Here is a 44,751-nt window from a genome sequence, read left to right on the forward strand (position 1 = left end):
CGCGCAGGAGGACGCGGTCTTCGCCGCCGCCGAGCGCGACGGCTTCACCTGGAGCGTGCACCGGCCGCACACGGTGATCGGGCTCGCGGTCGGCAACGCCATGAACATGGGCACGACGCTCGCCTGCTACGCCACCCTGTGCCGGGAGACCGGCCGGCCGTTCGTGTTCCCGGGCTCGGCGGCGCAGTGGGCCGGTCTCACCGACATGACCGACGCCCGGCTGCTCGCCCGGCAGATCCTGTGGGCGGCGACCGAGCCGAAGGCGGCCAACCGCGCCTTCAACGTCGTGAACGGCGACGTCTTCCGCTGGAGCTGGATGTGGGGGCGGATCGCCGACTGGTTCGGGATCGAGCCCGTCCCGTTCGACGGCACCCACCGGCCGCTGGAGCCGCGCATGGCCGGGGACGGGCCGGCCTGGGCCGAAATCGCCGCCCGGTACGGGCTCGCCGAGCCGGACCTCGCAAAGCTCGCCTCCGCGTGGCACACCGACGCCGATCTCGGCCGGCCGATCGAGGTGGTGACCGACATGAGCCGCAGCCGGCGCCTCGGCTTCACCGCCTACCAGCCCACCGACGACGCCTTCTTCGACCTGTTCGCGCGGCTGCGGGCGGACCGGCTGATCCCCTGAACCCTCAGGCGCCGGCCTTCTCCAGCCCGCACCATTCGGCCACGAACAGCGCCATCGCGGCCGTGCAGCGTTGCACCGAGGCGAGGCTGACGCGCTCGTCGAAGCCGTGGATGTTCTCGGCGCGGGGGCCGTAGCAGAGCGCCGGCACCCCCTCGTAGAGGGCGTGGACCCGGGTATCGAGGTAGCTCGGCGACATGAAGCTCTGCAGGGGCGCCCCGAACACCCGCGCGTGGGCGCGGCCCAGCACGGCCTCCGCCTCCGAGCCCTCGGCGAGGACGTAGCCCTCCGCCCAGAACCCGTCGAAGGTCACGCGCGGCGGGCTGTCGGCCAGGAACGGGTCGCCCCGCGCGAACGCGGCCACCGCCGCCGCGATCTCGGCGGCCGCGTCGGCCGCCCGGACCCCGGGATAGAGGGCGATGCGGCAGCCGACCCGGCACCACGCCGGCACCGAGGAGTTCCAGTCGCCCCCCGCGATCCGGCCGATGTTGAGGTTGATCGGGTGGTCCTCCGCCGCGAAGTGGCGGTGGCGGCTCCGCTCGGCGTTCCAGCGCGCCTCGACCTCCCGCAGGGCGCCGACCACCCGCCACGTGGCGTCGATGGCGTTGGCGCCCGCGCCCATCTCGCGCACGTGCACCGGCCGGCCGCGCACCTCCAGGGTGAACCACAGCACGCCGGTATTGGCGCGCACCAGCTTCTCGTCCTCCGGCTCGGGGATCAGCACCGCGTCGGCCCGGTATCCGCGCAGGTGGGCGGCGAGCGCGCCGTTGCCGGTCGATTCCTCCTCGACCACCGAGAGCAGCGTCACCGACGCCGCCGGCTGGAGGCCGAGCCGCCGCAGGGCGTCGAGGGCGAACAGGTTGGCGGCGTGGCCGGCCTTCATGTCGCCGGCGCCGCGCCCGTACAGCCAGTCGCCGTCCACCGTCGGCGCGAAGGGCGGGCGGGTCCAGAGGTCGAGGGGGCCCGTCGGCACCACGTCGACATGGGCCTGGAGGATCAGCGAGCGCCCGGTCTCGGTCCGCGGCCGGTGGTGGGCGGCGACGACCGGCGCCTCCGAATGGGCCGCCGCGTGGTCGGAACTCCGCCACGCCTCGGCGCGCGCGCCGCCGGGATGGGCTTCGAGCGCCGCCCGGTCCATGGCGAACCGCTCGGTCGCGTAGCCGCGGGCGCGGAAGGCGCCGAACACGTGGTCCTGGCAGGCGTGCTCGGCGCCGCGGGTCGAGGCGAAGCGCACGAGGTCCTCCGTATGCGCGACCTGCCCCGGAAACCCCGCCGCGACGGCGGCCTCGATCTCGGCGGCGAGGGCGGGGTCGAGGGGCATGCGGGCTCCTGTCTGCCGCGATCCGGGCCCGGATCGCCGGCCGCGCATCGGAGGCCGCACCGGGCGGCCTGTCAACGCGGGGGGCCGCATGGCCAGGGCTCCGACCTCGGGTTAACGCAGGCATGGCATCGGTGTTTGCGAGAGGCCCCGTCATTCCGGGACTGCGCAGCAGGGCCCGGAATCCAGAACCGCCCCGGCGTGCCGGGCATGGCGCAAGACGCGGCGCGCAAGACCCGGCACTGTCGGCGGTTCTGGATTCCGGGCTCGCCTGCGGCGCCCCGGAATGACGGACTGCGTGTGAGAGAGGGGATTGCATCTCCCACAGGTTGCGGTTCGTTAACCCGAGTTCCGAACCCTGGCCGTACGGCGCGCCGCCGGATCCCCCTCCCACCAGCTTCCTCCCACCAACCCCCCTCATCCTGAGGTGCCCGCGCAGCGGGCCTCGAAGGAGCCCTCCAGAGATCGCGCGGCCGGCTGGAGCCCTCCTTCGAGGGCCGCTGGCGCGGCCACCTCAGGATGAGGTCGTTTTTGGGATGGGCCGGGGCGATGCCGCAGCGCGCGGCCTCCGGACATGGCGGATCGCCCCCACCCGCTTCCGCGCCGGGGACATGGCCCAAGAAGAACAGGGGACGCGGGACGCCGCGGGGACCCTGGTCGTGTGACACACGCGGAAGCCGGCCCCCGCGGCGCCCCGTGGCCATCAGCCCCCGTCACCGGGGCCGCCGGCCATCTTGTCGTCGCGGTGTCTTCCAGCCCGCCCGGTCTACGCCCGCACGTGAGCGGTCTCTGACGGGGCGCCCGGCCCAGGAAGCATCGCTGCTCCCCCGGCTCGCGCCCCCGGAACCCGCATCGTCGCTGGGGCTTTGCAGCCCGGCCCGTGCCCGTAGTGGCATGCGGGCCCGCAGTCTTACCTCAGGATCGGCCCAGGATGGGGTCCGGGCGCGGCTCATTTGGTGCCGCGCCGGGCGCGTACGCCCCTGCCTCCATGCCCGCACCCGAGCCGTCCCGCACCGGACGCGCCGCCCGGGGCGGCGACGACCGAAGTCGCCGACGCGGGCACCGCCCCGCCGCCCGAACCGCCCCGGTCGGTCACCGGGGGGCTCCCTGGGCGGGGCGAAGTCCGAAAAGACCCCGCCCCGCCGGGCAGCGGATGGCCCATCAGAACCACGCATCAGGACAAAAGTCAATGTTTTTGTTTTTTTTCTTTGATCCGCCCGCAACTCTACCGGCCGTCGGGGTTTTAGTTCGCTCCAGAGTTGCATCGCGTGCAGATCGGTGGGGAACAAGCTGATCGCGCGCGCTTCCCGCCCTATCTCTCCGGTCCATGCCCCGTCGCGTCTTCTACAGGATCGCGGACAGGCCGGACGGCCTGTTCGACGCCGTCGTCAGGATCGAGCCCGACCGGGTGATCCGCCGGGACGGCTTCGCCTCCCTCGCCGAGGCGGAGACCTGGGCCGACGGCCTGCGCGCGCTGATGGCGGCGCTGGGCGCCCCGCTGCTGCACGAGGCCGTGCCGGACACGCGGGCGGAGGCCGGACCGGCGCGCGGCCCGGAAGCCGCGCCGATCCTCGACGGCGACGGCACGGAGCCCTGACGCCCGGGTCGCGTCCGGCGCCGGCCATTGTCATCCTCGGCCCCGGGCCTAGCTGCCCTCACGCCCCGGCGGCGCCGGCTCGGTTCCCCCGGGTGCGCGATCCACAAGAACGAACCAACGGACGGAGACCCCCACATGCGGCGCACGATCTGCCGGACCCTCGCCCCGGCCGCCCTGGTCCTTCTCGCCGGCACGGCGCCGGGCCTCGCCCTGGAGGTGACGAGCGCGGTCGACATCGCCGCCCCGCCGGCCAAGGTCTGGCAGACGATCGGCGATTTCTGCGGCATCGGCACGTGGCACCCGGCGGTCGAGAAGTGCACCCCCTCCGAGCAGGACGGCAAGAAGATCCGGACCCTCAGCCTCAAGGGCGGCGGCACCCTCAAGGAGGAGCAGCTCTCCCGCGACGACAAGGTGATGAGCTACACCTACACCATCCTGGAGGGCCCGCTGCCGGTCTCCGACTACAAGTCGACGCTCGCGGTGGCGCCGGAGGGCTCGGGCTCGAAGGTGACGTGGAGCGGGACCTTCGCCGCCAAGGGCGCGCCGGACACGGTGGCCAAGGACGCGATCCAGGGCATCTACGATTCCGGCCTCAAGGCGATCGCCGAGAAGGCCAAGTAGACCCGCCAAGTGGACCGGCGACGGAGGCCGGCGCCCGGGGCGATTGACCCACGGCCAAGCTCGGCCCAGAACCTTCGGCGTGGCCCCCGCGCCGAAGGGAATTTCCGCGTGACCCCGTCCCGTCTCTGCCTCGCCCTCCTCGCCGCCGCCGCGCTGGGCGCCTGCCAGCCGAAGGCCGCCGCGCCGACGGTGGCCGCGCCCCCCGCGCTGCCCCCCGCCCTGCCGACCGGGAGCGGCTGCGGGCCGGAGATCGCCCGCACCCAGGCGATCGTCGACAGCGACGTGGCGACCGGCAACCTCAACAAGCCGGTGGGCGACCGCTTCGGCGCCGACCTCGCCCGCGCCGCATCCGCCTGCGCCGCCGGCCGCAGTGCCGAGGCCCAGGCCGAACTCGCCGCCGCCAAGGTCCGCTACGGCTATCGCTGAGCGATCGGGGCTCCGCCCCGAACCCCGCCGAAGGGACTCGTCCCTTCGGGATCCCCGGTGTCAGACCACGAACAGCAGGTTCAGGCCGGCGCGCTTGAACCCTTCCTCGGCGATCTTCAGGTCGAGGCCGTAGGAGGCGATGTCGTCGGCCACGGGGTCGAGATCCACGGCGCGGTGCTGGTGCAGGTGCTTGATGGAGCTGTGGCAGGCGGTGCAGGTCTCGACCTGCACGTCCTTCGAGATCTCGTCGAGACCGTAATAGCTGATGCCCTCGCCCGAGCCGCAGGCGGTGCAGCGGATGCGGACGTGGTTCCACAGGGTGCCGCACAGCGAGCAGCTCAGGTAGCGCGCCTTGTCGGCCGGGGTCCAGCCGACGATCAGGCTGGCGGTCGGGGCGCCGCCGCAGGCCGGGCAGACGCCGTCGGCCACCGGCTTGAGCGCCCTGGGGTCGAGCCGCGCCGCGCGCCGGGCGAGGCAGACCTGGAGGGCGGCGGAGACGTACAGGCACTCGGCCACCCGCTCCAGCGGGATCGCCCCCTCGAACACCTGCACCGCGAGGTCGAGCCGGTCCTCCGGCGCGGCGGCCTCCAGGGCGGCCCGGGCGGCCCGGGCCTCCTCCGGCGCCTCGGCGAGGTCGAGGGCGGCAAGCAGCGCGGTCAGCGCGTCCTGGAAGGTCGGGTCGGTCTCGATCACGTGGCGCGACAGCGGCGGCATGCCGTGCTCGATCCGCACCGCTTGGTCGGCCGGCGCCTCGCCGCCGAGGTCCCAGCCGGCCGCGCCGCGCGCCGCCTCGACCGCGGCCTGGGCCTCGGCGACCCGGGCCACGAGCCGCAGGTAGGCCTCCAGCGGGTGGCCCGGGGCGAGGGCGTTCAGCCGCGCGGCCCGGGCGCGGAACAGGGCGCCGGGATCCGGCAGGCGCACGAACGGGACGGAGCCCGAGATGCCGATCTTGTCGGGATCGGGCTTGATCGCGTCGAAGGCTGCCTTGCGCGGGCTCTGCGTGGACGAGTCGGACGTGGGCGTCACCTTGGAGGACGCCTTGGCGGCCGCACCCGCGGGCGCGGCCGAACGCTTGAAGAACTGTGCCACGCGATCAGGACCCGCGCTTGTCGACCGAGCCGCGCCGCATCTTCGTGCCGGCGAGCTGCCGGAACCACTTGCGGTGGTGGCGGTAGGCCCAGCCGCCGGTCACCGTGCCGCGCACCATCGCCCGGCCGGTGCCGCGCACCCAGATGCCCGCGTAGATGTGCACCACGATGATCGCGATGGCGATCACCGCCGCCAGCGAGTGGCCGAGCAGCGCCCAGCGCTGCGTCTCGATCGAGGTGTAGCCGCCGAAATAGGTGTTCCAGATCACGATGCCGGTGACGAACATCACCGCGATCAGCACGGTCTGGCCCCAGAACACCATCTTCTGACCGGCGTTGTACTTGCCGAGTTCGGGCAGCCGGTCCTCGCGGTTGGTGACCACGTCGCCGATCTTCATCGACCACTCGACGTCGTCCTTGTTGGGGATGTTCAGGCGCCAGAAGCGCACGAACAGCAGCGCGAAGCTGACCACCAGGGCGACGCCGAACCAGGGATGGATCGCCCGCGCCGCCTGCCCGCCGCCGAACAGGCCGGTGAGCGAGAACAGGTAGGGCGAGAACATCGCCAGCCCCGACAGCGTCAGCAGCGTGAACAGGATCGCGGTAATCCAGTGGTTCACCCGCTGGAGGCCGGTGTAGCGCGGGACGTAGAGGATCTCGGGCACCTCGTGCCGCGCCTGATGGAGCGGGCGGGTCTCTCCGTCGCGGATATCGGTGTGGATCGTCATCGGCGTTCACTCGACGGACGGGTTCGGGGTGCGGCGGGGCGGGCTTGGGCCCCGCCGCCCGGGATGCGCGTCCCCCGCCAGGGCGGGGGACGGGGTCGTCACAGGGTCGTCAGTGCGGCCGCGCCTCGGTGCCGCCGGCCTCGTGGCCGGTCTCCCGGCCGCCCTCACGACGCTTGGCCTGGTCGAGCTCGACCGCCTCTTCCTCCTCCTCCGGCACGACCTCGTTCGGGCCGGCGGTGACGTAGTGGAAGAAGCCGGCGACCGCCGCGAAGCCCATCGCCGCGAGCCCGAACACCTTGGCGCCGCCCTTCCAGAAGGCCACCAGCGGCGAGATCTTCGGGTCGTTCGGCAGGCCGGAGTAGAGGCTCGGCTGGTCGTTGTGGTGCAGCACGTACATCACGTGCGTGCCGCCGACGCCGGCCGGGTCGTAGAGCCCCGCATGCGCGAAGCCGCGCGACTTCAGGTCGTCCACGCGCTCGTGGGCCTGCTCGATCATCGCCTGCTTGGTGCCGAACATGATCGAGCCGGTCGGGCACGCCTTGGCGCAGGCCGGGGCCTGCCCCACCGCCACCCGGTCCGAGCACAGGGTGCACTTGTACGCCTTGTGGTCGGTCTGGCTGATGCGCGGGATGTTGAACGGGCAGCCCTTCACGCAGTAGCCGCAGCCGATGCAGTTCTCCTCGATGAAGTCGACGATGCCGTTGGAGTACTGCACGATGGCGCCGGGGGCCGGGCACGCCTTGAGGCAGCCCGGCTCGGTGCAGTGCATGCAGCCGTCCTTGCGGATCAGCCATTCGAGGTTGTTCGTCTGCGGGTTGTCGTATTCCGTGAACCGCATCAGGGTCCACGTCTTCGGCGTCAGGTCGTGCGGGTTCTGGTAGGTGCCCGTGTTGACGCCGACGTCGTCGCGCAGGTCGTTCCACTCCTCGCACGCCGACTGGCAGGCCTTGCAGCCGATGCACTTCGACACGTCGATGAGCTTGGCGACCTCCACCTGGCGGCGGATCTCCGGCGGCGTCTCCGTGGAGGCGGAGCGCTGCCGGATGTCGAGGGAGCTGTAGTCGGCCATGGTCTACCCCTCCCTCAAGCGACCGCGTCGGACGGCGGCGTGGTCGGCTCGATGTTCACGAGCCAGGCCTTGAACTCCGGCGTCTCGGTGTTGGCGTCGCCGACCACGGGCGTGAGCGAGTTCGGGTGCCATCCCTTCTTGGTGTGCCCGATGAAGCCCCAGTGCTGCGGGATGCCGACCACGTGGACGGTCTTGCCCCCGCAGTTGAGCGGCTTGATCCGCTTGGTCACCACGGCCTTGGCCTTGAGCGAGCCGCGCTTCGACCAGACGCGGACCCAGGAACCGCCCGCGATGCCCTTCTCCTTGGCGAGCTGCTCGGAGATCTCGACGAACGCCTCCGGCTGGAGGATCGCGTTGATCCGGGCGTGCTTGGTCCAGCCGTGGAAGTGCTCGGTGAGCCGGTAGCTCGTGGCCGCGTAGGGGAACTCCTCCGAGGTGCCGAGGTCGGCCAGGTCGTCCTTGAAGATGCGGGCGGCGGGCGCCCCCTTGATCTTCGGGAAGGCGACGTTGGCCACCGGCGACTCGAACGGCTCGTAGTGCGCCGGGAACGGCCCGTCGCGCATCAGCCCGCGCGTCCACAGGCGGGCGACGCCCTCCTGGTTCAGGATGAACGGGCCCACGCCCTTGTCGGGCGCCACGGTCACGCCGTAGTCCGGCACGTCGAAGCCGACCCACTGCTTGCCGTTCCACTCGATGAGCTTCTTCTTCTCCGACCACGGCTTGCCGTCGGGGTCGCACGAGGCGCGGTTGTAGAGCACGCGCCGGTTGGCCGGCCACGCGAACGCCCAGTTCGGGGCGATGCCGCGGTCGCCGGGATCGGTGTTGTCCCGGCGGGCCATGGTGTTGCCCTTCTCGGTGTAGCAGCCCGAGTAGATCCAGCACGCGCAGGCGGTGGTGCCGTCGTCCTTGAGTTGGGCGAACCCGTCCACCTGCCGCCCGGCCGGCATCGTCTGGCCGTTGAGATCGGCCGTCGGCGCCACCGTGTAGCCGTTGAGCTCGCGGGCGAGCTCGACCGCCGTCGGCGCGTGCTCGATCGCGTAGTCCCACTTCAGGTTGACGATCGGGTCGGGGAACGCCCCGCCCTCGTGCTGGTACATCTCCTTCATGCGCAGGTGCAGCGCCGCCATGATCTCGATGTCGGAGCGGCACTCGCCCGGCGGCTCGGAGGCCTGCCAGTGCCATTGCAGCCAGCGCGAGGAGTTGGAGAGCGAGCCCTCCTCCTCCACGAACAGGGTGGTCGGCAGCTCGAACACCTCGGTCTGGATCTTGGCCGAGTCCACGGGATTGTACTCCCCGTGGTTCTCCCAGAATCGGGCGGTCTCGGTCTTGAGCGGATCCATCACCACGATGAACTTCATCTTGGAGAAGGCTTCCGTCATCTTGGCGCGGTTCGGGAACGACAGCAGGGGGTTGAAGCCCTGGATGACGTACCCGGTCATCTTGCCCTGCTTGGCGAGCTCGAAGCCGCGCATCACGTCGTAGGTCGGCACGTCGAGCTTGGGCAGGTAGTCGTAGGCCCAGTCGTTCTCCTTCTGGGCCTTGTCGCCCCACATCGCCTTCTGGAACGAGACGAAGAACTTGTTGTAGTTCTGCCAGTAGCTGGTCTGTCCCGGGCGCAGCGGCTTGAACTGCCGCTTGGCGATGTAGCTGCCGTAGTCGGGCTCCTTCTCCACGGGGATGTTGAGATAGCCGGGGATGAGGTTGCTCATCAGCCCGATATCGGTCAGCCCCTGGATGTTGGAGTGGCCACGCAGGGCCTGCATGCCGCCGCCGAGCATGCCGATGTTGCCGAGCAGCGTCTGCACGATGCACATCGCGCGGATGTTCTGCGAGCCCTTGGAGTGGTGCGTCCAGCCGAGCGCGTAGAGCGACGCCATGGTGCGCTCAGGCGACGACGTGGTCGCGATCAGCTCGCAGACCTTCAGGAACGTCTCCTTGGGCGAGCCGCAGATCGTCTCCACCATCTCGGGGGTGTAGATCGCGATGTGCTGCTTCAGGAGGTTCATGACGCAGCGCGGGTGCTGCAGCGTCTCGTCGACCACGGCGTAGCCGTCGGGGCCGATCTCGTAGTCCCAGGTGGTCTTGTCGTAGTCGCGCTTGTCCGCGTCGTAGCCCGCGAACAGCCCGTCCTGGAAGTCGTAGCCCTCGCGCACGACGTAGCCCGCGTTGGTGTACGCGTTCACGTAGCGCTTCTGGATCTTGTCGTTGTCGAGCAGGTACTTGGCCACGCCCGACAGGAACGCGATGTCCGAGCCCGGGCGGATCGGGCAGTACAGGTCGGCCACCGACGCCGTGCGGGTGAAGCGCGGGTCGACGACGATGAGCTTGGCGTTGTTGTGCGCCTTCGCCTCAACGACCCACTTGAAGCCGCAGGGGTGGGCCTCGGCGGCGTTGCCGCCCATCACGGTAATCACGTCCGCGTGCTTGATGTCCATCCAGAGGTTGGTCATCGCACCGCGTCCGAAGGAGGGCGCCAGACTGGCGACCGACGGACCGTGTCAAACCCTGGCCTGATTGTCGAAGACCAGGGCTCCGGTGCTTCGCACCACCTTGTAGGTGAGCCACGCCGTCTCGTTGGTCGTGGCCGACGCGCCGAGGAAGCCGGTGGTGACCCAGCGGTTGACGGTCAGGTCGCCGTTCTTGGCGACGAAGTTCCTGTCGCGGTCCTCCTTGAGGAGCCGCGCGATCCGGTCGAGGGCGAAGTCCCAGGACACGCGCTTGAACTCGCTCGCCCCCGGCGCCCGGTGCAGCGGGTACTTGGTCCGCGTGTCGGCGTGGATGAAGTCGAGCAGCGCCGCGCCCTTGGGGCAGAGCGTACCGCGGTTGATCGGGTGATCGGGATCGCCCTCGACGTGCATCACCGACGAGCGGGCGTTCTTCGACCGGTCGCCGAGGCTGTAGAGGATGACGCCGCAGGCCACCGAGCAGTAGGGGCAGGTGTTGCGGGTCTCGCGCATCTGCGCGAGCTTGAACGGCCGCACCGCGGCCGCCATGGCGGGTTCGAGCCCGCCGAAACCGAGCGCGCCGAGCGACCCGCCGGCGAGGCCGGCGCCGACCCCCCGCAGCAGACCGCGCCTCGAGACCTGGACCGTCATCTCCGCTTCCCTCACAAGCGATCTGGTATAATTCCAGTGTGTCCCAGGAATGCACGCACGAGGCAAGTGCGCCCGCGTGACACATCCGGAGGGGCTGTCGCGCCGGGCCCGGCGCGGTCTTCCGAATGTTTTAATCCGCCGCCCCGAAACATTTCGGGATTGCGGGCTTACTTGCTGGGCGCGGCCGGATTGCTGCCGGACGGCGACGCCGTGCGGTGATCCAGCGGCGCCTGGGGCTCGGTGGCGCTCGACCCGGTCGGGTTCGCCCCCGGGACCGGGCGGTCGCGGTTCTCCTGGATCGAGTTGCCGCCGGGGTTCGGCGCGTCCTTGGCCGCGGATTCCTCGCGCGGCACCGGCGCCTGGCTCCACCCGTCCTGGGCGCTGCGCGCCTTGTCGCCCATCGCGTCCATGCCCTTGATCTCGCCGGGCTTCGTCTGCGCGCCGCACGGCGTGGCGGCGAGGACCAGGGCGAGGGCCGCGGGGACGGCAAAGGGCGCGGCCAGCAGGGCGGTCAGAGAGTCGGCGAGGCGTGGGGACGGGCGCGGCAAGGTGCACTCCGGGAGGACGGGGAAGGAGCGGGGAGGGGGCGGCGTATCCTGCGGTTGCAACGTGATCCCGCGCGCGGCAGTTCCGGGGGGCGCCCCCGGATCGCCCCGCAGATCGGCCCCTCGGCCGGTGACAGCTCCTTAACCACGTCCTGGCATCGTCGAGACCTCACCCGGGAGGGACAGGTCGCATGCCGAAGCCGCTGCCGGAGCGCCTGTCCGCGCCGCCATCCGCCGCGCCGCCCGCCGCCGCGCCGGGCCTGAGCCCCACCGTGCGGCGCCACCTCGGCCAGAACCTGCGCAGCCTCTACGCGGAGACCCTGGCCGCGCCGGTGAGCCAGCGCCTGGAGGCGCTGATCGCGCAGCTCGACCGGCCGAAGCGGTAGGACCGCCCCCCCGGGGTGCCGGCCGGCGCCGCTCCCCCGTGCCCGCGGGCGCTCCACCGCGGATCATTCCCCCGCGGTCCCTTCACCCCTGGTCCATTCACCGTCCCGATGCCGTGTCGCGCGCGCTCCGCGCCGTCATTCCGGGGCGCCGCAGGGCGAGCCCGGAATCCAGAACCGCCGTCGGGGCAGGATTGTCGCGCGCCGGCGGCTCTGGATCCCGGGCTCCGCTGCGCGGCCCCGGGATGACGGGGTGAAGCGGCGTTGATGATCTGCGTCGATGGTCTGCAAGGGAAAGGGGACAGGGCGCTCGATCCGCCCCCCGGGACGGCCCCGTCCATCGACAGGCCGATGTGCGGCAGCGCACATCAGATCGTTCTTTCTTCGAAACCCGCCGCGGCGACGGTTTTCTTCCCGGCCCGCGACGCTCCGGAGAAGATCGCCACCCTTCCGCTCCGCCCGCACCGCACCGCCCTTGCCCACCGGGCGCGCCGACCGATATCGCCCGGGCCGGACCGCCGCGACCGCGCTTGACTTCGTTCGTTAAAAAGAACGATTTCGACCCGGTCGCAGGCTGGGCAAGGGCTCGCTGCCGGTGCGGCAGGAGGACGGACGGATGCGGAAGACGACGGCGCGGATCCCGAGCCCGCGCAGGCGCGACCTGCCCGGGCTGGCGCTGGCCGCCGCCCTCGCGGCCGGCCTCGCCTCCGTGGTCGCCGGCCCCGTGCCGGCGACGGCGCAGACCGCGCTCCTCAACGTCTCCTACGACCCGACCCGCGAGCTCTACCGCGAGATCAACGCCGCCTTCATCGAGGACTGGAAGGCCAGGACCGGCGAGACCCTGACGGTGCGCGCCTCGCACGGCGGCTCGGGCGCCCAGGCCCGCACGGTGATCGACGGGGTCGACGCCGACGTGGTGACGCTCGGCATCCCCTCCGACATCGACGCCATCGCCAAGCTCACGAAGAAGATCCCGGCCGACTGGCGCGGCAAGCTGCCGAACGAGTCCCTGCCCTACACCTCGACGGTGGTGTTCCTCGTCCGCAAGGGCAACCCGAAGGGCGTCAAGGACTGGGCCGACCTCGCCAAGCCCGACGTGAAGGTGATCACCCCGAACCCGAAGACCTCGGCGGGCGGGCGCTGGAACTTCCTCGCCGCCTGGGGCACCGCCTACGGCCAGGACAAGGACGCGGCCAAGGCCGACGCGTTCGTCGGCCAGATCTACAAGAACGTGCCGGTGCTCGACACGGGCGCGCGCGGCTCCACCGTCACCTTCGCGCAGCGGGGCTTAGGCGACGTGCTGCCGACCTGGGAGAACGAGGCCTACCTCGTGCTCCAGGAGTTCGGCGCGGACAAGTTCGACATCGTGGTGCCGCCGACCTCGATCTACGCCGAGCCGCCGGTGGCGCTCGTTTCCGGCAACACCGAGCGCAAGGGCACCACCAAGGCGGCGCAAGGCTATCTCGACTTCCTCTACACGGACAAGGCGCAGGCGATCTTCGCCAAGCACCACTACCGCCCGTTCAAGAAGGACGCCGCAGCCGGCGCCGGCCTGCCGGACGTCAAGCTGTTCAGAATCGAGGATTACCAGGGCTCCTGGGACGACATCCAGGCCAAGAACTTCGACGCGGGCGGCCTGTTCGACCGGCTGAGCCGCGCCGGCCGCTGAGGGTCCCCCCGCCATGGCCGCAACCTCCAGCCCCGCCGCGGGCCCGCTCGCGCCGCCGCGCCCCCCCTGGCGGTTCCGCCGCCCGAGCGTCATCCCGGGCTTCGGCCTGAGCTTCGGCTACGCGATGACCTGCCTCGCGCTGGTGGTGCTGCTGCCGCTGGCCGGCCTCGTCGCCAAGGCGTCGGGGCTCGGGCTCTCGGGCATCTGGCACGTGGCCACCGACCCGCGGGTGGCGAGCGCCCTGCGGATCAGCTTCGGCATCTCGCTGCTCGCCGCGCTCGCGGCCTCCGTGTTCGGCTTCGTCGTCGCCTGGGTGCTGACCCGCTACCGCTTCCCCGGCCGCAAGATCGTCGACGCCGCCGTCGACCTGCCCTTCGCGCTGCCCACCGCGGTGGCCGGCATCGCGCTCGCCTCCCTCTACGCCCCGGACGGGCTCGTGGGCGCGCAGCTCGCCAAGCTCGGGATCCAGGCGGCCTACACGCCGCTCGGCATCTTCATCGCCATGGTGTTCATCGGCCTGCCCTTCGCGGTGCGCACCGTGCAGCCGCTGATCGCCGAGATCGACCGGGAGGTGGAGGAGGCCTCCGCCACCCTGGGCGCGTCGCGCGCCGCGACCCTGACCCGGGTGGTGCTGCCGCCGCTGATCCCGGCGGTGCTGACCGGCTTCGCCCTCGCCTTCGCCCGCGGGGTCGGCGAGTACGGCTCGATCATCTTCATCGCCGGCAACCTGCCCTACGTCTCCGAGATCGCGCCGCTGCTCATCGTCATCAAGCTGTCGGAGTTCGACTACGGCGGCGCGGCGGCCATCGCGACGATCATGCTCGGGATCTCGTTCCTGACCCTGCTCGCCATCAACCTGATCCAGGCCTGGAGCCGGCGGAGGTTCGGCTATGTCTGAGATCTTCTCCCCCGTCTCCGTCCCCGCCGCGGCGGCGCCCGCCACGGGGGAGGGGCCGGGCGTGCGCGCCCTCCTGATCGGGATCGCGGTGGTCTTCCTCGGCCTGTTCCTGGTGCTGCCGCTGTTCGCGGTGTTCGCCCAGGCCTTCTCCCGCGGGATCGACGCCTATCTCGACGCCTTCCGCGAGCCCGACGCCTGGAGCGCGATCCGCCTGACGCTCACGGTCGCGGCCATCGCCGTGCCGTTCAACCTCGTGTTCGGGATCGCGGCCTCGTGGTCGATCGCCAAGTTCGAGTTCCCCGGCAAGTCGCTGCTCATCACCCTGATCGACCTGCCGTTCTCGGTCTCGCCGGTGGTCTCGGGGCTGATCTACGTGCTGCTGTTCGGCAGCCAGGGCCTGTTCGGCGGCTGGCTCCAGGCCCACGGGATCCAGATCCTGTTCGCCCTGCCCGGCATCGTGCTGGCGACGATCTTCGTCACCTTCCCGTTCGTCGCCCGCGAGCTGATCCCGCTGATGCAGGAGCAGGGCTCGTCGGAGGAGGAGGCGGCGCTGACGCTGGGCGCGTCGGGCCTGCACGCCTTCTGGACGGTGACGCTGCCCAACATCCGCTGGGGCCTGCTCTACAGCGTGCTGCTCTGCAACGCCCGGGCGATGGGCGAGTTCGGCGCGGTGTCCGTGGTGTCGGGGCACATCCGCGGCCTGACCAACACGATCCCGCTCCACGTGGAGATCCTCTACAATGAGTACAATTTCGTCGCCGCCTTCGCCGTCGCTTCGCTCCTGGCCGCCCTTGCCCTCGTCACCCTCGTCCTCAAATCCGTCCTCGAATGGCGCTACGCGGGCGACCTCGCGGGCGGGCGGGCGCACTGACGGGCGCAGCGACCGGCCGTCCACCGCGATCCGGGTCGAGGGGGTCTCGAAGACCTTCGACACGGCCGCCGTGCTGCACGACCTGTCGCTCGACGTGCGGGCGGGCGAGCTGCTCGGGCTGCTCGGCCCCTCGGGCTCGGGCAAGACGACGCTGCTGCGGGTGATCGCCGGCCTCGACGCGCCCGATCGCGGCCGCATCCTGTTCGGCGGCGACGACGCCACCGGCCTGCCGGTGCAGGAGCGGGCGGTGGGCTTCGTGTTCCAGCACTACGCCCTGTTCAAGCACATGAGCGTGGCCGACAACATCGCCTACGGCCTCAACGCCCGCCGCCGCGCCGACCGGCCGGAGAAGGCCGAGATCAAGCGCCGGGTCGGCGACCTGCTCGACCTGATCCGGCTGTCGGGCTTCGGCGACCGCTACCCCTCGCAGCTCTCGGGCGGCCAGCGCCAGCGCGTGGCGCTCGCCCGGGCGCTCGCCGTCGAGCCGCGCGTCCTGCTCCTCGACGAGCCGTTCGGCGCCCTCGACGCGCAGGTCCGGAAGGACCTGCGCCGCTGGCTGCGCGAGATCCACGACCGCACCGGCCAGACCACGATCTTCGTCACCCACGACCAGGACGAGGCGCTGGAGCTGTCCGACCGGGTGGCGGTGCTCGACCGCGGCCGGCTGGAGCAGGTCGGCACCCCGGACGAGGTGCAGGAGAACCCCTCCTCCGTCACCGTGCTGAAGTTCCTCGGCGACTCCATCGAGGTCGAGGCGCTCGCCGACGGCGGCCGCGTGCGGGTGCGCGGCCGGGAGACCCCGGTCCGCGCGCCCGACGGGGCGATCGGCCCGGTGCGCCTCTACGTCCGCCCCTGGCAGCTCCAGCTCGTCGACCTCGACGCCGCCCACCTGTCGGGGGTCGTCCGCTCCTCCTACCGCAGCCAGGGCCGCCAGCGCATCGAGGTCGAGGAGGCCGGCGGCCGGGTGCTCGCGGTCGAGGATTTCGACGGGGCCCGCTACGCCCCCGGCCACCCGGTGGGCCTGCGCATCAACGGGGGGTACGTGTTCGCCTGAGGCGTGGGACGGACCGGGAAGGCGGCGGTGTCAGGCGCCGGGGCTCGGCGCCGCGGGAGGGTCGATCCGGTCCCGGAACAGGCGGATGCAGGGCGCGAGCGATCCGGCGAGGCGCCGCGCCGCCTCGATCGAGGGCGCGGCGCGCTGGGGCGCGAAGCTGTCGTAATCGTGGGCGGCCCGATGGCGAAACCGGCGCGCCTCGTCCACGTCGGCGGCGACGTCCGGCGTCAGGATCGCCGGACGGAAGCGGCCGGGCAGGGTCACCGCCCGGGACAGGCGCTTGACGAGGTCGGCGTGCGAACTCGGCCCGGTCGGCACCTCCTCGCCGAGGATGTCCAGCACCCGGTGGAGCGCGCCTTCGAGCGACGTGTACCCCGCCTGCATCGCGTGCTGCAGACCCATCCGCGCGCGGTATCCGTCGAGGTCGGGATCGTCGAACCCGCCCGCGTCGTACAGGCGCGCGGCGTTCCCGAAGTGGTGCACGGCCGCCGCGAGATCGTCCTCGACATCCGTCCAGCGCGCGTCGGTCACGGCAGGTGCAGCCCGGTCGCCTCGACGCGGGCCACGAAGGCGGGCTTCGTGGTCGCGCGGTCGAACAGGTCGAGGTCGAGGCCGTGCTCGATCCCGAGGTCTTCGAGGAACGCCCAGGCCGCACGGCGCCCGTCGCCGTCGGCGTCGATCAGCACGTCGAGGTCGCTGTCGTGCCGCATGCGCGCGCCGACGAACGAGCCGAACACCACGAAGCGGCCGCCCTCGCGCCGGGCATACGCGGAGAGCCGCGCCACGATCGCCTCCGCCGCCCGGACGCGCCGGTCGCGCTCGGCCGCCTTGCGCTGGTCCACCGTGGTGATCGTCGCGTCGGTCGAAGGCATCGCGGTCGCAGGCATCGCGGTCGATGGTATCGCGGTCGAAGGCATTGCGGAGATCCGGGCTCCGGGCTTCATAGCAGGCCAGCGGCCGTCCGGTGAGCCTTGTCCACCACCCGCAAGCAGACCGAACCGGAGACACGACGCGTGCCCGACGCCCATCCCGACATCCTCTCGGCCGTCGGCGACACGCCGCTGATCCGCCTGCGCCGCGCCTCGGAGGAGACCGGCTGCGAGATCCTCGGCAAGGCCGAGTTCCTGAATCCCGGCCTGTCGGTGAAGGACCGGGCGGCCCTGGAGATCGTGCGCGACGCCGAGGCGCGCGGGCTGATCCGGCCGGGCGGCACCATCGTCGAGGGCACCGCCGGCAACACCGGCATCGGCCTCGCCCTGGTGGCGAGCGTGCGCGGCTACCGCACGCTGATCGTCATCCCCGTCACCCAGTCGGAGGAGAAGAAGCAGACCCTGCGGCTCGCGGGCGCGCGCCTCGTCGAGGTGCCGGCCGTGCCGTTCGCCAACCCGAACAACTACGTCCACGTCGCCCGCCGCCTCGCGGAGACGATCGCGGCGCAGGACCCGGCGGGCGCCTTCTTCGCCGACCAGTTCGACAACACCGCCAACCGCCGCGCGCACGTCCTGGGCACCGGCCCGGAGATCTGGGCGCAGACCGGGGGCAAGGTCGACGGCTTCGTCTGCGCGGCCGGCACCGGCGGCACGCTGGCAGGCGTCGCCGAGGCCCTGCGGGCGCGCAGCCCGGGGGTCCGGATCGCCCTGTCCGACCCGGAGGGCTCGGCGCTCCACGCCCACTACACCGACGGGGTCCTGAAGGCCGAGGGCTCGTCGATCACGGAGGGGATCGGCCAGGGCCGCGTGACGGCCAACCTCGCCGGCTTCACCCCCGACCTGTCCTTCCGGATCCCCGACGCGGAGGCGCTGGGGATCGTGTTCGGGCTGATGCGGGAGGAGGGGCTGTCGCTCGGCGGCTCGTCCGGGATCAACGTCGCGGGGGCGATCCGCCTCGCCAGGGCGCTCGGGCCCGGCCACACCGTGGTGACGATCCTCTGCGACGGGGCGGCGCGCTACGCCTCGAAGCTGTTCAACCCGGCCTTCCTGGCCGAGCGCGGCCTGCCGGTGCCGGCCTGGCTCGGGGCGCCGGAGGAGCCGCTGCCGGACTGGCACGCCTGACCCGGACCGGTCATCCCGGATCCTCCTCAGAAAAGCGCGGGACGGCGTTGAACGGAACAGAATGTCGCGGCGTTTGAACGGTCACGCTCGCCCCCGCGACCGTCCGGAGACCCGCCCATGTCCCTCGTCACCATCCTGCTCATCATCCTGATCGTCCTCGCCATCGGCGGCGGCGGCTTCTACGGCGGCGGCGCCTATCGCGGGCCGGGCTTCGGCCTCGGCGGCATCCTGCTGATCATCCTGATCGTACTGCTCGCCACCGGCCGCCTGTAAGCGTTCCGGGTTTCCTCCCGCGCCGGCCGGGAGGGAACCCGCCTCTCGGGCCGGCAGTCCCGTGATCCCCCGATCACCGGACTGCCGAGTCCCGCCCCCCACGCTCCCGCTCTCTCCCCGCTGCGCTCGGATGTTCACATCCGGGGACTGCTACCCCCCCGCCATCCCGGGGCTCGCCGCAGGCGAGAGCCCGGAATGACGGGGAGTTCCGGATCCGAATGTGCGAATCCGACGGCCCGGAGGGGGCAGGCACGTGCGCGGGTCCCCCCTCAGCGGCAGGTGACCGCCACGATCGCCGCGGCCGCCGCCCCGGGCCCGACCGCGGGTCCGGTCGGCGCGATGCCCCGGCCGGCGAGGAAGGCGGACAGCGCCGCCGCGGACACCACCGGAAAGCTCTGCGGCGGGGCCACCCCGGCGATCAGCCGCGGGGCGGCGGGATAGCGCGCGACGAGCCCCGCCAGACGCCCCGCCCGGTCGAATACCGGCGCCCCGGCCGACCCGGGCTGGAGCGGCGCCGTCACCGCCCCGGCGGACGCCTCGCCCGGTGCCAGGACCGCCCCGTCCGGCCCGGCGGCCAGGGCGCGCACGGGCTCGTCGCCGAGCGGGTCCGGCCGCAGCGGCGGCAGGGCAGGGGCGGGGGCCGAGGGGGCGTCCAGCAGGGCGAGGCCGGCCGGATCAGTGGCCAGGACGCGCGCCGGGCCGCCCCCGACCCGCGGCTCGGCGCAGCCGTCCAGCGCCGCCGCGGCGGTGAGCACCCGCCCCCGCACCACCGCGAGGCCGGTCCCCGCCGGCCGCGCCGCGGCGGCGGAGAGGGCAGGGCCGGCCGCCGGGCGGGGCGCGGGGGTCGCTGTGGCGACGGACGGGGCGGCGGAGGACGGGGTTGGCGACGCGGCCGCAGACGGCGTGGGTGACGGGGCCCGCGCCGAGGCCGGCGCCGCAGCGGGGAAGGGCTCGAAGGCGTTGGCCACCGCGATGACGAGCCGGTCGACCTCCGGGGCGAGCGCCCGGTCGTAGCCCACGAGGAACCCGCGCAGGCCCTCCGCCCCGGCGGCGTAGCGGGTGTAGGACAGGCCCGCACCGGTCTCGGCGGTGACCACGAAGAAGTCCGGCCGGCGCAGCTTGTAGGTCACCTTGCGGCCGTTGAGCGGGGCGATGGCGCGCTCGAACAGGGTGTCGAGGCTCTCGGGGCCGGGCGGGTAGGCGCGGGTCTCCAGGGTCACCCGGCCGTCGGCGCTCTGCCAGCGCGTGCCCGTGGGCAGGTCGGTCCGCCGCGGCAGCAGCGCCTCCGGCACGCCGATCACCGCGCCGCTGCCGCGGTCGGCCGCGACCCGGAAGCGCGCCGCCTTCCGCGCCGCCTCGCCGGCCGCCAGGATCGCCGCCCGGCCGCGGGGGGCGAGGGGGTCGCCGCCGCCGGCCCGGGCCTGGAAGGCGGTCAGCGCCTCGAAGGTGCGCCGCCCGAACGCCCCCGACACCACGGCGTTGAAGTCGCCGGTCCAGACCATGGCGTCCTGCAACGCCTTGCGCTCCGCCTCGGGCAGCGCCTCGAACGCCGCGCGCATCCCGTCGAGGGCGGGATCCGCCGGAGCAGGGTTGGCAGGCGCGGGCTTGGCAGGCGCGGGCCTGGCCGGGGGCGCCTGGGGCCGCGCCGGCCCTTCCTGCGCCGCGGCGGGCAGCGCCGCCAGGACGAGGCCGAGCACCGCCCCCCGCGCGCCCCGGCCCGCCCGCCGCCCGTACCCTGCCCCGACCGAGCCCATGCCGGCCCTCCCCGAATCCCGGGCGAACGTGGCAGAGCGCGGCGCCGGGCGCCAGCCTCGCGGCCCTGTCCGGCGGGCCGGAACGTGCTATCTCCGCGCCGAGTCAACGTGCCGTGTCACGGAGATCCGCGATGGCCGAGGAGCGCGACACCTTCAAGAAGGCGCCGAAGCGCAAGCCCAACCGGGGCAAGAGCGTCGCCGTCTCGCCGGAGATGCGGCAGGCCTACGCCGACCTGATCCGCGAACGGCAGGAGAAGCAGGAGACCTACGGGCGCCACCTGCCCTCGGACCCGCCGAAGGGGCGGTAGGCGCCCGGCGCCGGGGATCCCGCCGATCCCCCTCGGCCCGAGGCGCCGGGCGGGACGGCCCTGTCCCGGCCAGCGGGCGGGCCCCGGGCTCCGTCCGCTCGGGTCAGCCGGCGAGGTCCGGGTCGATGTCGCGCGGGCGGACGTAGTGCTCCAGGCGGCCCTGCCCGGGCGCGATCCCCGCCCAGGTCTGCGCGTCGAAGGCGATCACCGCGAAGGCGGCGGTCGGGAACTCGGTGGCGAGCCGGGTGCGCAGCTTGCGCGGGCCGTCCCCGACCAGGGCCGCGGCGAGGTCGCCGAGGCCGGGATTGTGGCCGACCACCATCACCGTTCCGGCCGCGTCCGGCGCGGCGCGGACCGCGTCGAGGATCCGCTCGGCCGGCGCCTCGTAGATCTCCGCCACCGCCCGCATCTCGGGCTCGCCCAGCGCCGGGGCGAGGGCCGCCCAGGTCTCCCGGGTGCGCGCGGCCGCCGAGACCAGGGCGAGGTCGGGGCGCAGGCCCTCGGCGGCCAGCCGCCCGCCCACCGCGGGCGCGGCGCGGCGCCCGCGCCCGTTGAGCGGCCGCTCGCTGTCCGGCACGCCCGCCGGGCGGTCGGACTTGGCGTGGCGCAGGAGGATCAGCCGGCGCATGGAGGATTTTCCGTCTTGGGGGGTTCGTTCCCGGCATAGCCGGAGCCGGCGCCCGACGAAAGCGACTGTGGCCCGGGAACCGTAGCGGTTCAGTTCGGTTCGGACTTCCGGGGCACCCCAATCCCCGCAAGACGTCAAGCCTCGCAGGACGTCACGCCTCGCGGCACATTGCGCCTCGCGGCACGTGACGCCTCGCTGCGCGTCTGCCGGCCCCCGCCCGGAGGACCGTGACCGATGGACCGCTCGCCCCGCGTCTCCGACATCCTGTCCTGGTACGGCGCCGACAATCCCGGCACGCTCACCAACCTCGCCCGCCTCTTGGAGCACGGCCGCCTCGGCGGCACCGGACGGCTGCTGATCCTGCCGGTCGACCAGGGCTTCGAGCACGGCCCCGCCCGCAGCTTCGGCCCGAACCCGCCGGCCTACGACCCGCTCTACCATTTCGAGCTGGCGCTGGCCGCCGGCTGCAACGCCTACGCCGCGCCGCTGGGCTTCCTGGAGGCGGGGGCGCGCGCGTATGCCGGCCGCATCCCGCTGATCCTCAAGCTCAACGACCACGACCTGCTCGCCGACGAGGACGACCCCGACCAGGCGCTGACCGGCTCCGTGGCCGACGCCCTGCGGCTCGGGGCCTGCGCCGTCGGCTTCACGATCTACCCGGGCTCGGCCCACCGCAACGCCATGTACGGCCAGATCCGGGCCATCGCCGAGGAGGCCAAGCGCGCCGGCCTCGCGGTGGTGATCTGGTCCTACGCCCGGGGCTCGGCGCTCTCCAAGGCCGGCGAGACGGGGATCGACGTGATCGGCTACTGCGCGCAGATCGCCGCGCAGCTCGGTGCCCACATCATCAAGGTGAAGCTGCCCACCGACCACATCGAGCAGGACGCGGCCCGCAAGGTCTACGAGACGACCGGCATCCCGATCGGCTCGGCGGCCGAGCGGGTGCGCCACGTGGTGCAGTGCGCCTTCGACGGCCGCCGCATCGTGATCTTCTCCGGCGGCGCCGCGGCGGAGGACGAGACGTTCCTGGACGAGATCCGGGCGATCCGGGCCGGCGGCGGCTTCGGCTCGATCGTCGGCCGCAACGCCTTCCAGCGCAGCCGGGAGGACGCGCTGCGGCTGCTCGGGCGGATCACCGACATCTATTCCGGCGGGGGCGACTGAGGGGCGGCCCGACCACCCATCTCCCACCCGCGCCCTCATCCTGAGGCGCCCGCGTCAGCGGGCCTCGAAGGAGGGCTCCAGGGATCGCGCGGCTTCTGAAGGGCTCCTTCGAGGGCTCCGCTGCGCTGCGCCGCCTCAGGATGAGGGCGCGGGTGGGAGGGACCTTCCTCCCGTCCGCCCCTCACCCGCCGCGCTGCTCGCGCCGCATCATGAAGGCGAGCTTCTCGAACAGGCTGACGTCCTGCTCGTTCTTCAGGAGCGCCCCGTGCAGCGGCGGGATCAGCTTGCGGCCGTCGCGCTCGCGCAGGGTCTCGGGGGCGACGTCCTCGGAGACGAGGAGCTTCAGCCAGTCGAGCAGTTCCGAGGTCGAGGGCTTCTTCTTGAGGCCCGGCACCTCGCGGGTCTCGAGGAACACGCGCAGCGCCTCCTCGACGAGGCGGTGCTTGATGCCGGGGTAGTGCACCTCGACGATGGCGCGCAGGGTCTCGGCGTCGGGGAACTTGATGTAGTGGAAGAAGCACCGCCGCAGGAACGCGTCCGGCAGCTCCTTCTCGTTGTTCGAGGTGATGATCACGATCGGCCGGCGCACGGCCGCCACCGTCTCCCCGGTCTCGTAGACGTGGAACTCCATCCGGTCGAGTTCGGTCAGCAGGTCGTTGGGGAACTCGATGTCGGCCTTGTCGACCTCGTCGATCAGCAGCACCGGCCGCTCGGGGGCGGTGAACGCCTCCCACAGCTTGCCGCGGCGGATGTAGTTGGCGATGTCCGAGACCCGCGGGTCGCCGAGCTGCGAGTCGCGCAGGCGCGAGACCGCGTCGTACTCGTACAGGCCCTGCTGCGCCTTGGTCGTCGACTTGACGTTCCAGACGATCAGCGGCGCGCCGAGCCCCTTGGCGATCTCCTCGGCGAGCACCGTCTTGCCGGTGCCGGGCTCGCCCTTCACCAGCAGCGGCCGTTCCAGGACCACGGCGGCGTTGACCGCGGCGGTGAGGTCGGGGGTCGCGACGTAGGTGTCGGTTCCGGAAAATCGCATCGCGGGCCCGCAGAGCGCTGAGATGGACGGGGCTTACGCGAGGTGCGGAGGCCGCCGCAAGTCGGTGCCTTGCACGTCCTGGCCCCGCACGTCTTGGCCCCGCAACCCGGCGCCTCAGCCGCCGGGCACCCGGGTGCTGCGGGAGTTGAGCCGGCCGACGCTGCGGGCGAGGTCCGCGATCGCCTCGCGGACGGCGTCGGCGGCCTGCGTCCGGCCGCGCTCGCGCAGGGCCGCCTCGGCCGCCCGCAGGCCCGCCTCCAGGGCGCCGGTGAGCACGTGGTCCCCGAGCCCCGACAGGGCGGTCAGCGCGACCCGTTCGAGGGTGGGCAGGAGCGGGGCCGGCGCGTCGGCGATCAGGCCGGCCAGGGACTGGGCGATCTCGGCGAGCACCCGGTCCTGCATCCCCTCGGAGGTGACGACGGCGAGCGATTCCAGCGCCTCGATCGCCTCGCGCACGGGGTCGTCGGCGTAGATCACCGGCGCGGCGGGGTCCTCGCCGGGCGGCTCCGCGTGGATCCAGCGGGCGATCAGGTCGCGCAGGGCGTGGCAGGCCAGGATGCCGGGCTGCGGGTTCTGCTTGGCGGTCGAGGTCGTGGTCCAGCCGATCGCGAACAGTTGCTGGATCCCGTAGCCCGGGTCGTCGTCGAGGGTGCGCCGCGGCTCCAGGGCGACCGCATCGAGGAGGTCGGGGCCGATCCGGTCGCACAGGTCCGCGGGCAGCGGCCGGGCCGAGAGCAGGCGCAGGAGCGGGTCCCGGTAGGCGAGGCGCGCGCCGACCGTGCGCAGCACCTCCACCTCGATCCGGCCGGTGCCGCCCTCCCGCGCCGCCGCCTCCAGCACCCGCGCGATCCGGTCGAGGTCGATCCGCCCGACCACCCCGAAGCCCCCGGCGCGCAGGACGGTCCGGCCGCCGAGGCCGGGGCCGGGCCGGCGCTTGGTCCGCGCCAGCAGGGCGCGGTGGGCGCGGTGGGCGGCGGCCGTGTGCGCGTGGATCGCCCGCACGATCGTGTAGGGCCGCATCTGGTCGATCGTCGCGTAGATCAGGATCACGACCATGCACAGGGCGACGCCGCTGAGCAGCAGGGCCAGCGCCGTGCCGAGCACCGGCCGGTGGGTCTGGCCGGTGGTGGCCAGCGTGATCAGCAGGTAGATGCTCAGGCCGACGAAGAAGCCGAAGTTGAACTTGTTCGACCACCGGCGGATGAACTGGTCGAAGACGTGGTTGGTGAGCGTCGAGGCGCTCTGCTGCACGGCGATCAGCAGCAGCGAGAAGGTGATCGAGGTCACCGTGATCATGCCGGTGGCCACCGTGCCGAGCAGGCTGGCGATGGCGCCGCTGTCGCCCAGGGTGTGGGCGAGCCACGGCAGCGGCGGGTCCGGCGCGCCCACGGGGAAGTAGGCCGCGTCCACGGCGTAGGCCGCCGCGCCGAGCGCGACGAAGCCCGCCACGACCGCGAGCGGCACGCCGAGGAACTCGCGCAGCGCCCGGCGGACGCCGCGCAGGGCCGCCCGCACGGCCGCAGAGGCGGGATTCGACACGGCGGGATTGGACAAGGATGAAAGGCTAGAGCGACTTGCCCCCGTGCCAGACGCAGTTGCGCGCCAGGATATCGAGGTTCACGTCCGACTTCTGCGGCTGCGGCAGGGTCTTGCCGTCCATGGCGAGGTCGATCTTGATCTCGACCTGGCCCTTCGACTCGTTCGAGCGCCGGGAGAAGTAGCAGTACTGCTGGTAGGGGTGATCGGTGCTGTCCTTGAAGTTCCAGCCGGTGACGATCTGGCCGTCGAGGTAGGGCACCTGCTTGAACACCGTGAAGGTGGTGTTGACCGGCGCCTTCGAGGCCGGGGCGGCGTCGTCGCCGAGCTGGGCCTTCGTCGGGGTCGGCGCGCCGCCGACCGCCTTCGGCAGGCCTTCGAGCTTCAGGGTGTTGTCGGTGAGCGTGACCTCGCCCTTGGTCTTCAGGGTCACGTCGGACAGCGCGGCCTGCATGGCGGCGGCGATCTTCTGCGCGGCCGTGTCGAACTGGTTGAGCGTCGCCCAGCCGTAGGCCGCCGCGCCGATGCCGATGCCGGCGAGGCAGGCGAAGGCGCCGAGGCCGAGCGCCCGGAACAGGAAGGCCCGGGCGGCGACGTAGCTCGAATCGGCCCGCAGGCGGGAATTCACCTGCTGGGCGAGCGCGATGTTCTCGGGCGTTCCGGAGGCGACGTAGTTCATGCGCCGGCTCCCGCGGCTGGGACGGGCTGGGCCGGGTGGCCCTGGCCAGGAAGGATCTGCTGGTTGCTCGGGCGGCTCATCGGGATCACCGCCCCGGTGGGCGCGACGGGCCGCGGCAGGGCCGGGTTGGCGCGCAGCGCATCGCTGATCGCGTCGAGCATGAACGGCGCCGCCTCCGGGTTCACCGCGGCGCCGAGGTCGTCCTCGTCCATGAAGGTCCGCCGGGTCGAGACCGCGCAGAGCGCCAGGATCGTCGAGGCGAAGGCGGCGCAGAGCGCGGGCAGGAACACGAAGATGCGCAGGAAGGCGTGGACCTGTTGCTCGGTCACGTCGATCGGATCGACGCCGTAGACCATCGCCGTGAAGGAGTGGAGCTGCGAGCGGTTGACCGCGTTGCGGTAGGCCTGCTCGGCGTCGGCGACCCTCCGGTCGGCGGCGCCGCGGTCGAGGGCGGCGCGGGCCTTGCGGGCCTCCTCCAGGTCCTTGACCAGGGCGGTGCGGTCGGCGCTGGCCTTGGCGACCCCGGCCGAGAGCGCGGCCACCCGCGGGTCGGTCACGCATTTCAGGTTCTGGTACTTCACGCCCTTCGAGTTGGTGCCGAACACCCGCTCGCAGCGCTGGGCCGGCAGGCCGGCGAGCTGCCCGGCATTCTCGGTGGCGCGCCGCTCGATCTGGTCGAGCTCGGCGGTGTACTGGGCGACCCGCGTGTCGGCGGCCTTGATGCGGTCGTCGATCGTCGCCCGGTCGGCCTGGGCGTCCTTCAGGGCGGTCTTGGTGCGCGCCGCCTCCATCAGGCGGGGATGGAACATCATCTCGCCGAGCTGCGACACCGACTTGGTGGTCACGCCCGCGGCGAAGATGATGCCGATGATCGCGAGCCCGCGCACGAAGTAGGAGCGCTGGGTGCGGGCCAGGATGCCGAGCGGCACCCGGCACAGCTCTACCGCCGCGTAGACCAGCGGCGCCAGCAGCATGAAGTAGAAGGCGTGCCAGTCGCCGTCGCTGTACACCCCGGCGAACAGCCACGCGCCCCACAGCGAGGCGCCGATCACCATGAACTCGACGAGGTAGGCGATCGCGACGTAGCCCCACTTGATGCGGTAGCCGCGCTCCACGTGGCGCTCGTGGCGCCACCGGTCGGATTCGATCCGCCACTCGCGGCGCTCGCGCGCCCGGTCGCGGTTCGGAGGCATCGTCGCCCGGGAGAAGATCGACTTCAGGGAGTTCATCGGCCTCGTCACACGCGCCGGGCAGGGCTGAAGGCCGAGCTTAACACTCGGTTAAGTCCGGCGGCTAAGGGCGCATTGTGCCGATTTTGCGCCGTGCCCGGGGCGTCCACGGGAAGTTGAGCCATGGCGAGCCGGGCGTCGCCGAAATGTCACGGCCCGGGCCGCGTCCGGCCCGGCCCGAAAGCGGTTGCCCGCCGCCGCCCCAGGACCCATGATCCCGCGCGACTGATCCTGCACGCATGAACCCGCGCGCCTGATCCCGCTGCGACGATGTCGGGCGCGCGATCATCCCGCGCCGTCCGTCCCGGCGCCGCCGGCCCCGCCCTCCGGTCCGAGAGGTTCCCCCGCGCCGATGCCCGAGGTTCACGCCGGCTCCTACAAGGAAGCGATCCTGTTCCTCGTCACCGCGGGGATCGTGGTTCCGCTGTTCCACCGCCTGCGGATCTCGCCGGTGCTGGGCTTCATCGGCGCGGGCGCCCTGCTCGGGCCGTTCGGCCTCGGGCGGCTGGCCGACACCACGCCCTACGTCCACCTGTTCACCATCGGCAACCGCACCGAGATCGCGCATCTGGCCGAGTTCGGCGTGATCTTCCTGATGTTCATGATCGGCGTCGAGCTGTCCTGGGAGCGGCTGCGGACCCTGCGCCGCCTCGTCTTCGGCCTCGGCTCGCTCCAGGTGGTCTGCTCGGCGCTGGTGCTCGGCGCCATCCTCTACGGGCTGAAGGTGCCGCTCGCCGGGGCGGCGATCGTCGGCATCGGGCTCGCGCTCTCCTCCACCGCCGTGGTGCTGCCGGTGCTGGCCGAGCAGCGCCGGCTGAACACGCCCACCGGCCGGGCGAGCTTCGCGGTGCTGCTGTTCCAGGACCTCGCGGTGGCCCCCGTGCTGTTCGCCATCGCGGTGCTCGGCCGCGACGACGGCGGCGACCGGGGCTGGGCGCTGGCGCTGGCGCTCGGGCAGGCGGCGGTGGCGCTCGTGCTGATCGTGGGGGCGGGGCGGCTGGCGCTGCGGCCCCTGTTCCACCTCGTGGCCCGCACCCGCTCGACCGAGCTGTTCATGGCCGCCTGCCTGCTGGTGATCGTCGCCACCGCGCTCACCGCGGCGGCGAGCGGCCTGTCGATGACGCTCGGCGCGTTCGTGGCCGGGCTGCTGCTCGCCGAGACCGAGTACCGCCGGGCGATCGAGGCGACGATCGACCCGTTCAAGGGGCTCCTGCTCGGGGTGTTCTTCGTCTCGGTCGGCATGAACCTCGACCCGGCCCAGCTCGTGGCGACGCCGGGCGCCATCCTCGGCCTCGCGCTCGCGCTCGTGCTGATCAAGGGCGCCGTGGTGCTGATGGCCGCGCCGGTGCTGAAGATTTCGCGGCCGGTGGCGCTGGAGGCGGCGCTGCTGCTCGGCCCCGGCGGCGAGTTCGCCTTCGTGCTGATCGGCGGCGCGATGGTGGCCGGGCTGGTGCCGGAGGCGGTCGGCGCCGCGGCGCTGATCGTCACCACGGTGAGCATGATCGCCATCCCGGTGCTCGCCGGGCTCGGCCGCCGGATCGCCCGCCGCGCTGCGGGCGCCGCCCGCGCCCAGGCCGCGGCCGAGCCCCACCCGGAGCGGGTGGAGAACCGGGTGATCGTGGCGGGCTTCGGCCGGGTCGGGCGGCAGGTCGGCGAGATGCTCGCCCGCCACGGCATCCCCTACCTCGCCCTCGATTCCGACGCCGCCCGGGTCGCCGAGCAGCGCCGGGCCGGGGCGCCGGTCTATTTCGGCGATTCCGGCAACGTCGAGATGCTGCGCCGCTGCGGCATCGACACCGCCCGCGCCCTCGTCGTCACCCTCGACACCCCCCGCGCCGTCGAGGCCGCCGTGGCCGCCGCGCGCTCCGAGCGGCCGGACCTGACCATCGTCGCCCGCGCCCGCGACGCCCGCCACGCCTCAGCCCTGTACGAACTCGGCGTCGACGACGCGGTGCCGGAGACGATCGAGGCGTCGCTGCAACTGTCGGAGGCGGTGCTGGTCGATGTCGGGGTGCCGATGGGCCTCGTCATCGCCTCGATCCACGAGCGCCGCGACGAGTACCGGGCCCTGCTCAAGCGCCGCGAGGGCGAGGCCAAGCCGGTGTTCCGGGCGCGGCGCACCGTCGGCAAGGCGCTTGGCAAGCCCGCGCCCAAGCCGGCCCCCGCGCCCAAGCCTGCCTCCGGGCCCAAGCCCACCTCCGGGCCCAAGCCGGCCAAGGAGACGCCTCCCCGCGAGGGCGCCCAGACCGCCGGGCGGCAGGGCTGAAGCCAGGGCTGGGGCGCGGAGCGGAGGCGCCCGCGGGACCGGGCCGCCCGGTGCCGCGGATTTGAACGGCTCCAATCCGGACATCGCGCGTTGTCGAGGACGATTGAAGCGCGCACAACCGATTTCGCGCGCTGCCTCAACTGTAAGAAGCAAGGAGCAGCGATGGCCGACCAGAGCCCGCGCCTGACGACCGCGTTCGGCAACCCGGTCCCGGACAATCAGAACTCGCTGACGGTCGGGTCCCGCGGCCCGGTGCTGATGCAGGACTACCACCTGATCGAGAAGATGGCCCACTTCAACCGGGAGCGGATCCCGGAGCGGGTGGTGCACGCCAAGGGCTACGGCGCCTACGGCACGTTCCGCCTGACCAAGAGCCTCGCCGACTACACCCGCGCCAAGGTGCTGACCGAGGTCGGCCGGGAGGTGCCGATGGTCGCCCGCTTCTCGACGGTAGGCGGCGAGTCGGGCTCGGCCGACACCGCCCGCGACCCCCGCGGCTTCGCCCTCAAGTTCTACACGGACGAGGGCAACTGGGATCTCGTCGGCAACAACACGCCGATCTTCTTCGTGCGCGACGCGATCAAGTTCTCGGACTTCATCCGCACCCAGAAGCGCGACCCGCGCACCCACCTCAAGCCGCACTGGCGCCGCTGGGACTTCTGGGGCCTGTCGCCGGAGGCGATCCACCAGGTGATGTTCCTGTACTCCGACCGCGGCACCCCGAAATCCGCCCGGTTCATGCACGGCTACGGCTCGCACACCTTCTCGCTGTGGAACGACCGGGGCGAGCGGCACTGGGTCAAGTTCCACTTCCTGACCAAGCAGGGTATCCAGAACTTCACCGCCGACGAGGCGGATGAGATCGCCGGCAAGGACCCGGACTACTCGGCCGCCGACCTGTCGGGCGCCATCGAGCGGGGCGAGTTCCCGAAATGGACGGTCAAGGTCCAGCTCATGCCCGAGATGGACGCCGACAGCTACCGCATCAACCCGTTCGACCTGACGAAGGTCTGGCCGCACGCGGACTACCCGCTGATCGAGATCGGCGAGATGGAGCTGAACCGGAATCCCGAAAACTACTTCGCCGAGATCGAGCAGTCGGCCTTCGAGCCGTCGAACGTGGTGCCCGGCATCGGCTTCTCCCCGGACAAGATGCTCCAGAACCGGATCCTGTCCTACGCGGACGCGCACCGCTACCGGCTGGGCGTGAACTACCACCAGATCCCGGTGAACCGGGCCAGGAACGCGCAGGTGCAGACCTACCACCGCGACGGCGCGATGCGCACCGACGGCAACCACGGCGCCCAGGTCGATTACGAGCCCAACTCGTTCGGCGGTCCCGTTCAGGACCCGTCCTTCCAGGAACCGCCGCTGCGCATCCAGGGCGAGATCGCCCGCTACGGCTGGCCGGGCGACGACGAGGATCTCTACGGCCAGCCGCGGCTGTTCTGGACGAAGGTGCTCGACCAGGGCGGCCGCGACCGGCTGGTGGAGAACGTCGTCACCTCGATGGGCGACAGCCCGCGCCATATCCAGGAGCGGATGATCGCCCACTGGTACAAGGTCCACGCCGATTTCGGCCGGGGCGTCGCGCAGGGGCTCGGGATCGACACGGGCCGGGCGGCCGCCGAATAATTCTCACGGTCTCCGCAAGGGTATTTTGAATGCACAGGGCGCCGGCCCCGGTCGGCGCCTTTTTTTCGTGCGCGGCCCCGCGTCTTCGACCTTCGGACCACTTGGAGGCCCCTCGCGGGGCCGCTATAGCGCAGGGCCAATGAACCGCGGCCATTGAGAAATACCGCGCGCGAGTGAGGAGAGCGACATGGCTGCGAGCGCTGCCGTCCAACCGGGTCAGGGCGAGGTCAAGGACCTCTACGAGATGGGCGAGATCCCGCCCCTCGGCCACGTGCCGGCCAAGATGTACGCCTGGGCGATCCGGCGCGAGCGCCACGGGCCGCCGGAGCAGTCGCACCAGCTCGAAGTGCTGCCGGTCTGGGACATCGGCGACGACGAGGTGCTGGTCTACGTCATGGCCGCGGGCGTCAACTACAACGGCGTGTGGGCCGGTCTCGGCGAGCCGATCTCGCCGTTCGACGTGCACAAGGGCGAGTACCACATCGCCGGCTCGGACGCGTCGGGCATCGTCTGGAAGGTCGGCTCCAAGGTGAAGCGCTGGAAGGTCGGCGACGAGGTCATCGTCCACTGCAACCGGGACGACGGCGATGACGAGGAGTGCAACGGCGGCGACCCGATGCTGTCGCCCTCGCAGCGCATCTGGGGCTACGAGACCGGCGACGGCTCCTTCGCCCAGTTCTGCCGGGTGCAGTCGCGCCAGCTCATGCAGCGGCCCAAGCACCTCACCTGGGAGGAGGCGGCCTGCTACACGCTGACGCTCGCCACCGCCTACCGCATGCTGTTCGGCCACGCCCCCCACACGGTGAAGCCGGGCCAGAACGTGCTGATCTGGGGCGCGTCGGGCGGCCTCGGCGTGTTCGGCGTGCAGCTCTGCGCGGCGTCCGGCGCCAACGCCATCGCGGTGATCTCGGACGAGTCGAAGCGCGACTACGTGATGAGCCTGGGCGCCAAGGGCGTCATCAACCGCAAGGACTTCGACTGCTGGGGCCAGTTGCCGAAGGTGAACTCGCCGGAATTCCACGCCTGGACCAAGGAGGCGCGCAAGTTCGGCAAGGCGATCTGGGACATCACGGCCAAGCAGGACGTCGACATCGTGTTCGAGCACCCCGGCGAGGCGACCTTCCCGGTCTCGGCGCTGGTGGTGAAGCGCGGCGGCATGGTGGTGTTCTGCGCCGGCACCACCGGCTTCAACATCACCTTCGACGCCCGCTACGTCTGGATGCGGCAGAAGCGCATCCAGGGCTCGCACTTCGCCCACCTCAAGCAGGCGTCGGCCGCCAACCAGTTCGTGCTCGACCGCCGGGTCGATCCCTGCATGAGCGAGGTGTTCCCCTGGGACAAGATCCCCCAGGCCCACACCAAGATGTGGAAGAACCAGCACCCGCCGGGCAACATGGCCTGCCTCGTGAACTCGCCGCGGGCGGGCCTGCGCACGGTGGAGGACGTGATCGAGGCGGGGCCGCTGAAGCGGTAGGGCCTCTGGCGGTGGGCGGCCCGCGCCGCCCGCCGTCACGGAGCCTGTCTGATCCGCCGCTCCAATCGCTTCCCTCATCCTGAGGTGCCGCGTCAGCGGCCTCGAAGGAGGGCTCCAGGGATCGCGGCGACATCTGGAGGGCTCCTTCGAGGCCTCCGCTTCGCTCCGGCACCTCAGGATGAGGTGGATTGGCCGGGCGAGGGGCTTCGATCCGCCACCCCGCTGATCGCATGGGTCGAACGGTGTTTCACGCCACCGGCACCGGCGCGGCGTGGGCCTCCGCCTCGGCGTGGGTGGGCAGCGGCGAGCCCGGCACGAAGCCGTCGAAGGCCGCCCAGAAATCCTGGCGGATCGCGTCGCGCTCGGTCAGGATCTCGTGGCGGGCGTCCGGCAGCACGAGGATGTGCCCGGCCTTGAGGCGGGCGGCGAAGCGCTCGGTGGCGGGCGTGCCGCAGACCGGGTCGGCGCCCGCCGCCACGACCAGCGTCGGCAGGGTGATCCGCGGGGCGGCGCGGGGGTCGCGCAGGCGGCCCATTGCCCGGAACGCCTCGGCGAGCCACGCGATCGTCGGGTCGCCCACCGCCCCGGCGCCGACCTGCTGGGCCGCCGCGGCGTTGCGGGCGTAGCGGGCGGGGTCCAGCGACAGCCGGTTGCCGGAGAACGGCTTGGTGGCGATCGAGACCGGCCCGCCGAACGGCACGTAGCGGTCGCCGAAGCCGAGCCGCTGGAGGACCCGCGCCAGCAGCGCCGCGCCGGCCGGCCAGCGGACCATGCGGATCGACAGCATCGGCGCCACCGTGACGAGGCGCCGGAACGGGATCCAGCCGCCGAGCGCGCAGGTCAGCGCCACGCAGCCGCCCATCGAGTGGGCGAGGCCGTAATGCGGCTCCGGCATCAGCGGCACCAGCACCGTCTCGGCCACGGCGCGCAGGTCGAGGCGGTACTCGTCGAAGCGGGCGACGTGGCCCTTGTGCGGGTCGTCGATCCGGCGGTCGGACTCGCCCTGGCCGCGCCAGTCGAAGGCGACCACGTCGAAGCCCCGGGCGCGCAATTCGCGAACCGTCTCGTAGTACTTCTCGATGAACTCGGCCCGGCCCTGGAGCAGGCACACCGTGCCGCGGCCGGTGCGCGCCGTGCTCCGCCAGTAGGCGGCCCGCAGGGTGCAGTCGTCGGCCGTGCCGACGGCGACCAGGGTGCCGCCGGTGGGCACGGGGTTGCCGGGGGTGTCCCGCAGGGTGAGGAGCGGGGGTTTCCCGCCGACGCCGTCCGATCGTCCCACCGCGAATGTCCTTCCCCGCATCCTTCAACGCCGCGCGATCGACCGCGAATTCGGCCGCGCAATCGCGCGCAAGAAGGTCTTGCAGCCCGCCCGCACCGTCCCGATATCCGGATCGTGCCGGCCTTCGGGCGGCACGAAAAGACCGGTCCGGCCCTCGGGCGGACCAGACAAGCATGTTGCTCTTAACGAGGATATGTCATGCGCCAGTTCGATCTCGCTCCCCTCTATCGATCCACCGTCGGCTTCGACCGTCTGTTCTCCGCCCTCGACCAGTTCGCGAGCGCCGAGACCGCGCCGACCTACCCGCCCTACAACATCGAGCGCACCGGCGAGAACGCCTACCGCATCACCGTCGCCGTGGCCGGCTTCACCGAGGCCGACCTGTCGATCGAGGTGCGGGAGAACGCCCTCACCCTGAAGGGCGAGCGCAAGCCGGAGGCCGACAAGCGCGCCGAGTTCCTGCACCAGGGCATCGCCGCGCGCGCCTTCGAGCGCCGCTTCCAGATCGCCGACCACGTCCAGGTGACCGGCGCCGCGCTGGAGAACGGCCTCCTCCACGTCGACCTCGTCCGCGAGGTCCCGGAGGCGAAGAAGCCGCGCCGCATCGAGATCGCCACGAGCCGCGCCGCCGGCGCGCCGGTGATCGAGGGGCAGGTGCGGACGGACGTGCAGCAGGCGGCGTGAGCCGCGGGCGCCATCGGTAACCCGTCGAGCGTGGGAGCGCCCCGGCCGCGAGGCCGGGGCGTCTCTCGTCGTGACCGCGGGGCGGGCGCGCGCCTGCCCGGTCCACACCGTCCCCGACCCGCCGGTGCCGATCGCGATCACCGGGGCGGGCTGAGCGGGCGCCGCATTCACGATCCCGCGCGAGTGTCATAAAGCCGTACCGGCTTCGTGCTCTCTCTGGCGCCGGGCCTCGGGGAGCCCGGAGTGATGCGCACGATGGTCGCGAACCTGTTCGCCCGGGACGGCTACGCGGCGCTCGGCGCCGGGCTCCAGCGGGGCCTCGGGGCGCCGATCGCCAAGCTCCGCCGCCGCCCCGCGCCCCCCGGCATCGCCGGCCTGCTGCCGGAGGCGGGCGCGATCCGCCTGCCCGAGCCGCTCGAAGGCCGCAGCCTCGGCCGCCTCGGCGACCTGGAGGTGCGCTTGGCGGTGCGGAAGTCCGAGGTCCGGCGGGCGCAGCGCCTGCGCTACAAGGTGTTCTACGAGGAGATGGGTGCGGTGCCCTCGGCGCTCGCCGCCCTGTCGCGCCGGGACGCGGACGCCTACGACGCCCTGTGCGACCACCTGCTCGTCCTCGACCACGCCGCGGCCAAGCCCGCCAAGCCGTTCGGCGAGCCGCGCCCGAAGGTGGTGGGCACCTACCGGCTGCTGCGCGGCGAGGTGGCCGCCCGCGGCCCCGGCTTCTACTCGGAGGGCGAGTACGACCTCGCGCCGCTGCTCGCCGCGCAGGGGGGGCGGCGGCTGCTCGAACTCGGCCGCTCGTGCGTGCTCAAGCCCTATCGCGGCAAGCGCACCGTCGAGCTGCTCTGGGCCGGCATCTACGCCTACGTGCTCCACCACCGGATCGACGCGCTGATCGGCTGCGCCTCGCTGGAGGGCACCGACCCCGACCGGCTCGCCCTGCCGCTCGCCTTCCTCCACCACCACGCCCGCGCCCCCGAGGGCTGGCGCGCCCGCGCCCTGCCGGAGCGGGCGACCCGCATGGACCGGCTGCCCCGCGAGGCGGTGGACCCGAAGGCGGCGCTCCAGGCGCTGCCGCCGCTGATCAAGGGCTACCTGCGCGTGGGCGCGACCTTCGGCGACGGCGCGGTGATCGACCGCCAGTTCGGCACCACCGACGTGTTCGTCGCCCTGCCGGTGGAGGCGATCGGCGCGCGCTACCGCGGGCATTTCGCGCCGGGGGCGTGACGGGATCCGGAAGGCGCCGGCTCAGGCCGCCGCGGGCTCGGCATCGAGATCCAGCTCCACCACGCCGCAATTCTCCAGGAACACGCCGGTGAGGTGGAAGAAGAACGTGCCGTGCCCGACCACGGCGATCGTCCGCTCGGGGCGTGCCCGCAGCCACTCGCGGAAGGCGAGGACCCGCGCGTCGAACAGGTGACGCGGCTCGACCGGCAGGCCGCCGACCATCGCGCAGCCCGCCTCCGCGTGCCACCACACCTCCGGCAGGTGGCCGACATCGAGGTGCGGGAACTCCGCCGAGATCTCGGAGGCGGCGCGGCCCACGTCGCAACTGCTCTCCTGGCACTCCCGGTGCAGCACCTCGACCAGCACCCGCGGCCGGCTCGGGTGCTCGCCGAACAGGATCGACGCGGTCTCGATCGCCCGGGTCAGCGGCGACACCACCACCAGCTCGAACGGGATCGTCCTGAGACGCTCCCGGGCCTCCTCCGCCTGCGCGTGGCCCCGCGGCGTCAGCCGGGCGTCGCGCAGGCCCGGGTCGACCCCGCTCAGGCGGTGGGCGGCGTTGAAGGTCGATTCCCCGTGGCGGATGCAGAGGATACGCGTTTCTTCCGACATGATGCTCGAAGGTGAGGAGGCTGGCACAAACGGTTGGAGACTCAGGCGAAACGGCCGCCGCGCTGGATCACCTCGATCTTGTAGCCGTCCGGGTCGGTGGCGAAGAAGAAGGTCGCGAGCGTCGTGTCGCCGTGCTTCAGGGGCTTCACGTCGGTGACGGTGAAACCCTCGGCCTTGTGCCGGGCGTGCTCGGCCGCGACGTCGTCGACCACGAAGGCGAGGTGGCCGTAGCCGTCGCCGAGATCGTAGGGCGCGTCCCGGCTCTTGTTGACGGTCAGTTCCAGCTCGAACGGCGAGGCCGGGTCGCGCAGGTAGACCAGGGTGAACTCGGGAAAGTCGAACCGGTCCGCCGCCTCCAGGCCGAAGGCGCGGGCGTAGTAGTCGCGGGCGCGCGCCTCGTCGCGGACGCGGATCATGCTGTGGACGGGCTTGGCCATTCGGGGTCGGAGGTGTCTCGGAGCGCTCGGTGCGCTCCATGTGGCGCGGAGCGTCCCGCGGGAAAGGGCGTCAAACCGCCTCCCGAACCGCCCGGCCGCCCCCGGCCGCGCCGTCATCGCGCGTACCCCCGAAGCGGCCCGGGGCGGCGCGGTTCGAGACCGCGGCGCCCCCGGCTCGCCCCGCTCACACAGACGGAGAGGGTCGATCCCGAACCCTGCGGCCGGGCGCCGTACCAGCCCGGCCCCGCGCCGCCGCCCGGCCTCAGCCGGTCATCGTCTTCTTCACCGTCTCGACGAGCTGCTTGAGGCTGAACGGCTTGGGCAGGAAGTTGAAGGTCTCGCCCTCGGGCAGGTTCTTGCGGAAGGCGTCCTCGGCGTAGCCGGACACGAAGATCACCTTGAGATCGGGCTGGTGCTTGCGCACCTCGCGCAGCAGGGTCGGGCCGTCCATCTCCGGCATCACCACGTCGGACACCACGAGGTCGATCGGCTGGCTGCCCTCGCGCACGATGGCGAGCGCCTCCAGGCCCGAGGCCGCCTCCAGCACCGTGTAGCCGCGGGCGGACAGCGCGCGGCTGTTGACCGCCCGCACCGGGTCCTCGTCCTCGACGAGCAGGATGATCCCCTGACCCGTATGGTCGGCGGCGGGCTTGCGCGGCGCGGGCTTCGGGGGCGCAGGCGCGGGAATCGCGGGAATCTTCGCGTCGTCGGGCGGAGCGACAGGCTCGGTGACCGTGTCGCCGACTTGCACGAAGGCGTCGCCCTCCCCGGTCCGTTTCACGGGGGCCGGGGCCGGGACGGGCGGCGGGGCGGGGACCTCCTCCGGTTCCTGGGCGGGGACGTGCCGCGGCAGGTAGATCCGGAAGGCGGTGCCCGCCCCGACCTTCGACTGCACGTCGATGGTGCCGCCCGACTGCTTGACGATGCCGAACACCGTCGAGAGGCCCAGCCCCGTGCCCTTGCCGATCTCCTTGGTGGTGAAGAACGGCTCGAAGATCTTCTCCATCAGCTCGGGCGGGATGCCCTCGCCGGTGTCGCGCACCTCGATCAGCACGTGGTCGCCCGCCGGCGCCCCGCCCCGCCCGTCCGCGGCCGCCGCCGGGCCGGGATCGGCGACGTTCTCGGTGCGGATCATCAGCTTGCCGCCGTCCGGCATCGCGTCGCGGGCGTTGACCGCGAGGTTCACGATCACCTGCTCGAACTGGTTCACGTCGGCCTTGACCGGCCAGACGTCGCGCCCGTGCTTCAGCTCCAGCGCGACCCGCTCGCCGAGCAGGCGCTTCAGCAGCAGGGTCAGCTCGGACAGGCCCTCGCCCACCTGCATCACCTCGGGCCGCAGGGTCTGGCGGCGGGAGAACGCCAGGAGCTGGCGGACGAGGCCCGCCGCCCGGTTGGCGTTCTGCTTGATCTGCATGATGTCCTGGAAGGCCGGGTCGGTCGGCTTGTGGCTGCCCAGCAGCAGGTCCGAGTAGCCGATGATCGCCTGGAGGACGTTGTTGAAGTCGTGGGCGATGCCGCCGGCGAGCTGGCCGACCGCGTTCATCTTCTGGGCCTGGGCGACCTGCTGCTCCAACTGGCGCTGGGCGGTGGTGTCCAGCGCGTAGAGGATCACCCGCTCGGCCTCGTCGGCGGCCGAGGGCTCGGCGCCGTCGGCGGGGCTGAGCCACAGCCGGGCCGAGCGCCCGCCCGCCCCCTTGAGCTGCACCTCGATCGGCTCCGGGTCGGCCAGCCCGGTCGCGGCACGGGCGAGCCCGGCATCGAGCGCCGTCCGGTCGACCACGGAATCGGCGAGGTTCGGCTCGGCGCGGGTGCCGCCTTCCCCCTCCAGCCCGTCGTCCTCCGCCGGCCGCGGCACCGTGCCGAACAGGCGGGTGAAGGAGGTGTTGGCCCGGGCGATCCGCCCGGTGCGGTCGAGGGTGGCGATGGCGATCGGCGAGTTGTTGAGGAACCGGGCGAGCCGCACCTCGGCCGCGCGCTGCGGCTCGTCCGCCTCCGCACCGGCCGAGCGGTTGATGACGAAGGTCCGCGAGGCGCCGGGCTGGCCGTCCTTGCCGAAGGCGACCCGGTGGTAGAGCCGCACCGGCAGGGTGTGGCCGTTGCGGCGGCGCAGGTCGAGGTCGAACCGGTCGGTGCGGACCTCGCCGGGCAGGCCGGCGGTGCGGGCGAGCATCTCCGCGCCCGGCGCGATCTCGGAGAGGTGCGGGCCGCCGGGGCCGACGCTGGCGAGGTCGTAGCCCAGCCACGCGGCGAGCGTGGCATTCATGTAGACGATCGATCCGGCCGGGTTGATCGACAGGAAGCCGGCGGGCGCGTGGTCGAGGTAGTCGATCGCGTGCTGGAGTTCCTGGAAGACGTTCTCCTGCCGCTCGCGCTCGGCGGTCACGTCCGACACACTCCACAGGGCGGCGGCCCGGCGCTGGCGCGCCAGCGGCCGGGTCGTGACCCGGTACCAGCCGAAATCCCGCTCCGCGGCCCCGGGCCCGAGCGGGGGCGCCATCCGCATCTCCTCGGTGTGGGCGCGGCCGTCGCGCGAGGCCTGCGACAGGCGGTAGACCGCCTCCGACACCTCCGGAGAGCCGACGAAGATCCGCTCGACGGGGGCGAGGTTCGAGAAGCTGTCGCCGCCGGCGAGCCGCAGGTAGGCCTCGTTGGCGTAGATCAGCCGGCCGCCGTCCTCCACCACCAGCGTCCCGTCCGGGGCGGCGTCGACGATGCCCTTGGTGATGTCGTCGCGCGCGGCGGCGCCGCTGAGCTGGATCGCCCCGATCGCCAGCGCGAACAGGAAGAACACCCCGGCCATCGCCAGCAGCGCGAGCAGCCAGACGATCAGCGACTGCGCCTGCTCGTTGGCCACGAACGACAGGCCGATCGCCGCGCCGACGAGCAGGCCGGCCAGCACGAGCAGCAGGCCGACCCGGCCGGGCTGCTCGGAGCGGTCGATCGAGCCCGTGACCGGGTTGGGGGGCATCGGGGCCGGGGATCCGGTCGCGTCGGCCATGGTCTCTTTCCAGAACGAGCGCCCGGTTTGGCCCGCGGCCCGGCCTGCGGCAAGGGGTTTGTGGGCTCCGCGCCGCGGGCCCCAAGCCGCGCCGCAGCCTCGCGAAAAAAGGTGGATGAACCGTGGCTTCCGGGTCTCGCTCCGCCCCGGTCCGGGGTTGCGATGCGGGGGCTCCGGCCTCAGGCGGCGCGGCGGCGCAGGCGCAGCACGAAGCCGATCACCTCGGCCACCGCCCGGTAGTGCTCGGCCGGGATCTCCCGGTCGATCTCCACCGTGGCGTGCAGCGCCCGGGCGAGCGGCGGGTTCTCGACCACCGCCACGTCGTGCGCCTTGGCGACCTCGCGGATGCGCAGGGCCAGCGCGTCGACGCCCTTGGCGACGCAGACCGGGGCGGCCATGCCGGCCTCGTAGCGCAGGGCCACCGCGTAGTGGGTCGGGTTGGTGACGACGACGGTGGCGGTGGGTACGGCGGCCATCATCCGCTTCTTCGCCCGCGCCATGCGGAGCTGCCGCAGGCGGCCCTTGATCTCGGGGCTGCCCTCCGTCTCCTTCATCTCCTGCTTCATCTCCTCCTTCGACATCCGGTGGCGGTTGCGCCAGCGCAGCCGCGCGTACAGCGCGTCGGCCAGCGTGATCACGAGGTGGACGCAGAGCATGCCGGCGAGCAGCTTGAGGCTGAGCGAGAGGATCGCCGGCAGGCAGGCGGCGGGATCGAGCCGCACGAACACCTCCAGCCGGTCCCGGTCCCCCCACAGGATCGCACCGCCGACGACGCCCACCGCCACGAGCTTGGCGAGCCCCTTGCCGAACTGGAACAGCGCCTCGACCCCGAGGATGCGCTTGACCCCCGACATCGGCGAGACCCGCTCGAACTTCGGCATCAGCGTCTCGGTGGTGAAGACCAGCGGGTGCTGGAGCAGCCCCGCGGCGAGCCCCGCCGCGACGGCGAGCCCGACCGGCACCGCGACCGCCTGAAGCCACAGCCACAGGCCGCGCTGCCCGGCCGCCTGCATGGCGGTGGCGTCGTCGGGCAGCGCGTGGGCGTTGGCGAGGTAGGCCCGCAGGCCCTGCATCAGGCTCGATGCGACGCCCGGGGCGGCGATCACCAGCGCCAGGGTGAAGGCGCCGAGGATCGCGAAGGTGTTGATCTCGATGCTGGTGGCGACGTCGCCGCGCTCGATCGCCTGGTCGAGCCGCCGCTGGGTCGGCTCCTCGGTCTTGTCTTCCTGCTCCGCGCCCTCGGCCATGTCTTTCGAGACTCAGCGCTGGGGATGGTGGGGGCGGGGGCGGGCCGACGCGAGCGGCGCCGCGGCGCGCCTCACCGCCCGACGAACTCCCCGAGATACCGGCCGAGATCGTCCAGGAAGACGCCCATCATCGCGCCGAGGGCGCCCATCAGGATCACCATGCCGACGAGCACCGAGGCCGGCACCGCCAGGAAGAACACCTGCAACTGGGGCATCAGCCGCGACAGCACCCCGAGCCCGAGGTTGAACAGGATGCCGAAGGCGATGAACGGCCCGGAGATCTGCACCGCCAGCGCGAAGCCGCGGGCGATCGCCCGCAGCGCCAGGGCCAGCGCGTCCCCGAACCCCGGCACCCCGTCCGGCGGCAGCACCGCGTAGCTGCGCGCGATCCCCTCGATGGCGAGGTGGTGCAGGTCGGCGGCGAAGATCAGCGTGATCCCGAGGAGCGCCAGGAAGTTGCCGACCGCCGCCTGCTGGCCGCCCATCGTCGGGTCGACGGTCATGGCGTAGGACAGGCCGAGCTGCTGCGAGACGATCAGCCCCGCCGTCTGGAGCGCGGCCAGGACCATCCGCACGCTCAGCCCGATCACCAGCCCGATGATCGTCTCGCCGAACAGGAGGCCGATCAGCCGCGGGCCGGCCAGCCCCTCGGTGCCGCCGAGCAGCGGCCGCACCATCGGGAACAGCACCAGCGCCACGAGCAGCGCGAAGGCGAGCCGCAGGCGCGGCGGCACGGTCTGCTCGCCCACCCCCGGCATCAGCATGATGATCGTGCCGACGCGGGCGAAGACCAGCAGGTAGGCCGAGGCGATCCCGGGCAGGAGCAGGTTCATGCCCGCCCCTATCGCATGCCGGGCGCCGCGCCGTCTCCCGGCGTCTCCCGGGGCGCATCACCCCCCCGCCGCGATGCGGGCGGCGATGCGGGTCATGTAGCCCGCCATCGCGTCGCCCATGAACGGCAGCATCAGCAGCAGCACGGCGAACACCGCCACGATCTTGGGCACGTAGATCAGCGTCTGCTCCTGAATCTGCGTCAGCGCCTGCACCAGCGAGACGGCGAGGCCGACGAACAGGGCCACGAGCATCAACGGCCCCGCGACCTTGAGGAACACGAAGATGCCGTCGCGGGCGACGTCGAGGATGGCGAGGCCGGTCATTCTTCTCGGAATCTGCGTTGCGGCCGGGGGACGAGCGGACAGCGCGTCGGAGACCATTCAGATCTGCATGCGCATGATCTCCTCGTAGGCGGAGATCATGCGGTCGCGCACGGCGACCATGGTCTGGAGGGCGGTCTCGCTCTCGGCCACGGCGGTGACGACGTCGACGACGTTGGCCTTGCCCGCGGCGGCGGAGACGGCCTGGGTGTCGGCCCGGCGCCCGGCGTCGCCGACGCCCTCGAGCGCCTGGCCGAGGAGGCGGGTGAAGCCGCCCTCGGCCCCCTGCGCCGGCTGGACGCGCGGGGCGGGCCGGGCGCCGGAGAGGCCCTGGACGGCGGCGTAGGCGCCCGCCGCGAAGTTGCTCGTGGCCATCCGCAGCCCCCTACTTCAGGATCGCCAGGGTCTGCGCGACCATCTTGCGCGCGGTCGTGACCATGTTGAGGTTCGCCTCGTAGGAGCGCTGGGCCTCGCGCATGTCCATGTTCTCGATCAGCGCGTTGACGTTGGGCATGCTCACCTGGCCCTTGGCGTCGGCCGCCGGGTGGCCGGGATCGTGCTTGGTGCGGAAGGCCGAGCGGTCGCGCCCCACCCGGCCGACCTCGACCAGCGAGGCGCCGACCTCCCGGTCGAAGTGGCTCTTGAAGGTCGGGATCTTGCGCCGGTAGGGCTCGGCGCCGCCGCGCGCGGGCGCCGAGTCGGCATTGGCGAGGTTCTCGGCGATGATCCGCATCCGGCCGGACTGGGCCTTGAGGCCGGAGGCGGCGATCGCCAGCGATTTCGTGAAGTCCACGGCTCAACCCCTTCCCGCCCGCCGGAGCGCCGGCGCGGCCCCGAAACACTCGGCTCCCGTCGTCAGCTCTTGCCGATGGCGATCCGCAGGGTCGTCAGGCTGTGCTGGTAGAGCGAGGCGGCGAGCTGGTAGTCGGCCTGGGTGTCGCCGGCCTTCATCATCTCGTCCTCGAGGTTGACGCCGTTGCCGCTCGGGCGGATCTCGAAGCCCTTGGCGCGCCGCGCCTCCGTCCCGGGGCCGGCCTGGCCCGCGGGGGCCATGTGGCCGGGCGCCGTCATCGCCAGGCCGGTGCCGCCGACCGGCGCGCCCGTCGCCCGGTCGAGGCGCAGCTCCGCGAGGTCGCGCGGGCGGAAGCCCGGCATGTCGGCGTTGGCGACGTTCTCGGCGATCAGGCCCTGGCGCGCCTGGCTCCACTGCATCCGGGTGCGCAGCATCGCCAGCACGGGCAGGTCGGTGATGGCCAAGGGACGTCTCCGGTCGCGCGCCGCTGCCGCGGGGCGGGCTCGGCAAAAACTGCCGCGCACAGGGTTAACGGCCGGTTAAGCCGGCCGGATTCGTTAACCGTGCCGTGCCCGGTCGTCGGCATGCTCCGCACTCAGAGGAGATCGTTCACCCACGTCACCACCTGGGCGAACGCGTGCCACAGCGTCCAGCTCAGCACCCCGATCCAGGCGACGGTGATGGTCAGGCAAACAACGATGATCGCGTAATACACATTGTTCAAGAACATGGCGACATCGAAGGTGCCCGACCCATATTGGTCGATCGCCTATGTATTATTGGTGTTGAATATTTCAAATGGAGGCTACATTACAGTTTGGTTATCTTCGAGCGGGATGTCGGACGCGCCGCCCGGGCGTCGGCGCCGGGGAGGGCGGGATCGGTCCGGCCCGGCGGGTGCGGACCGTCCGGGACCGACGGACGAAGCATCCCCGACCTATTGCGTTGACAGCGTTAACGATATTTGCCTGTTAACGAAGTCCTAACGGCGTCTGCCCGGCCGGCCAGCCGGCGTGGTATGACGCGGCCGGCCCCCGCACGGCGACCGCACGGCGCTCGCCGCGGCGGCAACGGGCGAGGGCGTAACCTTGCGATGGCTGCACTCCGTGTTCGGCTCTGACGGATCCCCGATCGTCCAGTACGTCGTCATCTTCGCCGTCATCTTCACGGCGCTCGCCGCGATCGTGTTCGTGGTGCGGCGGCTCACCGGGCGGGGCCTCGCCCTGCCGGGACGGGCGGGCGCGCGCGGACGCCAGCCGCGGCTCGGGATCGTCGACGTGTACGAGCTCGACCGCGCCCGGCAGTTGATCCTGCTGCGGCGGGACAATGTCGAGCACCTGCTGCTGGTCGGCGGCCCCAACGACGTGGTGGTCGAGCGCAACATCCAGCGCGGCCAGCGCCCGATGCCCGAGGCGAGCCTGCGCCCGGCGGAGGCCGCGGCGGAGCCGCTGCCGGACCCGCTGGCGGAGGCCGGGCGGCTGCCCGAGCCGCAGCGGGCCCTGGCCGAGATCGGCGCGCACCGGCCCGAGCCGGCCTTCGATCCCGGCCAGGGGATCCCCTTCGCCATGCCCGTGGTGGTGCGGCCGCCGATCCCGGGCTCCGGCGCGGCGCCGCCGGTGACGCTGCCCCTCGACGCGGGCCTGCTCGGCGGCGACGAGCCCGGCCAGGAGATCCCCGCCGAGCGGCGCCCCCCGGCGCCGGAGCGGGCGCCCGCGCCGCCGGAGCGGGCCGAGAAGCCGCCGCGCGAGCCGTTCTCGCCCCGCCGGATCCTCCAGCGGACGGCGCCGCCGCTCGTCGACGCGAAGCCCGAGCCGGCCTCGGAACGGGCCCGCGGCGAGGCCGACCGGCCCGCGGCCGCCGCGCCCCGGATGCCGCCTCCGTTGCCGCCCCAATTGCCGCCTCTGGCGGCCTCGGCCGAGCGCCGGCCCGTGGACCCGGCCGTGCTCTCGGACATGGCCCGCCAACTGCAAGCGGCGCTCGCCCGCCCGGCATCCGCCGTCGTGCCCGCCCCGGCGCCCCCCGAGCCCCCACCCGCCCCGGCCGACGACCTCGTGCAGGCAGCCCCCGTGCAGGCAGCCCCCGTGCAGCTAGCCCCCGTGAAGGCGGACCCTGTGACGGTGGACCCCGTGGCCGCCGCGATGGCCTCCGCCCCGGCGCCCGCGGAGCCGCCGCCTCCGGAGCCGCCCGTCGCCGCGCCGGTCCCGCCGCCCCGCGCGATCCCCGTCCCGCCGCCGCGCCCCGCGGTCGCGCCGGACGCGGCCGAACTCCCCCGGCCGGTGCCGCCGCGGGCGCCGCCGCGCCCGCCG

The 44,751-nt window shown here is 72.6% G+C and carries 44 protein-coding genes (1 of these 44 cut by a window edge); 19 read left to right on the forward strand and 25 right to left on the reverse strand.

Annotated elements, in window-relative coordinates; genetic code table 11:
• Positions 1-628, forward strand: the 3' portion of a protein-coding gene (locus tag Q8W71_RS19125; RefSeq protein WP_305526989.1) for an SDR family oxidoreductase. 428 nt of this gene lie to the left of the window's left edge; 628 of the gene's 1,056 nt are visible here — the last part of the coding sequence; the start codon falls outside the window, past its left edge; the stop codon is at positions 626-628.
• A gap of 4 nt (positions 629-632) precedes the next feature.
• On the opposite strand, the gene Q8W71_RS19130 is transcribed toward Q8W71_RS19125, so the two are convergent.
• Positions 633-1,946 carry an ArgE/DapE family deacylase gene (locus tag Q8W71_RS19130; RefSeq protein ID WP_305526990.1) on the reverse strand — a complete coding sequence of 438 codons (1,314 nt, stop codon included), beginning with the start codon at positions 1,944-1,946 and terminating at the stop codon, positions 633-635.
• 1,324 nt (positions 1,947-3,270) lie between these two features.
• On the opposite strand from Q8W71_RS19130, the gene Q8W71_RS19135 reads away from it, so the two are divergent.
• The 3 genes from Q8W71_RS19135 (at position 3,271) to Q8W71_RS19145 (ending at position 4,587) form a co-directional block, all read left to right on the forward strand.
• Positions 3,271-3,540 (forward strand): hypothetical protein, encoded by a 270-nt coding sequence (locus Q8W71_RS19135; protein WP_305526991.1) that lies wholly within the window; start codon positions 3,271-3,273, stop codon positions 3,538-3,540.
• Between the two features lie 135 nt (positions 3,541-3,675).
• Positions 3,676-4,161, forward strand: coding sequence for an SRPBCC family protein (locus Q8W71_RS19140; protein WP_305526992.1), 486 nt, complete (start codon positions 3,676-3,678; stop codon positions 4,159-4,161).
• Positions 4,162-4,269: 108 nt separating this feature from the next.
• Positions 4,270-4,587: a hypothetical protein gene (locus tag Q8W71_RS19145; protein WP_305526993.1), complete on the forward strand. Its 318-nt coding sequence runs from the start codon at positions 4,270-4,272 to the stop codon at positions 4,585-4,587.
• A 60-nt stretch (positions 4,588-4,647) separates the two neighbouring features.
• On the opposite strand, the gene fdhE is transcribed toward Q8W71_RS19145, so the two are convergent.
• The 5 genes from fdhE to Q8W71_RS19170 form a co-directional block, all read right to left on the reverse strand.
• A complete protein-coding gene (fdhE, locus tag Q8W71_RS19150; RefSeq protein ID WP_305526994.1) occupies positions 4,648-5,676 on the reverse strand; it encodes a formate dehydrogenase accessory protein FdhE in 1,029 nt (342 codons plus the stop codon).
• A gap of 4 nt (positions 5,677-5,680) precedes the next feature.
• Positions 5,681-6,403 carry a formate dehydrogenase subunit gamma gene (locus tag Q8W71_RS19155; protein ID WP_305526995.1) on the reverse strand — a complete coding sequence of 241 codons (723 nt, stop codon included), beginning with the start codon at positions 6,401-6,403 and terminating at the stop codon, positions 5,681-5,683.
• A 109-nt stretch (positions 6,404-6,512) separates the two neighbouring features.
• The gene (gene fdxH / locus Q8W71_RS19160) at positions 6,513-7,472 is read right to left on the reverse strand and encodes a formate dehydrogenase subunit beta (protein ID WP_305526996.1); all 960 of its coding nucleotides are present in this window, start codon (positions 7,470-7,472) and stop codon (positions 6,513-6,515) included.
• Positions 7,473-7,486: 14 nt separating this feature from the next.
• The gene (fdnG, locus tag Q8W71_RS19165) at positions 7,487-10,567 is read right to left on the reverse strand and encodes a formate dehydrogenase-N subunit alpha (protein ID WP_305526997.1); all 3,081 of its coding nucleotides are present in this window, start codon (positions 10,565-10,567) and stop codon (positions 7,487-7,489) included.
• A gap of 167 nt (positions 10,568-10,734) precedes the next feature.
• The gene (locus Q8W71_RS19170; RefSeq protein ID WP_305526998.1) at positions 10,735-11,115 is read right to left on the reverse strand and encodes a hypothetical protein; all 381 of its coding nucleotides are present in this window, start codon (positions 11,113-11,115) and stop codon (positions 10,735-10,737) included.
• A gap of 188 nt (positions 11,116-11,303) precedes the next feature.
• Here Q8W71_RS19170 and Q8W71_RS19175 point away from each other — a divergent pair, with 188 nt between their 5' ends.
• The 5 genes from Q8W71_RS19175 (at position 11,304) to Q8W71_RS19195 (ending at position 15,987) form a co-directional block, all read left to right on the forward strand.
• Positions 11,304-11,498 (forward strand): NepR family anti-sigma factor, encoded by a 195-nt coding sequence (locus Q8W71_RS19175; protein WP_305526999.1) that lies wholly within the window; start codon positions 11,304-11,306, stop codon positions 11,496-11,498.
• A gap of 613 nt (positions 11,499-12,111) precedes the next feature.
• Entirely contained in the window at positions 12,112-13,164 is a 1,053-nt protein-coding gene (locus Q8W71_RS19180; RefSeq protein WP_305527000.1) for a sulfate ABC transporter substrate-binding protein, read from the forward strand.
• Positions 13,165-13,177: 13 nt separating this feature from the next.
• Positions 13,178-14,062, forward strand: coding sequence for a sulfate ABC transporter permease subunit CysT (gene cysT, locus Q8W71_RS19185; protein ID WP_305527001.1), 885 nt, complete (start codon positions 13,178-13,180; stop codon positions 14,060-14,062).
• On the forward strand, positions 14,055-14,933 hold the full coding sequence (cysW, locus tag Q8W71_RS19190) for a sulfate ABC transporter permease subunit CysW (protein WP_305527002.1): 879 nt from the start codon (positions 14,055-14,057) through the stop codon (positions 14,931-14,933). The genes cysT and cysW overlap by 8 nt, the downstream gene beginning before the upstream one ends.
• A 70-nt stretch (positions 14,934-15,003) precedes the next feature.
• Positions 15,004-15,987 carry a sulfate/molybdate ABC transporter ATP-binding protein gene (locus Q8W71_RS19195; RefSeq protein ID WP_370875472.1) on the forward strand — a complete coding sequence of 328 codons (984 nt, stop codon included), beginning with the start codon at positions 15,004-15,006 and terminating at the stop codon, positions 15,985-15,987.
• Positions 15,988-16,017: 30 nt separating this feature from the next.
• Here Q8W71_RS19195 and Q8W71_RS19200 read toward each other — a convergent pair whose 3' ends face one another.
• Complete coding sequence (locus Q8W71_RS19200) at positions 16,018-16,518, reverse strand: ribonuclease toxin HepT-like protein (protein WP_305527003.1); 501 nt, start codon at positions 16,516-16,518, stop codon at positions 16,018-16,020.
• Positions 16,515-16,859 carry a nucleotidyltransferase family protein gene (locus Q8W71_RS19205; RefSeq protein ID WP_305527004.1) on the reverse strand — a complete coding sequence of 115 codons (345 nt, stop codon included), beginning with the start codon at positions 16,857-16,859 and terminating at the stop codon, positions 16,515-16,517. The genes Q8W71_RS19200 and Q8W71_RS19205 overlap by 4 nt, the downstream gene beginning before the upstream one ends.
• Before the next feature lie 141 nt (positions 16,860-17,000).
• On the opposite strand from Q8W71_RS19205, the gene Q8W71_RS19210 reads away from it, so the two are divergent.
• On the forward strand, positions 17,001-18,038 hold the full coding sequence (locus Q8W71_RS19210; protein ID WP_305527005.1) for a cysteine synthase A: 1,038 nt from the start codon (positions 17,001-17,003) through the stop codon (positions 18,036-18,038).
• Positions 18,039-18,155: 117 nt separating this feature from the next.
• Positions 18,156-18,311, forward strand: coding sequence for a DUF3309 domain-containing protein (locus Q8W71_RS19215; protein ID WP_305527006.1), 156 nt, complete (start codon positions 18,156-18,158; stop codon positions 18,309-18,311).
• A 269-nt stretch (positions 18,312-18,580) separates the two neighbouring features.
• Here Q8W71_RS19215 and Q8W71_RS19220 read toward each other — a convergent pair whose 3' ends face one another.
• On the reverse strand, positions 18,581-20,065 hold the full coding sequence (locus tag Q8W71_RS19220) for a trypsin-like peptidase domain-containing protein (RefSeq protein WP_305527007.1): 1,485 nt from the start codon (positions 20,063-20,065) through the stop codon (positions 18,581-18,583).
• A 131-nt stretch (positions 20,066-20,196) separates the two neighbouring features.
• On the opposite strand from Q8W71_RS19220, the gene Q8W71_RS19225 reads away from it, so the two are divergent.
• Positions 20,197-20,373, forward strand: coding sequence for a hypothetical protein (locus Q8W71_RS19225; RefSeq protein ID WP_305527008.1), 177 nt, complete (start codon positions 20,197-20,199; stop codon positions 20,371-20,373).
• Positions 20,374-20,476: 103 nt separating this feature from the next.
• Here Q8W71_RS19225 and Q8W71_RS19230 read toward each other — a convergent pair whose 3' ends face one another.
• Positions 20,477-21,001, reverse strand: coding sequence for a SixA phosphatase family protein (locus Q8W71_RS19230; protein WP_305527009.1), 525 nt, complete (start codon positions 20,999-21,001; stop codon positions 20,477-20,479).
• A gap of 234 nt (positions 21,002-21,235) precedes the next feature.
• Here Q8W71_RS19230 and Q8W71_RS19235 point away from each other — a divergent pair, with 234 nt between their 5' ends.
• Positions 21,236-22,165, forward strand: coding sequence for a class I fructose-bisphosphate aldolase (locus Q8W71_RS19235; RefSeq protein ID WP_305527010.1), 930 nt, complete (start codon positions 21,236-21,238; stop codon positions 22,163-22,165).
• 181 nt (positions 22,166-22,346) lie between these two features.
• Here the strand turns inward: Q8W71_RS19235 and Q8W71_RS19240 are convergent, their stop codons facing one another.
• The 4 genes from Q8W71_RS19240 to Q8W71_RS19255 all read right to left on the reverse strand — a co-directional run bounded on the left by Q8W71_RS19240 (position 22,347) and on the right by Q8W71_RS19255 (position 26,642).
• Positions 22,347-23,198, reverse strand: coding sequence for an AAA family ATPase (locus tag Q8W71_RS19240; RefSeq protein ID WP_305527011.1), 852 nt, complete (start codon positions 23,196-23,198; stop codon positions 22,347-22,349).
• A gap of 114 nt (positions 23,199-23,312) precedes the next feature.
• Positions 23,313-24,737 carry a DUF2254 family protein gene (locus Q8W71_RS19245; protein ID WP_305527012.1) on the reverse strand — a complete coding sequence of 475 codons (1,425 nt, stop codon included), beginning with the start codon at positions 24,735-24,737 and terminating at the stop codon, positions 23,313-23,315.
• A 25-nt stretch (positions 24,738-24,762) separates the two neighbouring features.
• A complete protein-coding gene (locus tag Q8W71_RS19250) occupies positions 24,763-25,413 on the reverse strand; it encodes a glycoside hydrolase family 25 domain-containing protein (protein WP_305527013.1) in 651 nt (216 codons plus the stop codon).
• Complete coding sequence (locus tag Q8W71_RS19255; RefSeq protein WP_305527014.1) at positions 25,410-26,642, reverse strand: ATPase; 1,233 nt, start codon at positions 26,640-26,642, stop codon at positions 25,410-25,412. The genes Q8W71_RS19250 and Q8W71_RS19255 overlap by 4 nt, the downstream gene beginning before the upstream one ends.
• Before the next feature lie 352 nt (positions 26,643-26,994).
• Here Q8W71_RS19255 and Q8W71_RS19260 point away from each other — a divergent pair, with 352 nt between their 5' ends.
• The 3 genes from Q8W71_RS19260 to ccrA all read left to right on the forward strand — a co-directional run bounded on the left by Q8W71_RS19260 (position 26,995) and on the right by ccrA (position 32,017).
• Positions 26,995-28,908 carry a cation:proton antiporter domain-containing protein gene (locus tag Q8W71_RS19260; protein WP_305527015.1) on the forward strand — a complete coding sequence of 638 codons (1,914 nt, stop codon included), beginning with the start codon at positions 26,995-26,997 and terminating at the stop codon, positions 28,906-28,908.
• A 162-nt stretch (positions 28,909-29,070) separates the two neighbouring features.
• Positions 29,071-30,543, forward strand: a complete 1,473-nt coding sequence (locus Q8W71_RS19265) for a catalase (RefSeq protein WP_305527016.1) — start codon at positions 29,071-29,073, stop codon at positions 30,541-30,543.
• A gap of 187 nt (positions 30,544-30,730) precedes the next feature.
• A complete protein-coding gene (gene ccrA, locus Q8W71_RS19270) occupies positions 30,731-32,017 on the forward strand; it encodes a crotonyl-CoA carboxylase/reductase (protein WP_305527017.1) in 1,287 nt (428 codons plus the stop codon).
• Positions 32,018-32,264: 247 nt separating this feature from the next.
• On the opposite strand, the gene Q8W71_RS19275 is transcribed toward ccrA, so the two are convergent.
• Positions 32,265-33,296 carry an alpha/beta fold hydrolase gene (locus tag Q8W71_RS19275; RefSeq protein WP_305527018.1) on the reverse strand — a complete coding sequence of 344 codons (1,032 nt, stop codon included), beginning with the start codon at positions 33,294-33,296 and terminating at the stop codon, positions 32,265-32,267.
• 198 nt (positions 33,297-33,494) lie between these two features.
• Here Q8W71_RS19275 and Q8W71_RS19280 point away from each other — a divergent pair, with 198 nt between their 5' ends.
• Positions 33,495-33,980, forward strand: coding sequence for an Hsp20 family protein (locus Q8W71_RS19280; protein WP_305527019.1), 486 nt, complete (start codon positions 33,495-33,497; stop codon positions 33,978-33,980).
• A 255-nt stretch (positions 33,981-34,235) separates the two neighbouring features.
• The gene (olsB, locus tag Q8W71_RS19285; RefSeq protein WP_305527034.1) at positions 34,236-35,204 is read left to right on the forward strand and encodes a l-ornithine N(alpha)-acyltransferase; all 969 of its coding nucleotides are present in this window, start codon (positions 34,236-34,238) and stop codon (positions 35,202-35,204) included.
• 21 nt (positions 35,205-35,225) lie between these two features.
• Here the strand turns inward: olsB and Q8W71_RS19290 are convergent, their stop codons facing one another.
• The 10 genes from Q8W71_RS19290 to Q8W71_RS19335 all read right to left on the reverse strand — a co-directional run bounded on the left by Q8W71_RS19290 (position 35,226) and on the right by Q8W71_RS19335 (position 43,175).
• A complete protein-coding gene (locus Q8W71_RS19290; protein WP_305527020.1) occupies positions 35,226-35,816 on the reverse strand; it encodes a histidine phosphatase family protein in 591 nt (196 codons plus the stop codon).
• A gap of 41 nt (positions 35,817-35,857) precedes the next feature.
• Positions 35,858-36,253: a VOC family protein gene (locus Q8W71_RS19295; protein ID WP_305527021.1), complete on the reverse strand. Its 396-nt coding sequence runs from the start codon at positions 36,251-36,253 to the stop codon at positions 35,858-35,860.
• 262 nt (positions 36,254-36,515) lie between these two features.
• Entirely contained in the window at positions 36,516-39,251 is a 2,736-nt protein-coding gene (locus Q8W71_RS19300) for a hybrid sensor histidine kinase/response regulator (protein WP_305527022.1), read from the reverse strand.
• 179 nt (positions 39,252-39,430) lie between these two features.
• Entirely contained in the window at positions 39,431-40,498 is a 1,068-nt protein-coding gene (flhB, locus tag Q8W71_RS19305; protein ID WP_305527023.1) for a flagellar biosynthesis protein FlhB, read from the reverse strand.
• Positions 40,499-40,569: 71 nt separating this feature from the next.
• Positions 40,570-41,331 carry a flagellar biosynthetic protein FliR gene (gene fliR, locus Q8W71_RS19310; protein ID WP_305527024.1) on the reverse strand — a complete coding sequence of 254 codons (762 nt, stop codon included), beginning with the start codon at positions 41,329-41,331 and terminating at the stop codon, positions 40,570-40,572.
• 57 nt (positions 41,332-41,388) lie between these two features.
• A complete protein-coding gene (gene fliQ, locus Q8W71_RS19315) occupies positions 41,389-41,655 on the reverse strand; it encodes a flagellar biosynthesis protein FliQ (RefSeq protein ID WP_305527025.1) in 267 nt (88 codons plus the stop codon).
• Positions 41,656-41,712: 57 nt separating this feature from the next.
• Positions 41,713-42,027 (reverse strand): flagellar hook-basal body complex protein FliE, encoded by a 315-nt coding sequence (fliE, locus tag Q8W71_RS19320; RefSeq protein ID WP_305527026.1) that lies wholly within the window; start codon positions 42,025-42,027, stop codon positions 41,713-41,715.
• Between the two features lie 10 nt (positions 42,028-42,037).
• Positions 42,038-42,445 carry a flagellar basal body rod protein FlgC gene (gene flgC / locus Q8W71_RS19325; RefSeq protein WP_305527027.1) on the reverse strand — a complete coding sequence of 136 codons (408 nt, stop codon included), beginning with the start codon at positions 42,443-42,445 and terminating at the stop codon, positions 42,038-42,040.
• 62 nt (positions 42,446-42,507) lie between these two features.
• The gene (gene flgB, locus Q8W71_RS19330) at positions 42,508-42,909 is read right to left on the reverse strand and encodes a flagellar basal body rod protein FlgB (RefSeq protein ID WP_305527028.1); all 402 of its coding nucleotides are present in this window, start codon (positions 42,907-42,909) and stop codon (positions 42,508-42,510) included.
• A 131-nt stretch (positions 42,910-43,040) separates the two neighbouring features.
• Positions 43,041-43,175 carry a hypothetical protein gene (locus tag Q8W71_RS19335; protein ID WP_305527029.1) on the reverse strand — a complete coding sequence of 45 codons (135 nt, stop codon included), beginning with the start codon at positions 43,173-43,175 and terminating at the stop codon, positions 43,041-43,043.
• A 376-nt stretch (positions 43,176-43,551) separates the two neighbouring features.
• On the opposite strand from Q8W71_RS19335, the gene Q8W71_RS19340 reads away from it, so the two are divergent.
• The coding region (locus tag Q8W71_RS19340; RefSeq protein ID WP_305527030.1) for a flagellar biosynthetic protein FliO at positions 43,552-44,751 on the forward strand (1,200 nt) is incomplete at its 3' end.

Source organism: Methylobacterium amylolyticum (assembly GCF_030700245.1).
In the GTDB taxonomy this organism is placed as follows: Bacteria; Pseudomonadota; Alphaproteobacteria; order Rhizobiales; family Beijerinckiaceae; genus Methylobacterium.

What these genes read in the sequence shown, in the direction of transcription:
- Q8W71_RS19335 (WP_305527029.1), bottom strand. Translation starts at nt 43,175, where the DNA reads ATGTTCTTGAACAATGTGTATTACGCGATCATCGTTGTTTGCCTGACC.
- Q8W71_RS19135 (WP_305526991.1), top strand. Translation starts at nt 3,271, where the DNA reads ATGCCCCGTCGCGTCTTCTACAGGATCGCGGACAGGCCGGACGGCCTG.
- Q8W71_RS19295 (WP_305527021.1), bottom strand. Translation starts at nt 36,253, where the DNA reads ATGGCCAAGCCCGTCCACAGCATGATCCGCGTCCGCGACGAGGCGCGC.
- Q8W71_RS19255 (WP_305527014.1), bottom strand. Translation starts at nt 26,642, where the DNA reads ATGAACTCCCTGAAGTCGATCTTCTCCCGGGCGACGATGCCTCCGAAC.
- cysW (WP_305527002.1), top strand. Translation starts at nt 14,055, where the DNA reads ATGTCTGAGATCTTCTCCCCCGTCTCCGTCCCCGCCGCGGCGGCGCCC.
- Q8W71_RS19250 (WP_305527013.1), bottom strand. Translation starts at nt 25,413, where the DNA reads ATGAACTACGTCGCCTCCGGAACGCCCGAGAACATCGCGCTCGCCCAG.
- Q8W71_RS19235 (WP_305527010.1), top strand. Translation starts at nt 21,236, where the DNA reads ATGGACCGCTCGCCCCGCGTCTCCGACATCCTGTCCTGGTACGGCGCC.
- Q8W71_RS19155 (WP_305526995.1), bottom strand. Translation starts at nt 6,403, where the DNA reads ATGACGATCCACACCGATATCCGCGACGGAGAGACCCGCCCGCTCCAT.
- Q8W71_RS19175 (WP_305526999.1), top strand. Translation starts at nt 11,304, where the DNA reads ATGCCGAAGCCGCTGCCGGAGCGCCTGTCCGCGCCGCCATCCGCCGCG.
- Q8W71_RS19215 (WP_305527006.1), top strand. Translation starts at nt 18,156, where the DNA reads ATGTCCCTCGTCACCATCCTGCTCATCATCCTGATCGTCCTCGCCATC.
- Q8W71_RS19205 (WP_305527004.1), bottom strand. Translation starts at nt 16,859, where the DNA reads ATGCCTTCGACCGACGCGACGATCACCACGGTGGACCAGCGCAAGGCG.
- fliQ (WP_305527025.1), bottom strand. Translation starts at nt 41,655, where the DNA reads ATGACCGGCCTCGCCATCCTCGACGTCGCCCGCGACGGCATCTTCGTG.
- Q8W71_RS19225 (WP_305527008.1), top strand. Translation starts at nt 20,197, where the DNA reads ATGGCCGAGGAGCGCGACACCTTCAAGAAGGCGCCGAAGCGCAAGCCC.
- olsB (WP_305527034.1), top strand. Translation starts at nt 34,236, where the DNA reads ATGGTCGCGAACCTGTTCGCCCGGGACGGCTACGCGGCGCTCGGCGCC.
- Q8W71_RS19130 (WP_305526990.1), bottom strand. Translation starts at nt 1,946, where the DNA reads ATGCCCCTCGACCCCGCCCTCGCCGCCGAGATCGAGGCCGCCGTCGCG.
- fdxH (WP_305526996.1), bottom strand. Translation starts at nt 7,472, where the DNA reads ATGGCCGACTACAGCTCCCTCGACATCCGGCAGCGCTCCGCCTCCACG.
- Q8W71_RS19265 (WP_305527016.1), top strand. Translation starts at nt 29,071, where the DNA reads ATGGCCGACCAGAGCCCGCGCCTGACGACCGCGTTCGGCAACCCGGTC.
- Q8W71_RS19260 (WP_305527015.1), top strand. Translation starts at nt 26,995, where the DNA reads ATGCCCGAGGTTCACGCCGGCTCCTACAAGGAAGCGATCCTGTTCCTC.
- fliE (WP_305527026.1), bottom strand. Translation starts at nt 42,027, where the DNA reads ATGGCCACGAGCAACTTCGCGGCGGGCGCCTACGCCGCCGTCCAGGGC.
- Q8W71_RS19300 (WP_305527022.1), bottom strand. Translation starts at nt 39,251, where the DNA reads ATGGCCGACGCGACCGGATCCCCGGCCCCGATGCCCCCCAACCCGGTC.
- fliR (WP_305527024.1), bottom strand. Translation starts at nt 41,331, where the DNA reads ATGAACCTGCTCCTGCCCGGGATCGCCTCGGCCTACCTGCTGGTCTTC.
- Q8W71_RS19140 (WP_305526992.1), top strand. Translation starts at nt 3,676, where the DNA reads ATGCGGCGCACGATCTGCCGGACCCTCGCCCCGGCCGCCCTGGTCCTT.
- Q8W71_RS19180 (WP_305527000.1), top strand. Translation starts at nt 12,112, where the DNA reads ATGCGGAAGACGACGGCGCGGATCCCGAGCCCGCGCAGGCGCGACCTG.
- Q8W71_RS19230 (WP_305527009.1), bottom strand. Translation starts at nt 21,001, where the DNA reads ATGCGCCGGCTGATCCTCCTGCGCCACGCCAAGTCCGACCGCCCGGCG.
- flhB (WP_305527023.1), bottom strand. Translation starts at nt 40,498, where the DNA reads ATGGCCGAGGGCGCGGAGCAGGAAGACAAGACCGAGGAGCCGACCCAG.
- Q8W71_RS19240 (WP_305527011.1), bottom strand. Translation starts at nt 23,198, where the DNA reads ATGCGATTTTCCGGAACCGACACCTACGTCGCGACCCCCGACCTCACC.
- Q8W71_RS19220 (WP_305527007.1), bottom strand. Translation starts at nt 20,065, where the DNA reads ATGGGCTCGGTCGGGGCAGGGTACGGGCGGCGGGCGGGCCGGGGCGCG.
- Q8W71_RS19290 (WP_305527020.1), bottom strand. Translation starts at nt 35,816, where the DNA reads ATGTCGGAAGAAACGCGTATCCTCTGCATCCGCCACGGGGAATCGACC.
- Q8W71_RS19280 (WP_305527019.1), top strand. Translation starts at nt 33,495, where the DNA reads ATGCGCCAGTTCGATCTCGCTCCCCTCTATCGATCCACCGTCGGCTTC.
- cysT (WP_305527001.1), top strand. Translation starts at nt 13,178, where the DNA reads ATGGCCGCAACCTCCAGCCCCGCCGCGGGCCCGCTCGCGCCGCCGCGC.
- ccrA (WP_305527017.1), top strand. Translation starts at nt 30,731, where the DNA reads ATGGCTGCGAGCGCTGCCGTCCAACCGGGTCAGGGCGAGGTCAAGGAC.